This window comes from Colwellia piezophila ATCC BAA-637 (assembly GCF_000378625.1).
GTDB classification, from domain to species: domain Bacteria; phylum Pseudomonadota; class Gammaproteobacteria; order Enterobacterales; family Alteromonadaceae; genus Colwellia; species Colwellia piezophila.
On the sequence record NZ_KB905169.1, the window covers coordinates 180,226 to 235,494 of the forward strand.

Here is a 55,269-nt window from a genome sequence, read left to right on the forward strand (position 1 = left end):
ACTTTGGTATAACGATAAGCCCAAACGAAAGACCCTTCTGTCGACCCTCTTGCTGAAAGCTCATAACTACTATCGGGTACAATACCTTCAACTAAGCGACCAATACCATCAGTATGTTTATTTCGCCAATTATCAAGGTATAAATATACTCCATCAAAGCCATCAAGGTACCTAACATTGGCTGGATCAACCATCGCTGGATTGATGATTCTTGCCTCGCCCCAATTGTCTTCACCTGCGTATACATACGCTTGAGCGCCTGTAGAGGTTAACGGAACCCCCGTATGACCATCTTTACCAAATAAAATAGTGCCTGTACTCCAAGCATCACCTGAAGTATCAAAAGCAGTTAAGACATCTAATTCATCTTGAGGGAATAATTGCCCCTGCACTACCACATCGTCTGAATCAGGCTCTTCACCTACCTGAGTCATGACTAAATTATCAACCCACATTAATGAGCGTTCTGTTTCTAAAACATCTGTTGATGAATACGTTTCACTCGGCTGAGTATGAATAAAAACACGGAATCTTTGAGTTAAGTCTGCATCAGCGGGTACAGTAAGAGTATCAGCAAGGTCAACCCAAACTAAGTCAGAAACAACCACGTTGTCTAAGTCAACTATCGTGCGTTCTACTACCTCTTCGACAACTGGAGCACCTACTTTAGTGTACTCAAATGCAAACTGAAGGCTGCCACGCGTAGCACCCGTTGCAGTAACACTGTAACTCTTTCCAACTTCTAGCCCTTCAACTTCACGGTAAATACCACCGTTGTCGTCCGTTCGTTTGTGATTACAATAAGCTACATTGGTAGTATTTGGTGCTGGTGCATGCTCGGGAACGCCCGCTTTATCTCCTGTAAGCGAATCACTGATGAAACGACACCATCCTGTACCTATTTGACCCCAAGCTTGGGTAGTGCCATCAGACAACATTGGTCCAGCATTAAAAGCTAGGTTTTTATCAGTACCTGGGATGAATTCCATTTCACCTTCTGGAATTAGGTTTTCTGCAAATGCTGACGTACTTGCTAATATCAAAGCGCTAGTTATAGCGATAGCAACCTTGTGTTTTAATATTCTACTCATATTGTATTTATCCTTTGAATATTTTTTATTTATATAATTTTTATTGTTACTCAATAAATTATTCACCACTTGTAAGGACGTATGAACCAAAGAAATGTACAACTATATTTAAAAGTAATTATTAGTTTTTATTGTCTGATGTTATCAAACACAAAAATTATCAATACCAGCACGCGGTTACCGACATTAAATATAAATTTTTAGCGAAACATTCGACGAGTATCTAGGTATAATATTTTAGTCACCCCTGCTTTAAAAAGTAATACTTCCGTCACGACTACATAAAACGTATGTGAAATTATGTTGTTTTAATTAGAACAATAGGTATTAGAAATACAAAAAAACATTTAAATATGCTTGTACATTCTTTGGTTTAACCTTTCCTATATACAAATCACACTAACGGCAGGCATATTCTTGACTGCAATGCCCCAGATTCAACAACTGAATACACTCAAATTTATCGTACAAACCTCTTCTATATCTATCATCACAAAACGCCATTTGCTTTTATCTCATACCAATACCCATACCCATAAGTTTTTCTATTGAAATAGTCATGAGCTATTACCGAAATATAATAAATAGTTCAACGATATAAAACTTTCTTTATATATAGTTGTACATTTTTTTAATTGAAGCGTCCTAGGTACTGACGACTAATTTATTAAAATAATTAAAAGCTAAAAACTAAAAGCAAAAAATAAAAAACAAGGGAAAGGGGCGTAATAATGAAAAAAAACAAAATTACCGTGGCTATTGCTGCAGCATTACTCATGACAAGTGGTTCTGCACTTGCACTAGAGTGTCCGGATAGAGGTGATGGCATTACCGAAAATATTCAACATATAACATCGGGTGAAGTAGATGCGCTAACAAATTTTCTTCCAGCAAGTGATTGGGGCTATGGCTCTATTGCCATTGAAGATAAAGTTAATGGTGTATCCATAGAAACAACGGCTGGAACAGTCGCTGCTTATTCGGCCTATAGTTCAGGTTGGATGAGGTTTATGGATGATACTCGAACTGCAATAGATGATGGATTTGCCACAAATGCTCCCGACGGTGATGACGGGAATTATATTTATATGAATCAGGGGCGTGTTTTTCATAAAGGTGGTATTGCCCGTGAGATTTCATGTATTGAACCATTAGGTAGCTATGACCTTTCAGCCAACGCTGCAACTGAAGGCTCTTTAGTGTGGGCTTATAGCTACACCAAAGTTGGTGAAGACACAGAGACCATCGTAAACCTAACTGAAACAGAGCTATCTAATTCTGAATGGGTTACCGCTGAAGATAGTTTTAAAGCGCCATATGATATAGATGTAGCAAAACCCTTTAAAGTCATTTTAAGAACGGTTGGTGATGATACTGTTGATATTTATAAAACAGCCACCTCGCAAATTTGGGCGGATGACTTCTCATTAATTGAAAAACCTTTTGAGTCTGAGATAACCGAACCTAAGCAATATATTCCTGGAAATGTAGGTGAACTAAATGAACTAGACGCGTCAACAGTTTACCCTGATGGATGGCCTAGTAATGCAGGTTATATTAGCGCCGATGAGCATGGTAATTATTCACCTGAACTCAATGGCATATATATTCCGTCTCTAGGGACAGCAGGGATAGTGATGGTTCTTTCTGACCATTCTTCCGGTGATTTCAATAATTGCGCTCGTGCTCACCCTAATGCCGAGGGTGATAGCGATTTTACAGTAGATAGGTGTCTAGCCATTAACTGGCGCGGAAGTCACGATGCTGGTATTGCGCGTGTCATTGAGAATATTGTTCCAGGTGGCAGCTATGTTTATTCAGTTGAGGGTGCTTCACATTTTGGTATAGTGTTGAGCTACTCCTATACCAAGCTCGGCGAGTCAGAACAAACAAAGGTTATCTTAACAGAAGAGGCAGTTTCAGCTACTAATCCAGACTGGCCCGATTTATATCATTGGCACACCATGGAAGAGGCATTTAATGCCCCTAGAGATATTGATGTAACTAAACCCTTCCAATTGAATATATCCACTGATGATGACGAGCCACTCCCTAACAGTGATGGCAATAAACGGGTATTGTATGCTGCTAACTTCTCGTTAATTGAAATACCTATCGCTGGCGACACCGATGAAGATGGCGTAGTCGACACGGCTGATGCCTTTCCAGAAAATCCAGCAGCAGCTAAAGATACCGATGCTGATGGTAAGCCCGATGACTTCATGGCCGAATGTGATCAAACCTGTATTGATGGCTCTGGTTTAGAGTTAGATGACGATGATGATAACGATGGTGTGCTAGATGTTAATGATGGTCATCCTTTAGATGACAGTAAAAACGTCCTTATTTCAATTGAATCATCAACGGCAATTGCAGGCACTGAAGTGATGCTTGATGCCAGTGCTAGCATACCAAGCATGGATGTAGCTGGTACCATTTATACCTGGGAACAAACGGTAGGTTCTTTTGATCTTACTCCCTCGGGTCAAACCCTTACCTTTATTCCGCCGGTTTCAGAGACAAAAGTTGAAGCCGAATTTAGCTTAACCGTTGAAACGCCAACGCAAACTTACTCAGAGTTATACCCGGTAACCATTTATAAAACCCCCGCTACTATTACGCCAAATCTAGTCATAACCGGCCGAGATGAAAGTAATGGTACAACCGTGGTTGAAACCAGAGATCCTGACACCAATGAGGTGATCGAAACCATTGAATATCTCAACGTTATGCCAGGTGAAGAAATCACTCTTGATGCTAGTGGCGCTACTGATAGCGATGGTTTTACTTTAAGTCATAACTGGGAATGGACCATAACACAGTGGTGGAATGGACGGATTGTAGCCGAAGGAACAGATACAACGACGCCAACGCTCAGTTTTACTGTGCCGGAGTGGAGTGAGAGCTTCCCAGAAACCTTCACCTTAACGCTCACTAATAATGAAGCAGACATGGTTGAAGACTCATTTGAAAACACAGTAAAAACAATACCTGTTTATATATATATTGTTCGTAATGAAATACCTAAAGAAATACACAAATCTACCAAAGAAGTTGGTGGTGGTTCATTTGGCTTCATTGGGATGTTCTTATTAAGTGCATTTTCATTAATTCGACGCTTTGTTAAAACAAAAAGTAAAGCACAAAAATAACACCATTAAAGCGACTCAATCTTGTTGAGTGAAAAGACAAGATTAATGAATTAACACAATATATTAAATAACTTGATGAATTCAAGGTGGAAGAATAATGAAAAAATCAAAAATAAGTTTAGCGCTAATAGCCGCGTTATACATTCAAGTACCTACACAGGCTTTAGCACAAGAAGCTGAAGTTAATACAACCAATGAAACTAAAGCAGTAGCAGAAACTAAAACAGCAAAAGAAAAAGCAGCAGAAAATGAAGCAGCAATAAAACGGTCCGATATTGAAGTCATTACTATTGGTGGTATGCGCTCTAGTGAAATAGCAGCCATTAATATGAAAAAATTTGCTATGACCATTTCTGATAACCTTTCGGCGGAAGAAATTGGCGCATTACCGGGCCCAAGTATTGCCGAATCACTTGAACGATTAACCGGTGTTACCGGTAACCAAAATGAAGGCCGCAGTGACTCGGTTTCTGTCCGAGGTATGGGCGGACAATATACCCTGACAACCTTAAATGATCGCCAAATTGTCGCCCCTTGGGGCTCGCGTTCAGCTAATTTAAGTTTATTTCCAGGCGCAGCTATTCGAAAGGCACAAGTGTATAAAACATCCCGTGCAGATAGCATAGAAGGCGGCATCGCCGGTCAAATAAATATGGAAACCTTTAAACCATTAGAGGTCGATAAAAACATTTTTAGTTTTAATGCCGGCATGAACAGTGGTGAACAAGTACAAGATTTAACATCGGAGACAAACGATACTTTTCTTACCAATATATTTAATAAAGACAAGTGGGGCCGAAGTATTGATGGCTTGGTTAGTTATCACCTTAGTGATGATTTAGCGGTTTCTTTGGCATATTCATGGAAAGATGATGTTGAGTTTACCGAAAAAGTTAAAAGCGGTGAACTCCAAGGCAAGCAATGGCCTCGAGATATAAACGAAGATGGCATTAATGACTATTTCATGACTGCTGTTCAGCTTCAACCGCAAAGGCAAGACCGAGTGCAAAAGTCAGTGGTTGGCGCGCTACAATGGACGCCAAATGATGATTTACTGATCAGTGTCGATGTTATGCTAGCTAATTATGATTACCAAGGTACGCAAAACCAATGGAGTGCCTGGGGACTGAATAACGTTCTTACTGACCCGGCGCTAATGGACATAGACCCTGACACGGGGATATTGATGGGTGGCATGAGTAAAATCGATTCCCATCCACATAAAGCCTATAACGGTGCTGATGTTGATAGTAACTGGTCTAAGGGCAATGTCACCACAGATAATCGAGATGAAATTAGAGTTTTCGGCCTTAATTTCGATTACACCCTGACTGATAACTTAGCGTTAAATGTGGATTTAGCTCATTCAACCTCAGATAACTATTATAGTTGGCGTTCTGTGAGCGGTGTTTATGGTGATGATATGAACCATTATTTTAACTTTGGTTTTCATGATGAAGAGATAATGCTTGAATACCTTGGCAGTGATGTTGACGGTGAAGCTTATAACGCTGATACCTACACATTAGATCCAAGTCAACTCACCCATAACTTAAATAATCCTGACTTGTTTTATATAGACCATTTTGGCAATTCTAATTCAGTAAAGGAAAGCGCAGTATCAGCAGTTAAATTCGACTTAACCTGGGATGTAGATTTAGCCATGGTTCACCAAATAAAATTTGGTGGTAGGTACTCTCGTAATACTAAAGAAGACATTGCTGATGTCGAAGATTATCAAGGCGATACTATAGATATTAACGGAAACTTTGTAAGTGGTAACACTAGAGCACCCGCGCCAGGTGAGGAGTCCGATGGTAAAACAACTTTTACTGATGAAGAGTGGACAGCGCAATGGGCGCAAATGACCGATGTCGACTACCATGCGCTAAATATGGATCTTACCACTAACCCTTGGCAAAATATGGATGGGGTTACTGGTTTTGATGACACCTTCCATCTTGATGCTAGAACCTTTCTAGCTCAGCAAGCCCCATTTTTTCCAGAAAGGGTCTTTTCTGAAAATGACAGATATAGCAGTTATGAAATAAAAGAAGATACTACCGCCGCTTATGTACAAGCAGCTTTTGCCGGTGACTGGTATGACGGCGTATTCGGTGTACGTTATTACAAAACGGTACTTGATAGCACCAGTTTTGGCACTGACTTCACCCTTGAGCTACGCCATGATGGCACTACTGGGAAGCCAATTAAAGGTGTTTACGACCTAGTACCGGGAGAAAATCCAAGATATATTACCGAAACGTTCGAATATGAAGATTTATTGCCAACGTTAAATGTCAATTTCAGATTTATTGACGATGTCATCATTCGAGTTGGTCTTGGTCAAGCAATGATCCGTCCAAGTATTAGCGAGATTCATTCATCCATTCAACTTAAGAGTAAAGATCAAAAACACGATGCAAATCAAGAAGCAGGCCAAAATGGTGAAGTGTCAAGTATATCATTAGGCAAGGCGGGTAACCCTCGATTAGAGCCGATAACATCAACCCAAGCTGATATCTCTTTTGAATGGTATCCAACCCAATGGGATTATTATTCAATCGCTGCTTTCTATAAAGACCTAGACGGACTTTATGCCGTTGGCTCAACCTATATGCCGGTAAAATATGCCAAAGATAAAAATGGAGATCCAGTTACCTTGCCATTTACTTCTGAACAAAAACAAGAAGGCGGCGACGTTACCGGAATAGAGCTTTCAATGAGGCAAAGCTTTGCTATTTTCCATGAGTCTTTAGGCGGTATTGCCTTATCCGCGAACTACATGAAGTTTTTCCATAATGCCTACCAAGATTATAACTATGAATACCCTGGAGGCACGAAGAACAAAACTAAAGCGACTGAATTGTGGCATACCCCCTCAGGATGGATAGACAGCACCTACAACATCGCGTTAACCTTTGATGATGGTCGTCCATTCTCAGCTAGAATAAACTATAATTATCAAGGCGGTACGCCAGTTCCTGATGGCCCTGAAAAGTTTGTCCTGCAATACCCTGGTAAAAACTTAAGTGTTAGTCTGAAGTATAAGGTTTCTAAAGAGGTTTCGATTTTTGCTGCGGCAAATAACTTAACCAATGAAGTAACAACGAGGGGTAATCTGTCATCTAAGGAGTTCTCTACTCCTTCACCACATATGGTCTATGATATTCAGGCTCGAGGCATCACCTACTACGGTGGTATTCGTATAAACTTCTAGCTTTAGGCACCTAGACAATGGAATAAGCCTTATCTTGCAATGAGACAAGGCTTTTTCAAATTTTCCAATAGTTGCTCAGCCTGTGGTTAACATAGGCTCAGCAACTATTTTTTTATTAGCATTTATATAATTATTTAGGACAACAATGATAAATTTTAAACGTTATCATGCAAACATACTTAGGACTTTTTTGCTCACCAGTTTGCTCGCCAATAATGCTGTTTTTGCCGAAGAAAAGTACAATACTAGCCATGAGTCGTTATCTTCATATGATGTTCCTCAGTGGTACAGTGAAGGTAAATTAGGCGTTTTTATGCACTTAAGCCTGTTCGCGGTACCGGCATACAAGAATGAGTGGTATGCCACTAATATGTACTACAGCACCGACAATGCAAACATGCAAAAATATCCAGCATATACCAAGTCATTTAGTGATCATCACATAAAAACCTATGGCGATCGCAAGACATTTGGCTACAAAGACTTCATCCCTAAGTTAACCTTAGAGAAATTTGATGCCAATTATTACGCTGATTTGATTAAAAAATCTGGTGCCGCTTATTTCGCCGCGCCTGCTGTACATCACGATGGTTTTGCCATGTGGGATTCTAAGGAAATTGCCTGGAATGCCGCGAAAATGGGGCCCAAACGTGACGTGGTTGGCGAGTTAACCGCGGCGATGCGCAAAAAAGGCATTAAAACCGGGGTTTCCACCCATTACGGTAGGCACTGGAAGTACTATAACTTTCGCGAGCAGTTCGACACTTGGGATCTGGAAAATGAAGGCCTGTACGGTAAACGCCGAAAAGACACCGATCCACCACGTCCTGAAGATGCCCTGCAATGGGAACGGGTAATGAATGAGCTTATCGACAACTATCAACCTGACTATATTTTTGTCGATGGCGGTATTGCCGATGCTCATAATGAATATAAAACAGAAATATTTCGCGATGCCTTCAGACGTGTGGCCGCAAGCTATTACAACAAAAGCACAGACTGGAATAAAGACGTAGCATTATCTTGGAAACGCGATGCGCTAAAAGCCGGAGAAGCGATTCATGATAATGAAGGCTCGCTCGAAGGTGGCATTAAAGCGCGACCTTGGCAAGCACATTACACCATAAATGGCAGCTGGGGTTATACCGGAGAAAGAGCCGCTTGGCCAACAGATACCTTACTGCGTGGCTTTGTTGATATTGTCAGCCGCAATGGCAATTTATTGCTTAATATCGGCCCAAGAGCTGATGGCAGCTTAGACAAAGGCCAAGAAACTGCGCTACTTGAAATTGGCCAGTGGATGCAGGTTAATGGCGAAGGTATTCATCAATCTACACCTTGGCTTACTTTTGGTGAAGGTAAACTCAATAGTTTACAGGCGGGGTCAAAAGATACTTGGAAGTATGACAAAGCGGCTATCCGTTATACCCAAAAAGGTGATGTTCTTTATGCTTGGTTTGTCGATTGGTCCGAAAATGGCCAAGTTAAATTGCCGCAAGCGGCTCAATTTAACGCCAAGAACATTGAACTGTTAACTGCTAAAGGAAGTGCTAAAGGCGCATTAACCTTTACTGTCGAAGGTAACGACCTAGTTGTTGACTTGCCTAAAAACAAATCAGGTCAATTCGTTTGGGGCTTAAAGCTAACTAAATAGCCCTTCCCTCTTATTTCGAACTTATAAATAAATCAATAGGCATACCACAGAGTAAACCTTGGTATGTCTATCCCTTTATTAATTCAACAAATAATCAAGTCATAGCCACAAAGTTAAAAGTCACATTGAATATATGCACAAATATTTTAAATAGTGTTGTACAACACTTATTTTAAGGAAAATAGTTATGTCTCTCAAACTGACCATGTTATCCCTGTTGATGACAATAAGCATGGTTGCTAATAGTGCAGATTATTTTGAGTTACGTGACGGCTTGAAAAACTCAGGAATTGTCTTTGAGCAAACCAGTGAGGGGCGTGTTGTATTTCTGGGTGGTTCCATTACCAATATGAAGGGATGGAAAGAACTCGTTTCTGTCGACTTGCAACGACGTTTCCCGAAAACACAATTTGATTTTATTAACGCTGGCATTCCGTCGACAGGCTCAACTCCAGGTGCATTTCGGTTAGAAGGTGATGTTTTTAAGAATGGCCCGGTCGACCTCTTATTTACAGAGGCCGCGGTGAATGACCCCACTAATGGGCGTAGCAGTCAAGAGCAAGTTCGTGGTATGGAAGGGATTGTCAGGCATGCCCGTAAGCTTAATCCGAATATTGACATCGTGATAATGCATTTTGTCGACCCTTCGAAAATGGCGGTGTACAACGAGGGAAAAATCCCTTTGGTGATACAAAACCATGAAAAGGTTGCCGAGCATTACAAGCTTTCATCCATCAATTTAGCAAAGGAAGTCACTGAACGTATTAACCTAGATGAATTCACTTGGGCGAATGATTTCAAGAACCTACATCCATCGCCATTTGGACACAAGTTATACAGCGCAACTATTGCTAGATATTTCGATGCTGCATGGCCTAATAACAACAAAAAAGTACTGCCTTATGTTTTGCCGAAACAGTTAGATAAATACTCCTATGTTTCAGGCACGTTGTTGAAGCCCGAGAAAGCGAAAGCACTTAAAGGATTCAAGCTGGATCGCCAATGGAAGAATAATGTTGGTGGCAGCACACGCCCAGGTTTTGTAAACGTACCCATGTTAGTAGGTACGCAGCCAGGAGACAGCTTTGAACACAGTTTTGTCGGCACGGCTATTGGACTGTTTGTTGCGGCAGGTCCAGATGCAGGGATAATCGAGTTCAAGGTTAATGATGGCCCATGGACAGCACAAGACCTGTATACAGTCTGGAGCAAAGGTTTACATATTCCATGGCTTTATATCTTAGCAGCAGAATTAAAACCTGGAGTAAAAAATAAGCTCTATGTTCGCATTTCAAATGAGAAAAACAGCAAAAGCAAAGGCCATGCTTGTCGAATTGTGCATATCGCTGTTAACGGCAGTGAAAATTGAATATATTTAAACAATCGCAGCGAGGGACGCAAACAAGTCGCGCCCATCACTCTGATGTATGAACATAACTAGCGTTGGGTTGATACTTCAACATCATAATTCAATTATTTTTAAACTTAGTTGTACATTTTATCAACTAATGCGTCTTAGATTTATAGCTTAAATAAGCGTTAACTTTGAAGGCTGTTTATGAAAAATCGTACTATTAGTTTAACCGTTTTATTAATGTTATCTGGGTGCCAGTCAACTCCAAAACATGAAGTTACGTTTGTACCTGAATCGGTGAACAGTAACCCTATTGTCATGGTTCTTCCTCAGAAAAGCTGTAGTCATAATGTTCAATTTAACAAAGATAGTAATAGAGTTGTATTTGACTTTGCTTTTAATTTAGAAAAACAAAATGAAAAATGGGCTAAACCTATTAACATTAAGGCTTTAAATAATGCAAACAACCCAGCTATGCAGTGCATTAAAAAAGTAATAGCCTATCAGCGCTACAGCACAAAAGAACTTGAAAAGGACCCAATAAAATACACCTTTATTGCTTACAAAAATTAAAGCTATAAGCCATTCAAGCAGGACTTTTAACAGTTGGTTAGGTTCCGCTTTGCTTCACATTATAGCCAACTATTAAAAGCCTCTTAATGGGGCGTTAGCATTTTGGAAAATTTAATATGTATAAATTGATTTTAGTTCTTAGTGTCTTAACTTATCTGAGCGGGTGCTCTCTTGCTCAAAAAGGGGCAATGCTCGGAGCCTACGACGCAATCGAAGAAAACAATTGCATGTTGGCATATAAAAAACTTAGAAGTGCTGGAAGTTATTCAGATACTACACCTGAACTTAGAGCTGAAATAACCTATTTGAGAGCAATTTGTTTAGAAAAGGAAAAAAGATACAGAGAAGCTATTGGTCAACACTTATATCTAATAAAAACCTATCCAGAATCTGAATACTCTTATAGATCAAAAAGTAAAATTGTAATACTCAATAAAAGCCAAGAACACGTAAATAAAAAAGATAGACCAGCAAGTAAAGAGCATGAACGAGTCACACGCATATAATGCAAACAAGAAATTGAACAAGGACAAAGGAGTTAAGATGAAATTTTTGAATATACTAATAATTGGGGTTTTACTGGTTGGGTGTCAATCGACTAGCAAGTCCTTTTCTAAAAAGCCTATAGAACCTATTCCAACATCAGCTAAAGAGAACAACCAAATTTATCCAATTGTTTCGATTGTTCCGATTGTTCCTAAATACCCTAAACGTGCAGCAAAAGTTAAGCAGGAAGGATGGGTGCAACTTTATTTTGATGTAGATAAAAATGGTAACGTGATAAACGCCAAAGTGATTAAAGTAAGTCCCGAAGGGTTTGAATTCGGAAAAGAAGCTTTGCGGGTAATAAAAAAATGGAAATATAATCCAGTAATATCTAAGAGTCATAACGCTGCTTTAAATACTGTATTTGACTTTAAGTTAATAAAATTCAAACACTTTATCATATAGTTATAAATGCATAGCTATAAGGCGTTCAACTGGACAAATGTTATCGGTACAAAATTCAATCCAACTCGTCTAATTAGCTTTAATAGCTAATGTCATTTTTGGTGGTTAAAGCTGAAATAAAAACCTTTTGGCTGAATAACCGCTTTTGGTACAGAAGTTCCATTCAAAAGGATTTTAACGTAACCAGATTATTTACCTTACGTTATCAGCTGACTAGGAATGATTAACAGTCGTAAAATATAAATAAAATAGGATTAATATGAAAATTTCACTCATTGCTTTGTTGTTAATTTCTTTTTCGAGCTCTGCTGGCGATTTCGAGTTCGCTATAGGTGCTGGTCATGAGTATGGCGGTATACTTGGGGGGCAATTTGCTTATAAAACTGAGTATAGTAAATACTACGGTTCAGTTGGTGTTGTAGGCTTTTCCACTGGATTTCAAACAACATTTAGTAAAAACTCAAAACATGCTTATGGCGTTACTGTAGGAGCAGAAGCAATAGATAGCTCGGAAGGATTTTTATTTGCTACTTATAATTATCACTTCAAAGGTTTTTCTAATAACGGTTTCGTTATAGGGACAGGCATAGGTTTTACTAAAGGTGATGGAGTTCCTTTGGGAGGAGGCTGCTACGTTGATTGCCCAAGCACTGAAAAAAAAGCAATGATTACCTTAAATATAGGCTATAAGTTCTAGTGCATGGCGTTATCGAACGGCAGAGAGTGGCTGTGCCGTCGGTCAGCAGTGAGCGAACCACAGCCGTCCCACCCTTAACGAATAAGGCTCACTTAGTGTGCACAAGAGACATTAGAGTGTAAATTTTTGCTATATATTTTCGGCTCTTCTCCGCTTTAATGCAAATTAGTGGTTCTTCTGGCTAATCTATCATATTGATTTAAAGATATTTTTTCACCTCATTGAATAATAACTAAGTCATGACATCTATATCTTCATCATTTTTTCAACTTGTGAAATACAGTAAAGTAAAACGAAATTTTACTTTACTGTCTCCAGCAACTCGCATGGAAGCGAGTTACTAGACGACAACTAATCAATGAATAAGCCACATCTTACAATGAAACAAGCCTTATTAAATTTCCCCCAATAATTGCCTAACCTGTAATTAAAGCAGGCTAAGCAACTATTTTTTATTAATAAGCTTTTATACATTCAGTATAAATACCCAATATAAGCACATGATTAAAAATCATGTCGACCACTAAAACTCAAATCATTTTAAATATAGTTGGACATATTTTTACTTCACACGTCATAGATATAGACGAGTAATTGATTAAGTCCAATACCGGTAAGTTAGTAAAATTTCAAACCATCTTATTGACCTAAACAAATAGCTGTTAAGCCAGCTGTTTAGGTCAATACCAAAGCGAGGTCCCCTTAAGCTTCGTTAGGCTATTAGGTTTAGCCAAAAGAGCTTATCTTTTGGTTTTTTTATGTTGACGCATACATGGATGTAGAAGGTAGAGCGAAGCATAAGTATATGGATATACGCAAGTAGAACAACGCAGGAGCAGTTGTCGAGGATGCCAGAGCCGAGGATGAATGGTCATGATTTTAGTTCCAGACAAATCATAAGTACTGACATCCATGTCAGTAATATCGCGGGTACAGAGATGCACAGGAGCGTGTATTTATACCCCGTTGTTTATCTTGAACTATCGATATAAGAAATTGATAAAAGAATAAAAAACAAGTAGTTACCAGCAGTAGACTTACTTTACAGTACAAGGTTTTATAAAATGAAAACATTATTATTAGCGGCAATATTTTTACTAAACTGTCTTTTAAGTTTAACTGCCCAATCATTCGAATGGCAACAGCATGATGCCCCTGCGCCAATATGGCAGATAGCCCCAAAAATTGAAAATGGCATTCAAACCGGCCTATTTTTAGGGGCGCAAGACAATCATGTTTATTCTCTTGATTCCAATGGCGATACCCTGTGGTCATTTGACACAAAAGGTTTACCTTCACAGCTGATCAGTGCCGATTTAGTCGGTGATAGCAAAGCAGAAGTTATTGTCGCCACCCATGATGACGCAGGCACGCTTTATGTATTGTCCGATACGGGAGCAATATTAAGTCGTTATGTTCATGGTGTGCCCTTTGCGACAATCGGTGTTTCTACAGAAGGCTCGGGCAAAATATTTGGCGCAACCTATGACGGAATTGTCTTTTTTTTCGACACCAATTTAACTGTCATCAAAAAACATACTTGGAATTACCCAAGCACTGTTTGGAATAAGCCAGATACCTGGTATCAAGCGCTTAAAGTGGGTGATGTGACCGGGGATGGCAAGGACGACGTGGTTGTACTTGATAACAAAGGCGTGGTCTCGGTTTTTAATACCAATGGCTCACGCATTGCATACGATAAACTGGGTTCCAGCGGCAAAAGAGGCGATCTCTTTTTAGTCAATATCAATAACGATGCCAAGCAAGAGATCATTATCATTAGTGCGGGTGTCGTTAATAACAACTACACCCTTGCCTATGAAGGTGATGATGAGAATGGCAACTTGAGTATCCTCTGGACCTTTGGTGACATAACAACCAGTGCAGGCATGGCCCTTATTGATGATTTCCTACCCGCTGACGGCTTAGATGTGCTGGCTTTTGATCCAAGTGTTTTCGAAAATAACGTCTTTGTTCAAGGGCTTGATGCTGATGGTTTTACACTGCGTAATAAAACAAGAATTTACAAAGAGAATATGCGTCTGCCATTAACGGTTACCCTCAGTGCTGATAAAGCGACTATCATAGCAGGCTCTGTAGGGACGAGAGACAATTCTTATTACACCATTGCCAGTAGCGACTTCGAATCCGAAAATTACCCGCTGCTACCAGAAGTTAACTTGACGGCACCGGCATTAGCAACCTTGGCGGATAGCATTCAACTTTTGGATGACATTCCTCTGAAGGAAGGTGCCAAGCCTCACGTACTATTTATCAGAGGCAATGCCAACCCTGACTATCGAGATATGCAAAAAGACTTTTCCGATATAATGAAGGCATTTGAAGCCTTGGCACCGAACGTTAAAGTGGTATTAGAAATCCCCGTTAATACCAAAACCAAAATGACCCATCAGCAGTTGCTCGACCTTACCGATTGGCTCGAAGACGAAGATATTGCCTTTACTTTTGAAATATCATCGGGGTCGAGTCCTGCAAATATATCGATGGCTGAAGTAGCCGAAGTGCTCGAACGCGCTCCTAACTCATGTTATGGCTTTGCCACCGCTGAAAATGCCCGATATGCCCGTGCGGAAAACGATCCATGGAAAGAGGTCTTTTTTCCAATGGTACTTGAGGTCGCGCAATTGGTTAAAGCCAAAGGTAAAACGATTAATGTACAAGAAAATCAAGCAGGTTGGGCGATATATGCTGGCGATCCTGATGTTATCAGCCAATGGTTTGCACCTGAGCTTAAGGGCACGATTATCCCCATTGCTCGTAACAATGCTAATGGTGCTTATTTGGCCTATAACGCCCTGCTAGGCCTTGAAACGGCTGGATTTACCGACGGTTGGGGCGTTTCAATTCAAGATTGGATGTGGGTTGACCAAAGCAAACACCTTATTCCAGGCATGGTGCCTCGCGAATTAATGACCCGAGCAAATATGATGGCTGCTGCCATGGGCGCACGCTATTTTCAATTTGAACATGGCGTACCCGCAATAGAGGATATGAAAAAAATAACCTCTAATCCAAATTCGCCATGGAATCCGCAAGAAGATGCTGTGTTTTTTCAATATCTACGCAAAGGTATCTTCCCTGGTTATCACAGTAATCAACTGAAGAATCTATCTTCGACGGCCATTGGCTTAGAGTACAACGATGACTTATGGCAGAAAATAGAAGATCAATGGTTTCTTGGCTTGTGGGACTTTAACGCCAATTCAGAATTAAACAGTGGTGTTTTAGGACAACACACTGGCTTACAACCGTTACCTGAAAAAAACATCTACAAATACGTGTATGAGATTAAATATAACCGCGCCAATAACTTTAAAACTCCTTATGGTCTTGTACCCATAGTACCAAGTCCCTATGCGAAAAGAGCAGGTGCGGTTGATTTTGATTTGATTAAAACTGATCGTCATGTCTATTTAGGCAGCGATACCAAATACCTAGATAAAAATACCCTGCTCAATGCCTTTGAAGTCGCGGCAAGTCATCACCCTTTCCGATCGAATGATGCCTTTATGGCTGTCTATGAACACTCTCTCTATGAAAATAGTGTTGATGAAAACAGCCCTAATGAAAATAGTACGGGTTACTTGCTTTATATTGTCGGTACTGAATATTTTACCATGGACGATGGCGTTGTAACGATTGAAGCCGGTGACCAGATTGAAATTCTTTCTGTAGAAGATTATGCCACCGGACAAAACATTAGTGTTAATGGCAATGAAATTCAAACCACCATACCAGGCGGTGTTATTCGGGTTTTATATGTCAAGACAAACACTACACTGATAGCGGTTACTGGTATCGCCATATCTAACCAAAATGGAGCATTCCATGTTGGTGATACACAGCAACTAAGCGCATCGATAACGCCGAGCAATGCTGCCAATATCAGCGTCACTTGGAGCAGTAATAATAGTGCAGTAGCCACGGTGAATTCAACTGGCAAGGTAACGGCAGTAAGTGCAGGAACTGCAAAAATTACAGTAACGAGTGTTGATGGAAGTTTCACCGCATCAACAACCATAACGGTAACGACAGCCGTTGTAACAGACATAGCGGTAACAGGAATATCACTATCAAGCCAAAGCGGAACGCTATATATAAACAATACCCTGCAACTGAGCGCAACTATTACTCCCGACAATGCGACCAATACCAACGTCACCTGGAGCAGTGATAACAGCGCCGTAGTCACCGTAAGTTCAAATGGATTGGTAACCGCAGTAAAAAATGGAACAGCAACTATTACCGTTACTTCAACAGACGGTAGTTTCACTGCAAATACAACAATTACCATATCCCAGAAGGCAACACCTCCCAATAATACTGAAGATTCCAATGGTGGTGGCGGTAGTTTCTCATTTGCGGGGATTTTAATGATGATGGGCTTACTGGCTCGACCACGTTTGCAGGTCTTCTTACCTCGCTCGTATGGCAAAAAATAGCTCAGGTTGACACGGTTTTCGAAATACTCCGTTATTACCAAAAAGTAATAACGATGAATATATTATTAAACAGACAAGGTTTATAAGATGAAAGTTCTATTAATAACAATAACATTGCTACTAACATTTACGGCAACACATAGTTTTGCCTCCACCTATTATGTTAATGCAAAAAAGGGCAATGACAGGAACAGTGGCAAAAACGCTAGGAAGGCTTGGGCGACTACCTATAAAGTCAATCAACACACCTTTAAGCCTGGCGATAAAATATTGTTTAGAACAGATACTGCCTACGAAGGAGCGCTTATACTCAAAGGTAATGGCGAAGAAAATAACCCGATCATTGTTGATTCTTATGGTGGAGGTAAAAAGCCGCAAATTCATGGCCAAGGCTGGAAACCATATGCCTTATTACTACACAATGTCGAGCACTGGGAAGTGAATAATTTAGCCTTTACCAACTTTGGGGAAAAGGCTCAAGGAGGACGCAGAGGCGTTGTTGTTAGTGCAGAAAATATTGGTGAGCTGCATCACATCGTGCTGAACAACCTGACCATCTCACATGTAAATGGCAAGTTATCTAAAAAAGAGGGTGCTGGTGGTGGCATTTTAATTAAAAACAATGATGGTGGCGTTAAAACTACCGCCGTTACAAAAGGTGAAATTGACGCCCTGACAGGCTTTCCTACAGATGATTGGGATATTGGTACAGTCAAAGTCGATCAAGACTCGGCTCTTTATATTGAAACAAAAACAGGTAAAACGAAGGCATACGATGCTCATGGTTCTGGCTGGGTTCGATACATGAATCATACTCGAACAAAGGTTGAAAATGGATTTAGTACACTTGCCCCTGAAGGCTCAGATGGTGTTTATCTATACATAAACGAAGGACGATCTTCTCATAAGCACGGTATTGCCCGTGAAATTGAAAACATTAACCTTAATAGTGATTATGTTGTTTCGGCTGATGGTGCGGCACTAGGCTCTTTAGTTTGGGGTTATAGTTATACTAAATTCGGTCAAACAAATGAGACATCAGTCACCTTAACTAATGAAGTTAACTCTGATCTAACTTGGGTAACTATTGAAGATACCTTTAAAACGCCAAAAGATATTGATACTAACAAGCCGTTTAAAATTTTCTTGAGAACGGTAGGTGAAGATTTGATAAACATTTACAAAACGGCTAAGTCGCAAATGTGGGTTGATAACTATTCTTTGACTCAAACCAGTGGCGGTGCTATCCCTTCTCGGTTCATCGACTTACAAATTTTAAATAATCATATTCATAATACCCAGCGAAATGGCATCAACTTTCAAGGTATTGCTAGCAGAAAAAATTGGTACCCTAGTCTTGATGTGGTCATAAAAGGTAACGTCATCGAGAAAGTACCTGGTGATGGCATTGTTGTCATCGGCACCGATGGCGCATTAGTTGAAGGCAATTTGCTACGAGACTTCCCTGATACCTTGCCCGAAGGTGATGCTGCCGCAGGCATATGGCCGTGGAGCGCTGACAATACCCTCATTCAATATAATGAAGTGAGCGGTCATAAAGCTAAATGGGATGGCCAAGGTTTTGATTCAGACTTCAATTCTATCGGTACTATTATTCAGCATAACTACAGCCATGATAACTACGGTGGTTTCTTATTGGTGTGTAACAACGGTAAAAAATATAAACAAGATAAAAACATTGGCACCGTAAAAACCATTATTCGCGGTAATGTCAGTATTAATGATGGCATACGTCCCTACCCTACTCACAAAGGCATGTTTTCTCCTACATTCCACTTAACCGGACCTATTGAAAATACTCATATTTATGACAATTTGATTATTATTCCTAAAAAAGCTCAAGGTGTAGATAATACTTTAGTTGATATGGATAACTGGGGTGGCCCTTGGCCTATGAATACCCTATTGGAAAACAATGAAATTCACTTTGAAGATGAAATTAAAATCAGCCTAAAAGAGATAAAAGATGTCTTTTTCAAAAACAACAGTTTTTCTAATCAAGTCAATGGATTCGACTCAACAGGCAATAATATTAAGCAAGAATATTCTTTCGACTTAAAAAAATTACAGAGTTTAGCGCAAAAGAAACTTAACAACAACAAAGTGTATTAAGCAAACAAATCATGAGCGACTTTTTACACCCTAATGTAGATCAATACCCCGTTTGGGCTGAAGCTATTGAACCACCCCTTAAAAAATCAATAATAAGACTATTTAGTAAGAAACAAAAATGAAATCTATAAAAAATATCGCAAAAAAAACTTTGCTTTGCATGTCGATGGCAGTAATCGCCTCTTGTAGTAACCAAGACGATGCATCTTCTCAGTCCGAAGATGATACCTTTGCAGAGCTCAATGCCGTGGCCAATATGGCCGCAAACATGACTGGTACTGCCAAACAAGATAAAGGCTTGCCTGGTCGTTATCAGTTACAAAACCCTTTAGCTCTTACTGAAAAGGCACAATGGTTTAGAACCGCAGGCTTGGGCCTGTTTATTCACTGGGGGCCCGCCTCAGTGCCTGATATCGAAGATGTCTGGCGAATGAGGCAAGCAAAGAAGGGGCAGCCAAGTCAGCCTAAAATTGTGCCAGAAGATTATTATAATCGTGCGCCAAAAGGTTTTACCGCGGCTAATTATCAGCCTAAAAAGTGGCTTGATGCCGCTAAAAAAGCAGGTTTTAAATATACCATACTGACCTCAAAGCATCATGATGGTTATACCTTATGGCCAAGTAAGCACACCGACCTTGGCGTACAAAAATACTTAGGCGGACAAGATTTACTACAGCCTTATGTTGATGCTGCGCGTGATAATGACATGAAAGTAGGCTTTTATTTCTCTGCGGTTGATTGGCATTTAGATAAAGGTTACATGAACTATAAATGGGGTAATAACGGCATGGGCTGGGACTTTTATGGCAAGCCATTAAACCCCAACTCAGTAGAAAAGCTTCCGCTTGAAATCGTTGAACAAAAACGTCAAATGGCTTTTGAAGTCATGGAAAAATACCAACCCGATATTTGGTGGTGGGATACTGGTTTGCCGGTGAGTTTTGAAGAAACCGCCCAAAAATATAATCCCGATATGCTATTTAACAATCGTGGTAATTGGTACCACGATGGCAAGAATAAAGGCAAATTCCCAGGTTCAAGTTATGTCACCCCAGAAGGCTTTCATAGCTTAGAGTGGCAACATGTTAAAAAGCTCATTGAGCAAGATACCCCATGGGAAGTGTGCATGACCTTTAACCGCTCTGGCTGGTTTTATCATGCCAATAATGACTTAGGAAACCAAACCGGTAATTTAACCGACACACTTTATGCTTTGGCCAGAATACGTTCTTGGCAAGGCAATATGCTGTTAAATATGTCACCACGTGAAGACGGCACTCTTGCTCCTGCTAATTATAAAGCCATGGAAACCATGAGCCGTTGGATGGCTTGGGCAGATGTCTCTATATTTGAGACTAAAGGTACGCATTTTCCTGAGCAATCCAATGTGCCTATTACCACATCAGTTGATGGTAACACTTGGTATTTACATGCCAGACCTGGAGAACAGAAAGATTCCAAGTCTTGGGGTCGATGGAAAAAGCCCTATTACACCCATACTGAACCTGGTAAAGCAATTAAAGTTCAAGATGTTCCGGTGATTAAAGCAGTCACATTATTGCGCACCGGTGAGTCTGTTGAGTTTAGCTATATTGAAGGCGAGTTAGTCATCGACAACCCAGCTGCAGGGCCTGATGGTTTACATGAAGTAATAAAGTTAACGTTAGCTAAGTAGCCCACGACAAATAGAATGATGAACGTTGCATTAAGTCCTTATTGTATATAATAAGACATAATGGTAACGTTCCCCCTATCTTACTGTGTTTTTCAAAACACATTAACAGTGAAGAGTGAATTCTTTAAAGATGAAAAAACTACAACAGTATTTACAAATAATTTTGGCTTTGAGCGTTATTTTTATAACGGCCTGTTCATATGACGAAACGAGTGACAATCATGACAAAAATAACCAAAACACTCGATTGAAAGAAAACATCAACCGAGATTGGCAGTTTACTTTTAGTTCAGAAACGGATGACTTTTCTGGTAAAGAAGCATCTGTTGGTGGCCAAAACCAAAACCAAAACCAAAACGTAAAGTGGCAAAGTGTAGGTTTGCCCCACTCTTTTAGCCTGCCCTACTATCGTTCGGAAAGTTTTTATACCGGTTATGGCTGGTACAAAAAAACGCTTCAACTTGATGGAAAGTGGTTAAACCAAACCTTAACGTTAGAGTTTGATGGTGTCTTTCAAGTAGCAGAAATCTATTTAAATGGACAGAAAGTAGGTTCTCACCGTGGTGGTTATACCGGTTTTACTGTCGATATTAGCAAAGCGGCTAAGGCCGGAGAAAATCTATTAGCGGTTCGAGTGAACAACGTATGGGACGCACAACTTGCTCCTCGTGCGGGTGAACATGTATTTAGCGGTGGCATATACCGCGATGTTTATCTTAGTGTAACTAACCCCTTGCATGTCGCTTGGAACGGTACCTTTGTTACTACGCCTACGGTGAGCAAAGAAAAAGCAATAGTTAATGTAAAAACCACCATAGAAAATAACAGCAATAAAGCCAAAGAATTTACTTTAATAACAGTCATAGCAGACAGTAACAATAATAAAATAACTGACATGCTAACAAAGACGTCTATTAACGCTGGTCAAACATTAGAACTTGAACAAAATAGCTATGAAATAAAGCAACCAAAATTATGGTCACCTGATACTCCAGAGTTATATAACGTATTTACTACTATCTATGAAGGCAACACGCTAGTTGATAGCTACCAAACTAAATTTGGTTTCAAATGGGTAGAATGGACCGCCGATAAAGGCTTCTTCTTAAATGGCGAACATTTATACCTTGAAGGCGTAAACGTGCATCAGGACCATGCTGGTTGGGGCGATGCGGTAACCAAAGCCGGTGTTTATCGTGACTTAAAACTAATGAAAGATGCTGGTTTTAATTTCATTCGTGGCTCGCACTACCCTCATCATCCTTATTTTACCCAAGTGTGTGATGAACTTGGCTTAATGTTCATCCCTGAAAACTCTATTTGGGGCATTGGTGGTTTTAAAGATGACGGTTACTGGGACTCAAGCACTTACCCTATTCATGAAAAAGATAAACCCGCTTACGAAAAAAGCGCAGCAAAAAGCCTTGAAGAGCTTATTTTGATCAATCGAAATAGCCCATCGGTAATCGCTTGGAGTATGAGTAACGAAGCTTTCTTTAGTGCCAATGAAGTCATTGATGATATGAAAGGCTTGTTATCAGATATGGTCGATTTGTCACATAAACTTGACCCTACTCGAAAAGCAATGATTGGCGGCGCACAACGAGCAGGTGTTGATATTTTAGGTGATATTGCCGGTTATAACGGTGATGGCGGCACCAGAGACAGAGATCCGGGTATCCCCAATATGGTCAGCGAATATGGCTCCTGTGTAACTGACAGACCCGGTGATTATGATGCTTGTTGGACTTCTCATATAAAAGATGGCGAAAAACCTGCATGGCGTAGTGGTCATGCCATTTGGTGTGGCTTTGATCACGGTAGTATAGCCGGCAATATGGGTGAAATGGGCATCGTAGATTTTGCTCGAATTCCAAAACGTGCTTGGTACTGGTATCGCAATTACTTTAAAGGCATTGCGCCGCCACAGTGGCCAGAACAAGGCATCGCTAAAAGTTTAAAACTGTTTGCTGATAAAACGACTATTCAAGGTACCAATGCCACGGATGACTCGCATATTAATGTTCAAGTATTAGACGCTAATGGCACGCACATTTCAAACAGCCCAACAGTCACTCTAACTATTATTTCTGGTCCAGGTGAATTTCCAACCGGCAGAAGCATTACTTTTAACAATACTACCCGTAATGAAATTCAAATCCTAGATGGTCATGCAGCAACCGAGTTTCGTTCATATCATGGTGGTATCACTGTCATTGAGGCAACATCGAAAGGTTTAGCATCAGCTCAAATTGAAATTACCACTGTTGGCAACCCAATGTTTGAAAAAGGTATTTCAAAAATTGCACAAGACCGTCCTTATATTGACTACCGTTTGACTAAAGCCATCAAGGAAGAAGTGGCCGTAAGAATATCTGACGCTCGACCAAATCGTACTAACGATAAAGGAAGCAGTGATCCTGCATGGGCTAATGACGGTCACAAATGGCGCCAATGGGCACCTGACCTTAGCAATGGCCAAGTGTGGTGGGAGCTAGACATGGAGAATTTCTACGATGTAGAGCGGGTAGAATTTACCTTTAAACCAGCTGCTGATGTAAAAATTAACATTGAAACATCGTTAAATCGCAAAGGCTGGAAAACAGTCGCTAGCGGCGAGTTTATCTCAGGTAGCGTACCAACCATTAGTTTTGACGTAAAAGACAACACCAAAGTGCGCTTTTTGAAAGTCACCTTTGTTGTTGAAGACACGTCTGTGCCATTCGGTATCGGTGAAATTGAAGTGTTTGGCAGTACAAACTAAAAACTTATACCCTTGATAATTCTAATAATAAACGGAGAAAAAAATGAAAAAATTAATATTACTTACGCTCACGTGCCTTTCGCTTACAGCGATGGCAAACACAGATATTACCGATTTTGTGAAAGTTCGGTTTGCTGATTTAGATGCCGATAATAATGGTTCTTTGAGTCTAACTGAACTGCGAGCAACATCTAGAGATTGGATGACTAAAGCAGGCTTTTCTGAAGCCAAACAAATCAGTAAAAACGAAACCAAAATGACGCAATTAGATATCAATCTAGATAAGAAAATCTCGATTGAAGAGTTTGCAGTTGTGCACAAAAAATAAGTTTTGCCCAATTTAGAGAATATCTAGCTATTTATTATCAATCATGATTTTCGATAGCTAGTTCTCTTATCAGCTTAACGTCACAATTAGCATGAACAATATGACAAAATTATCTATTTTAATTCCACTGCTTTCCATGTTTGCATTTTCGAGCTTTGGCGCAACAAAGTCTGACTCGCTAACTGCAGTTAATATGCCTTATTATTCTAACGAGATTATGCAAAGCAATATTTATATAAAACAACGTGCCGTTTTAGATGTTTATTGTCCTAACAGCGAACAATTATTGCCCACTATCGTTTGGTTTCATGGTAGTGGGTTAACCAGTGGTCAAAAGTACATTCCAAGTGCACTAAAACAACAAAGTGTTTGTGTGGTAGCGCCTAACTATCGTTTGTTTCCAAAGGTCAAATCCCCCACTTACCTAAAAGACGCTGCGGCGGCAGTCGCATGGACATTTAATAATATAGAGAATTACGGAGGCGACAAGTCTCAAATCTTTTTATCAGGTCATTCTGCAGGTGGCTATTTAGCAAGTATGGTGGGATTAGATAAAAGATGGCTAGCTGCACATAATATAGATGCTAATACTCTTGCTGGTTTAATTCCCTTCAGCGGCCATACCATTACCCATTTTACCGTTCGCAAAGAAATGGGTATCGCTGGTACACGCCCTATTATTGATAAATTAGCGCCGCTTTATCATGTTCGCTCTGACGCCCCTCCTCTGTTACTAATCACAGGTGACAGGGAGAAGGAAATGCTCGGACGTTATGAAGAAAATGCCTACATGATGCGAATGATGAAAGTCGCTGGTCATAAACAAACACAGCTGTTAGAACTTGATGGCTATGGCCACAACATCAAGGCTCCAGCCTTCCCTTTGCTACTAAACGAAGTAGCTCGATTAACGAAAAGTAGTAACGATGAATAACATAACCCGAACTTCTATAATCAAAACGAAAAATACGATGTTAACTTGGTTTTCTATTGCTGCCTTTGTCCTTTCAATGGGAGTTGCTCAAGCGCAAGTAAAATTAGCCACCGTGTTTGCCGATTCAATGGTTTTACAACGAGACTACCCGATTAATATTTGGGGAACCGCTGCAGAAGGTGAAAAAATACAGGTAAGTTTAAAAGGTAAAACTTATCAAGGCCAAGCAGATAATAAAGGCGTTTGGTTAATCTCTTTGCCCGCTCAATCCGTTGCGATAAAACAGTCGCTTAGCGTTGAAGGCGAGGCCAATACCATTAAAGTCAGTAATATTGCTTTTGGCGATGTTTATTTAGCCTCTGGACAATCGAATATGGAATTTAAAGTTAAAGAAGCGCTTACTCAATTCCCACAAGAAGACAAACTTGAACAATACCCTGACATTCGTCAATTTAAAGTTAAAAGACATTATGTTTTTAAAGGCCCTCAGCAAGATATTGAAAACGGCAACTGGCTTACTGCAAGTCAAGATACTGTCGGTGAATTTTCTGCGGTTGCCTGGTTTTTTGCTAAAGATTTATATCAAAGATACCAAGTGCCTATTGGTATCATTTCGTCAAATGTTGGGGCTACACCGGTTGAGTCATGGATGAGTGTTGAGTCTTTAGAGAACTTTCCTGAAACTCAAGCGCTGGCTTATAACTTGGCTGATAACAAATATATCAAGCAACTTAAAAAAGACTATGCGAAAGAAAGAGCTGACTGGTGGCAAAAAAATCCAACAGCTAAAAAATTACCTTTTTTGTTAATGCACCGCACTAGCCTAGATTTCAAACCGGTTGGATTATATAACGCGATGATTGCACCACTGGCTAAGATGAACTTTGCCGGGGTAATTTGGTATCAGGGAGAAAGCAATACACCTGATCCTGCCAGATATTCAGAGAAATTTTCCACCATGATCAATCAATGGCGGCAGTTATTTAATCAACCGCAATTACCTTTTATGTTTGTGCAGTTAGCTAACTTCATGCAGCCAGATGATACACCTACAGAAAGTGCATGGGCTGATATTAGAGCGGCACAAACACAGGTATTAAATACGGTAGAAAACACCGCCATGGCGCTAGCGATTGATGTCGGTGAGCGACACAATATTCATCCACTGGATAAAAAAACTGTTGGTGAGCGTTTAGCCTTAGGTGCCAGGCACCTTGTCTATGGCGATAAAGCGTTAAATTTCACTAGCCCGCTTTTTGGTACTGCCACGGTAACTGATAACCGGGTAAAGATTAACTTCAGACATATTAATAATGGCCTAATGGTTAAAGGCGAGAAACTACTGGGATTTGCCATTGCTGGCTCAGATAAAAAGTTTGCTTGGGCAAATGCAAAGTTAACAAACAATCAAGTGACCGTGTGGCTTAACAGCATTAAGGCACCTAAGTATGTTCGTTACGCTTGGGGAAATAACCCTGAAAACGCAAATTTATATAACGACCAAGGCTTACCTGCTACGCCTTTTAGCTATAAATTAAAATAAAGACAAAGGAATAACACCTTGAAAAACAATAAATATAATAATGTTAAAAGCTCAATAAAGTTGAGCGTTTTAGCTGTTGTCGCAGTGTTAGTAAGTGCATGTGGAGATGGTTCTAAAGCGCCTGAATCTAAATCGGCTCTTAATACATCAGATAAAAGCAGCCAACAAATCCAAGCCAGCAGTGGTCAAAACCGTCTATGGTATAAACAACCTGCGACAGATTGGATGACTGAGGCATTGCCAATAGGCAATGGCTATATGGGTGCCATGCTATTTGGTGGTATTAATGAAGACAGGATTCAATTTAACGAACAATCTTTATGGGCGGGAGGCCCCGGAGCCAGTAAAAACTACAACAGCGGTCTCCGTAAAGATGCTCACAAGGCATTACCAGCCATTCGAGAATTAGTCACCCAGGGTAAATTCGAACTAGCCCATAAACTAGCCAGTAAAGAATTAACCGGCCATATCAGCAAAGAAGAAAAAAATGCCAAAGGTCATAGTTTTGGTGACTTTGGCTCATTTCAAGCCTTTGCTGATGTTTATGTCAGCCAAGGTTCAACGACTGTACCTACCCATTATTCCAGAGCGCTTGATCTTGAAACAGGTGTTGCTACGGTAAATTACCTTGACGGTGATGTTAATCATAAACGTGAATACTTTGCTAACTACCCTTCTCGGGTAATGGCATTTCATTATGAAAATGATGCTGCTGTCGGTGCTGATTACACTATTCGATTTGATTCTCTTCACCCTCACCAAGTTACCAGTGAAAACAATACCTTAATATTGACTGGCCATGTTGCTGACAATAATATGGCCATGGAAGCGAGGTTAGAAATTCGAATACAAGGCGGAGAAGTAAGCTTTAAAGACGGCAAAGCTAACATTACTGGCGCTAAAGCAATGACATTGCTGTTAACCGCAGCAACTGATTATCAAAGCCAAGCACCGAAATATAAAGGTAATGATTACACCGCGTTTAATATAAAAACCTTAACCTCTGTCACTAATAAAGATTATCAAAACTTATTGACTGAACATGTTAACGATTACCAAGCCCTCTATCACAGAGTCGCGCTAACACTTGATGATGGTAAGGACTCTAAAAATGCTGATTTAGTTAAAAATATTCCTACCGACCAACGTATTTTAAATTACAGCAAAAGCCCGAGTGACTTAGGATTAGAAACATTATTCTTCCAATACGGTCGTTACCTACTCATTAGCAGCTCTAGACCCGGTTCTTTACCCGCTAACCTACAAGGTAAATGGAATGATTCTCTCGTGCCTGCATGGGCATCTGATTACCACTTTAATATTAATGCACAAATGATTTATTGGCCTGCAGAAGTCACTAACTTAGCTGAAACCCATGTACCCTTTCTTGAGTACACTCAAAGCCTGGTAGAACCGGGCCAAGCAAGTGCGAAAGCGTTTTTTGGTGTTAATGGTTGGGTGGTTAATACCATGAATAACATCTTTGGTTATACCTCAACTGGTTGGGGTTTTCCTTGGGGTTACTTCCCCGCGGGGGCTGCTTGGGTGAGCCAACATCAATGGCAACATTATGACTTTAATGGCGATGAATCATTTCTTGCACAAGGTGCTTTACCAACAATGGAACAAGCGTCGTTATTTTGGTTAGAGTACTTGCAAGAAAATGCACAGGGACAGCTTATTTCAATTCCAAGCTACTCACCTGAGCATGGCGGTATATCTGGTGGTGCGTCTATGGATCATCAAATCGTTTATAACCTCTTTACTAACTACCTAAAAGCTTGTCAGGTTTCCTCATTCAGCTGCGCTTATACAGACAGAGTGGCTTCAGCGAAAGAAAAATTACTTCCTCCACAAATAGGAAAATGGGGACAACTACAAGAATGGGCTGAAGACTTAGATGATCCAAACAATAAACATCGTCACGTATCACATATGTTTGCCATTTATCCAGGTAACCAAATTGGCCGACTTAGCACTCCTGAGTTAGCCGAAGCAGCGAAAGTATCACTCAATGCTCGAGGGGATGGCGGAACAGGCTGGTCTTTAGGCTGGAAAATTAATTTGTGGGCTCGATTAGCCGACGGTAACCGCGCCCATAAATTACTACAACGCACCATGCGTTCAGTGGGTTTTAAAGAAACGGATAGTTCAGGTGTATTAGTGAATAACCACGGAGACTATGACAGTGGTGTTTATCACAATTTCTTATCTGCGCACCCTCCTTTCCAACTGGATGGCAATATGGGCGCAACCGCGGGCATAGCTGAAATGTTATTACAGTCTCATGATAGCGCAATAGAGTTATTACCAGCACTACCTGATGCATGGTCTAAGGGACAAATTAAAGGCTTACGTGCTCGTGGTGGTTTTGAAATAGATATTGCTTGGGATAAAGGTCAGCTTGTTTCTGCCAATATCCGAAAAGTGACTCAAAACGCAACGGGTAAAACCGTAAAAGTTAAATACGGTGAAAAAGAAATAACCATTAAAGATGAAATCGGTTTGTCTGTGCAACTTGATAATAACTTAGACAAACAATAACCAATAGTTTTTTGAGCACATAGTCGCTGAATTATCAATGAATTGTCAGTGACTATGCGCATCTTGATTTATCGTAAAATACCAACACTTTGGGAACTCCATGAAACACTTAATATCGTCACTGATACTTTTATTGGCGGCAACTCACCAAGTTAGCGCACAAGTAGTGATAGACATTGACGCCAACAAAATAAGCCATACCGTTCATCCAATGATACAAGGGCAAGGTTTAGTTTATTCAATAGAAAACGATGTTATTTATGCCGATGGCTCTATGGCGCAATTATATAAAAACATTGGCGCGGGTTTTCTCCGTTGGCCAGGTGGAACCGTTTCTACCATGTATCACTGGAATGATTTGACCGGTGTGGGTTGGGTTGACCAGTGGAATCCTAATTACAATACGTCAAGCAATGAAAACCCTTCACAATATATGGATTTGGATGAGTATATAATCCTGAGCAATGCCGCTGGCACTGAACCTATGTTGGGTATTAACCTAAGCTCAGGAATGGAATGGGATAGACAGGCTGATGCACTACAAGAAGCGATTGATATGATTGAATATTGTCAATCTCAGAATTTTGACGTTAAGTACTTCTACCTTGACAATGAAACCTACCATTCAGGCAATGGATACAATAAAGATAAAGACAACGACGGTGAGCATTGGACACCACAAAGCTACGCTGAGCAGATCAATATTTACGCCGCAGAAATCAAAAAGCTGGTGCCCGATGCTAAAATCATTGCCAACTGGAAACAACATCTACGAAAAAATGTCAGTGACTATACCACCTTAATTAATAGTGCTGGCGACAACATAGATTACATTGATGTGCATTGGTATTGGAAATGGGATGCCTCCACTTGGGATGCTTGGAAAGAAAAAACTCCCATGGAGAATGAAACCGAGTGGTATGACGGCGGCACCTATGTCGAGGAGATAAAATACTTCAATAACATGGTCGCTAACTTAGGTAAACCACATATAAAATTAGCGTCGTTAGAATGGAATGTCGCGCCGGGAGATCACAATAGCAACCCTGATCACACCCCGTTCCAAACTGCCTTAATGGCCTCTGAAATGCAATTGCAATTTATTCAAGGTGGCCTTGAATTAGCCTCAATGTGGACCACTCAATGGGCCGGCAGTGCAACAGGACAGTTTCAGGTTTTAGTTGACTCTGACAACAATAATAGCCCCAACCCTATGGCTAAAGTCTTTGAGTTATACAAACATGCCATTAACGGTGATGTGGTCAGCAGTACCTCTACCGATAATAAAATAATGACCACAACGGTAATAAAAGATAACAAAGCGTTTGTTTATTTGTTAAATAAAAAAGACAGCACTGAAGAAGTGGAGTTCACCATTGACGGTTACAGCATTGATAAAGTCAATCAAGCAAGAACCTTCAGATCACCCGGGGAATTGTCTGACGTCAACCCATTGAGCGATGCTACAACTGGCAACTACATGGCAGACATAGCAGCCAATAGCCTAACTATGATCGAGTTTAGTCTCGAAGCTGACTCGGTAACTGAAACACCAGCAGAACCTGAGACTGAAACACCAGCAGAACCTGAGACTGAAACACCAGCAGAGACCGAGACTGAAACACCAACAGAGCCCGTGACTGAAACACCAACAGAAGCTGAAGATACTGAAAAAGACTCAAAAAGCTCTGGTGGCAGTATGTCCTTTATCAGTTTATTGACACTAATGATATTTAGCCGTCGTATAAACATCACAAAAAACTGAGGAAAATGCTTTATAAGGCACTGATATACCTCTTTATGTTTTTTTGCCTATTGCTAATACCACTCAAGCACAGCAGCCTAATATCATCTTGATTTAGGCAATGGCTATATTCATTGGCAACAATGTAGTTTAAACATCAAGTTTTAAGTTTCTTCCAATCTATCAAGTTCTTAATGACAACATTTATTTAAAACAGGTAACTATGATGAAATACCTACTAAAAAAAGTAATGTTACTGATGAGTATGATACTAACAATGTGTCTATCAGCCATTCAAGTACATGCCGCCGAACCCATCATATGGAAATTATGGCCAGGTGAACCACCTGGCGGCAATGTCAAACTACCACCAGAATATGACAAAACGAAGAAAGATGGAAAACTTATAGCAGGTCGTCCAGTTATTCGCTTGACCAATGTGACTAAACCGACACTAGCGATTTACCAACCCAACAAAGAAATAGCTACCGGCACTGCAATCATCATTGCACCAGGTGGCGGTACGTCGATTCTGGCTTACGATTTAGAAGGCACGGAAGTCGCCGAGTGGTTAACTTCTATTGGCGTCACAGCCATTGTATTGAAATATCGCGTACCCGGTCGAGCCTTTAACAAAGACAAAAACTGGCTTGCCGCTGCACAAGATGGTCAGCGTGCCGTCAGTCTTGTTCGAGGCAGAGCGGCCGAACTGGGCATTAAAGCAGACAAAATTGGCATAATGGGATTCTCTGCTGGTGGCATCGCTGTAGGATTTACTTCCATTATTAAAGAGCGTAGTTATCAGCCGGTAGACCAATACGACGAAGTTTCGTTTACCGCCAATTTTGCTGCCCCTATTTATATGGGTGGACTACCTGATAATCCAAGCATCAACAAACAAACACCGCCTTTTTTTATGGTGATTGCTCATGATGACAAGTATTCTTCACTGAATGTTGTCGAAACATACATCGCCTTAAAAAAAGCAGGGGCTTCCGCAGAGCTGCATATCTATGAAAGCGGTGGCCATGGCTACGGTTTGCGTAAAACGGGACTACCTGTAGCAAGCTGGCCAGAACGGATGAAAGAATGGATGATTCGGCTAAAACTTTTGTAACTATTATAATAATGACAGCAGAAGTTTCTTGCTCTAATTTGGGAGAATAGCCTTGGTTAAGCAAGGACATCATCAATTGAGCACAAGAGTGTCCCCTTAATATTATTTTTTATAGCGTTTGTTATTATGAATGTAAAACATTTACCACTAAAGCAGCCCCAAACTTAAATGGCAGCAACTTTAAAAAAAACAGTCTTTATCGAAGAGCAAGCTATGTCTAGTTGATGTATATTGTATTGCTTTGTTTAGTATTTAATATTTTTACGCAGACCAGTAAGTTTTTTTGGGTAGACTGCATTACTGTTTTCATCGTTAAAATAGCATTAACACCATCGTGACTCAGTAGGTAGGTTAGCAATTCAATGTGCTGATCTAAAGCTATTTTTGTAGCTGCTAGTTTGCCTTTTTTATCCCACAAAGAGTAGTAATGGCAGACCAGAAATACTATATCGAAAAACTTATTGGTGAAACGATTTTTAGACGCTTGTTGTATCGCACAGTGAAAACGCCTGTCCAATTGGTGAAACTCGCTATGGCGTTCATCAAAATCATCTCTAACTTGTTGGTGCTGACAGAGTATATCCCGAAAAACATCCCAAATATGATTGTCTCGTGATAATTTTAGTAAATTGAGAATTGAATTAATCTCTAGCATTTCTCTAAACTCTGTTAATTCAATTATCAGTTCTTCATCTAATTCCACCACTTTCCATCCGGACCTTGGTATCTTTTCAATTAAACAATTTCTGGAAAACCTATTGAGAAACTCTCTTATCGTAGATGTTGTACAGCCTGATTTTTTAGATAATTCCAATTCGGAGAACTTATCGCCTGGCAATAAATCGCCAGACATGAGCTGATTTATAAAAAATGTTTCTATCCGATCGTATTTTGAACGTTCATTATTATCAAGATAAAAGTAATCACACGCTTTTGGCTGACGTAAAATAATTTTATATTTTTTTGTGCGTTGTATTATTTGCTCATCACATAGCCAAAAGATCACTTCCCTTATCGTTGAACGACTAACGTTAAATAACTTACACAATTTGATGTCACTTATTAAGTTGGAACCATTTTTCTCTGCCATGACAATTAGATTAAGTAAATTATTTATCGTTGATTTAATTAAATACGTTCTATCTGTTTTCAAACTAGCTTTACCCCTCTTTCTACCTTTGTTGTTAAAATAACTAATTATCCTCAACATGTGATAATTGAATAGTCACATACAGAAAGAGAACAATTTATTCTTCCCTAAATTTGATAGATATATATAAGACGTATAGCAAACAAAAATGTACAAGATTGATCGACATATAATTGAATAGAACTAACCTGGTCAAAAATTCAGGTTTAAAAGTTCAATTTGAGTAGCGCAGTAAAGTCCCTACTTAGGTCTTCCGGTGGTAAGTTGATGGATTCGAAAAGTTACAGAAGAATCTCACGAGAAATGAAAACACTTAGTAAAAATGATTAAGTTAGAGGTAATAACACGGGTTTATTTACTTTAAGCAGAATGGTTCGATGCAGTTTTAACAAGGTACCTTTGTGGGGACAAAAACAGCCTGCTACAGTCTGCTTATCATTCAAAATTAGATTCGCAAAGTGGCAAAAGTTAACGTTCAGAGCGACACGCTTCTGGCTGCTATGTACTCTGACCCCATTTTGTGGACACACTATAATTGTAGTAGAGATACAACAGCAGGCGTTTCATGGCAAAAGCCAAAAGTTATCAAAGATACCTGCTGAGTTTAAAGGTATGGCTTTACACAAGCATAGAAAAACACTCAACAAAAAATAGAGTGTTTTATATTATGCCCTTATTTTTGTACCATAAATTCAGGTGAGTTTACCAAGCCATAAACCGCTAGATTTAACCGTACGCTTTCATCTGAACTACTCACAATAGCGTCTAATACAGCATCATAAGTAACTGAATTACTACTTTGTGATAATTGACCTGCATTTAGGTAAAAGTCTAAGTAATCAATGACTGAAGTCGCTTTATCGGTATCTGTACCAGAGGTGTTTTGCCAAATATTGATTAGCCTATCATATTTAACCTTGACCAATAAATCGGCTTTAGCATAATCGCTATTCTTATAGGCTGAATTTCGGACAAAGCCCTTTGCTAAAAAGGTATCGAAAACATTCATGGTGGTAAATAATTGACTTTCTGTCATCATTTGTAATTCTGGTGAAACTAAAGCATTACTGGCTAACTCTCCTGTCGGTGCAAAATCAGGTAAAAAGAAATTAAACACTGAATCTGAGCCTAAACTCCTTTGACCAAGCGCTAAATCCCCCAAGCGCATTAAAGTAGCATTACTATCAAACTGTGCTTTATATTGATAATTCAACCCTGCGGTTGAAAAATCAATGGGTGAACTAGCTTCCAGTAAACGCATTAATGACGATAAACGTAATATAGGCTCTTTTACTTTCCCAAAAGTTGCTGAGTCAGCAACCGAGGGGTTTCTGGCTTCTGGATCTAATAAAATAGCTTTAATGGTTTTATTTAAATTACCCTGGACCCCAAAAGCTTTGCTAACACGATTGATATAATCTGCACTAGGGTTCGATACGACTAAACGTTGAATTAAGCGCCTGGCAATAAACGGTGCTGTGGTTGGATGCGCTACTATTTTATCTAAAACATAACTAAGCTCGGCATCCGCATTGGCGAGACTCGCATTGCTGGCTTGAACAACGACATTTTGATTACCATCATTAAAAAGGGTTTTCTCACCGAAATCATGGAAGTTAGTAAAAAACTTCATCGGCTCTGTCCAGCGATACTGATATTTATTAAACTGCTCTCCTTTTAAAAAGTAATTATTATCAACCATTTCACCTTTGTTATTGTTGGCTGCACTAAAACTTAAGCCGGTAAAAACACGCGCCATTTCTTTTATTACCGTATTATCATAAGTCGCGGTTGGTAAGCTATCATCACCTAATTTAATAGCACCATTAGCTTGTCGATGAATTAAACCAAAACTAAACAATTGCATAATTTCACGGGCATAGTTTTCATCCGGAAAAACACCATCGTCTGGGTTAGCTTTTGCATTTTTTAGATGGCTGAGCCATGTCCCCATAATTGCATGGCGACTTGCTTGCTCAATTGTATTTCTGTAGGTACCAAAAGCATTACTCGCCAGCATATCCCAATAATCTGCAACGCCTCGATATGCTTTGCGAACACTGGTCACCTGATCACCAACAACCAGTATCTCACTTAACGCAAATGCCACTCGTTGCCGTAATTGATCTTTACCATAAATGGCAATTGGCCAAAATGAATCTCTGCGCGCATGCCAACCATCTTCTTCAGGAAAAAATGCGTTAGTCGCATCGGTCAACTCAAGCATACTGGTTTGAGGTAATAACATCTGCTCGTCAATCCAAGCTTCATACACTTCTAAGCGATTACTACCCGTTTCATCAATTTTATCTCTCAGGGCTTGATAAGTTTCAGGCGTTGCTCCATAGGTTGCTTGCGTTAAGAAGCGAATGATATCTCTATCAATGTCTTCACTGGTTAACGTGCTATTTTCAGGAGGAGTAACGGTTGAATCCAAATTAAGTAATGCTGATATTTCACCTGATGGGTATTCTGCGGTGTGAATATTGATAAAAAATTCACCAGCAAAGAGTACATCTAACATTTGTTGTCTTGTGGTAAATGGCCCACCGGGTGATAAATCCCAAACATAATTGTTTATGCCACCTAAGTGTTCAATGTCCTTAATCATTGTTCCTGATGGGGCTAAATGAATATGTTGATCTGTTTGAACTGATCCTAAACCTTCAAATTGATAACTTAGCAGTGCTTGCTTATTATCACCTTGTAGAACCAAGCTCATTAAACCTGTAGCCGTTGTAATTGCATTACCTTGAGGGGAAAAATAGCCAATAAACACCTTACCATTTTCATTGGTGTTTTCAGCGTCAATAATTACAATACTACTAGTGTAATTACTTGAGACTTGGTAACTCGAACCTTCAGAAATTGTTAGCGTTAATGTCTCAGGTACTTCATGTAAATTATCATCAATGGGCTGTACTTCAATGATTCGGCTGTTTTGATTCTCGGCTAATTCAAATGTAGAGCCAACATCACTACCGTCTGCATAGACTAATTTATAATCACCGGCTTCTGTAGACCCCATTGTTTCATCACTGTGTCCTGAAGCTATAAAACTAATCTCCAGCGCGCTAGTTGTTCCGGTACGTGCAATACTGAACTTTGCAAAAGTACTACTGGCTTCCACAGCCACGGCTGTTACTTGAGTAATTGATATACTGGGTTTAATCACCGGCTCTGCAATTTTTGGTTTCTCAGGTTCAGCGGAATCACCACAAGCTGTTAATAAAGCGGTGGTTAATAAAAATGCTAAATAATTTTTCATTACGCTATCTCCCCTACTTTGAATAAATCAAGGTTAGATAATTCACTAAATGGGTCATCAAAATTAGCCAAGGAAGGAAATATAGACGTTAATTCAGATTTTTCTACACCAAACCAATGGGCGATTACGGCACTCACTTGAGATGTTGATGTGGTAGGAATCCAACGACCTCTTTTACTATCTGAATCAAGCCCTTGCCCAACTTGTAGATCAGGGTGTTGACCAAAAAATTTACCACCATTAACCATATCGCCCATTAACATAGCATGACCGCCCCAAGCATGATCTGTTCCTGCATTCGCATTGGTACTATTGGGTGTTAATGTTCTACCAAATTCAGAACCAGAAAAGGTTAACACTTTATCAAAATCACCTAAGGCAACTAAGCAATCTCTAAAAGCTTTTAACGCGTTATTTAAATCAGTCATCAGTAACTGATGATCAGCTAAGACATTTTTATGGGTATCAAAACCACCCATTTTTACAAAAAAGACCGGACGATTATTTGTATTTGAACTTTTACCCGCAATAAGTTTAACAATGGTTTTTAGCTGTTTACCTACATTTGACTCCGAAGCCCCCGCCTGTTCAAAAATGCTATTAAAATTTACACCCGTGCCATCAGCAATATCAAACGCTGTATTTAGCACTTGTTGTGCATGTCTTGCACTAGTAAATGTTTGTTGGTATTTTTTCCCCATCAAGTTGTTAATATCATCAGCATTGGCAAAATATCGCTCAACCATCGTTTTACGTGCGCCACTAAAGCCATTTAAGTTCGTTACGCCATTTTTATTCATAACAAAGGGGTTTATTAAGCTGTTTTTACTTACCTGAAAGGAGTTAAGCCCTGACGTTGAAATTAACGGGGATACAAAGCCATCGGTATTATAAGTGCTGGTTAGTTCCGCAATTCTGCCACCCCAGCCATAACGAAAGGGGTTGGTTGGCTCGCTCTGATATTGTTTTTGCTGATCTGCATGAGAAAAAAGCTGGGGTGGTAGTGACACGGTCTTATTTTTGAATTGTTCACGTGTAGTGGGTTCAACTAAATTACCGGTATTGCAAATAAAGGATAATTCTTCTTGATTGAACATGTCTGCCATATCACTACAACTTGGGTGTAAACCAAATTCATTAGAAGTGTCGCCCCCATAAACTTGAGCGGCTTTCTTTAAAGACAATGGATGTAATGTATTCTCAGCTAAAGCGACAACTCCCCGAGAGTCATCATAGCGTTGCCTTAAAACCCCCTCGCCTGTTGGTACGATCATATTGTTAGCATCGTTGCCACCGGCAAGAAAAACATAAACAAGCGCTTTATAATCTGTTGATGATTGTGCAAGCGCTTGTCGAGCATTAAACATGCTAAAGAAGCCTGTACTTCCCACTACAGCTGCTGAGCCAAAGGTAAGTGATTTATTTAAAAACCGACGTCGTGACAACATATTATTTTTATTTTCACTCATATATCAATAAACCCTATGGTTATGTTTTAATTATCAATAATTCATTTCAATTTCTGGACGAATAATCAGTTCATGAATATGGCTGTTATCGGAGGTAAATAGCATTGATAGTGCAGCTTCGGCCACGTCTTCTGCTTGCAAATACTCTTGTCGGTCTGCTGCTCTAAAGTCAGTATTTACCCCGCCAGGGTAAAGCGACAATACTTTAATTCCACTGCCATTAAGTTCTTTTCGTAAAACTTTAGTGTGCATATCAAGTGCTGCCTTGCTGGCAGAATATTGAGCAGTATTTGGGTTGGCAAACAAACAAGTAGTGGAAAGCACATTGAGTATGATGCCACGGCTTCGTTCTCGCATACTTGGCAACACGGCATGAATTAACCGCAAAGGTGCAAAATAGTTAATATCTAACATGTGTTGTAACTGTTTCCAGTCTGGATCGCTCGCAGGTGCCCGCGAAGAGTTTAATCCGGCACAGTTTACTAGAATATCTATCGGTCCTAATTTTTTCTGCGCATGTTTTACAAATTTAGTTAAGCTATCCAGTTCAGATAAGCAAAAAGTCTCTGAGTATATTTTTACCCTATCATCAAGTTGCTCAAGGGTATTATTCAGTTTTTTTTGTTGTCGACCACACAAGCTTAGGGTGTATCCCTGTTGAGATAATTTAATGGCAAGTTGTTTGCCTATGCCTGAAGATGCACCTGTAATTAATATATGTTTCGTCATAAATGGCTCTTAATCCGTCTGAATATTTGTTAGCAAGAATTGATGAACACCTGCAGATAAGGTAGTGCCTGCATATGAATTACCTGAAAATGTGACCGGATCTAATTCTACCTGCACTCCTTTGGGAATGGTTATCTTAAGTTGCTTTTGATTAGCGTCCTTCAGCCAATTTATTTTTAATTTTCCATATGGTGTAGGAATTGTTGCGGTTAAATTTGCAAATGAATGAAAACGATTAAACAATTTAATGGTTTTCATGCCTGGTGAAATAGGCTCAACACCAACTAAAAACTGTGCAAATAAAGCTGGTGCAAATGCACTTTCAGTTTGGGCATCTGATCGTGTTCTGCCGTTATCAACAAATTTTCCTGACCGTCCCGTACCATTTAGCCACCACTCTTCCCAAAATGTACCGTTATATTGTGGGGATAACATATGAGCAAAGCGTTCATTCAATAAAGCGAATGACTCATCAATATAGCCATAGTTCGCGATGCCTTTATGCAAATAATAAGACATCGCAGGGGTGACAACAGTCATATTATCAAAACGGCTAATAAGATTATTGTCATCATCTTTTAACAAGTGTTTGATAACCCTATTGGCTTGCTCTTTTGTCGCTATGTTTAGTGCCAATGCCATAGCATTAGCATGTTCACTAAACTGACTCGACTGTTTGCCTTGACCTAGTTTGTTATTGATAAGCGCATCAACAAAAAGTCCTTTTTTCTGATGCCAAAATTTATTTTGTATCGCCTTTCGCATCCGTTTTGCCTGCTGACGATAGTTATCGCTACCTTTAACACCCAGCCACTCTAATACTTGAGCATAATTTTCCAATGCATGTAGGTAATGACCATTTAAGGTTAAATTAGCCCCACGCCGATCATTTTTGGCATGATCTAACCAATAGGCAAAAGGAGGTTCATCTAACAAGCCATCTTCATTAGTATAATTAGCAAGCAAACCCAGTAGTTTATCTGCAGAGGGCAATAAATCTCGCACTGTTTTTTCATCACCGGTATACAAAAAATAATGATGTAAACTACTTAACCACAACAAGTTAGAATCTAAAATCACCATGAAATTATTGTTCATTTGCGGTGCGTAGGCTGGCATTAAACCATTGGCATACTGTTCTTGGGCAACTTGCAGTAAATATCGTCTTTGTAAATGCTGATCAGCAAATAAATAATAGTTACCTAGCGCAGCATAAAAGCCCGTTTGTGAATACTGCCGGCGTTCGCGGTAATTATCAGTGAAGGCATCAGTGGTCGCAGCTTTTATCGTTTTCGCTGTCGCTTGCATGTATTTATCTAGCCAAGGCGATTGTTGAGAAGATATTTTCCCTTTTAGTTCAAAGGGGTAACTAATTTCATGAATGCCAAAATCGTCAATTGTTAACGGTTTTTTCTCGGTTGATACAAGTAACCCCAAATAACGCGCAGGTTTAAAATAAGTTGCCTGCCAAGTATCTTGTTCACCCGACAGATAAACTTGGTCAATTAAATTGCTGTCTATGGTGTGATAGCCAAATTCATTATTTAGCATAAAGGGTTTGCTGATCACTTCTACTTTACTACCTTTTGCTCCTTGTAATTTGAAAAAAGGCAAGCCATTTCGGACCTGACCAAAATCAAAAACCAATAACCAAGGCCTAGCTGATTTAGGTAACGTTATACTTCCATCTTCATGCCAATTATTTATCTGTGATTCAATTAAAGGCGCTATTTTATTATTCAATTTAATGATAGGAATTTTACTTAACTTTTTTGGAAAGGTATCGGTATTAAGTAGGTAGTCATCAACCTGTCCAGCAAAAATGAGACGTTTAGCTCTGACTTTATTTTCATTCAATTTAGGAATATCACGAGCAACTAATGCTGTCCATGGCGGAGTAAAAGAAGAGGCGTTATCATTCTTTTGTGGTTTGGGCCAACCAACATTGCGCATTAATACTTGTGCTTGACGCCAACCATTATCGTTAAAATCAAGTTGTTGCCAATTTTTTAGTGACTTATTCAAATCGACCAAGTCATTAACTTGTTGATGAAAACGACTCATTTTTATTTCATTTACATCCCAACTTGCATCAACATGAGTTAACCAGTTTTCATCACTAATTATTATCGTTGCTTCATCATCAGTCTGTAGTGATAATTGAGCCAATAGACCAGCACGTGTTTGATGTTGATAACTATTTACGCTGTCTTTAAAGTGCACTTTAACCGCAATAAGATTTTCACCTTCGGTTAATAAACTTTCAAGTTGCCAAGTATCATAAGACTGATGATGAGGAGCACTCCTTGCCGGACCTCGTGATATATAAACACCATTAACATATAACTGGTATACACTCGATGCACTGATATGCAGCGTAGCATTGACTGGTTTTCCTTTAATTTCGAAGCTACGCCTAAATAACTGCATCGAACTATTCCCATGACCCCAGAGCCACTTCGCCTGCCAACGAGTAGGTTGAGAATCGATACTGCTATTTTGATTTCCACCAAGAGAGTAATTACTTTGAGCTTGTAGTGTTCCACAAAAAATAACTAACGAAAAACAATACAAAAACCTCAACCAAATAGACATCGATTTCACCTTAACTAAATTCTTATTCTTGCATCTACAAACAGAGTTATATACAGTAACACCAATCATTTGGGAACGTTATCCCTTTATTCTATTTAAAAAATATCTCTAACATTATCATTTTAAGGAACTGTTCTAGTGAGCAATATTATCAAATCATTTTTAATACTATTTATTGTCTTTAGTACAAATGTAATTGCACAACAAAAACATGAAAACACAGTATCACTTAACGGTACATGGCAGATTATTTTTGACAAAGAAAACATTTCAAGAGCTCAAAAACTCTATAAAAATAAGAACTTTCTTGCCCAAACAAATATTCGAAACATTGAGGTTCCCAGTGTTTGGGAACTAAAAGAAAAAGACTATGAGGGTGTTGCTCTTTATCGCCGTACTTTTACTGCCCCGAAAAAGTGGCAAGATAAAATCACCCATATTTCGTTCGATGCGGTCAATTATCGTGCTGAAGTTTACCTTAATGACCATGTTGTTGGCGTGCATGAAGGAGGTTTTACCCCTTTTAGTTTCCGCATTGATTCAATGTTGAACTTTGATAAAGAAAATGTCATCACCTTACGAGTGCTCGGCCCTATTTTATTAGACACTGACAAAGTAATCGATGGGTTTGGCGCCATGGAAACACCACAGTGGCGTGGTGGTATTAGTGGTGGGATATGGCAGTCAGTTCGCCTGGTTACTACGGGTAAAAGTTATATTAAGGATATTTATGTTCAACCAAACTATCGAACAAGCCAAGCTAAAGTCACTTTATCAACGACCAACTTTGGTGAGTTTTCTAGCCAAGATCTAGTAAGTTTTGAAATAACTGAAGTGGCGACCAACAAAGTTGTCGTAACCAAAAAAATCAAACACAAATTTCAGGCAGGCCAAAATCAACTTGTTGAAACGATTGATATTCCCAATGCTAAAACTTGGTCACCTAGTAGCCCTAACCTATATAAACTAACCGTGAGTATTGAGAGTCAAGGTAAAATCAGTGATACCGTTAGTGATCGTTTTGGTTTACGTGAGTTTTCTATTAACAACAAACGTTTTGTGCTAAATGGTAAAGAAATATACGTAAAAGCGGTATTTCTTGAAGGGGTATATCCGGTAGGTATTGCCACACCGGTTGATATAAACATGGCACGAAAAGAAATAAGGCTGGCTAAAGAAGCAGGCTTTAACATGATCCGCCCATGGCGCCGTCCACCGCCACCTAAATGGTTAGATTTAGCCGATGAAATCGGCGTTTTGGTCATAGGCTCACCGGCACTTGAGTGCATGGATTTACCGGTAAGTACACCTGACTTACCCAACAGAGTTATTGCTGAATTAAAACAAACGATACTTCGTGATCGCAATCGCGCCAGTGTTGTTATGTGGGAATTATATAACGAAGTACGCCGACCTATTTTAAAACAAATGATGGCTGAAACCTCAATGATGGCGAGAGATATTGACCCTTCTCGCTTAATTCTTGATGAGTCAGGTGGTTGGGCATTTGGTGCAAAAGTTTATTTGCCCAATGAGCGCGACTTTATCTCTTTTAATGACGTACATACCTACCCTGGCCCCAATGTTACCAACGCTTTTTATGATAAGTTCTTGGGTGTTTCTTATACCAAAGAAGAACGAAAAAAGCTTAATATTAAAGGTAAGCCTATTGGTCATAACTTAAAGACTGGGGCAATGTCATTTGTTTCTGAATTAGGTTATGGCAGCTATGTTGACTTTGATAAAGTTAATGCCCGTTTTTCCAAAGAAGGCAATCCTATTGCGCCCCCTACTCGTTATCATCAGCAATTAGGCAGTCAACTAAATGAATTACTGACTTCACAATTAAGCGATATTTATGCAACACCGCTTGATTTCTATAATGAGCAACAAGAAATTCATGGTAAAGCTAATGCAAGAATGATTGAAGCTACCCGTGCTAACCCTAAAATAGCTGGCTATTGTGTGCATGCCTTAACCGGTGGTGACTGGGTGATGGGCGCAGGATTGCTTGATATTTGGCGTGACCCTAAACCAGCCGTTTACACCCGTACCCAAATGGCAAACAAGCCGCGTATTTTAACCATTCGAACCTTCCCTCGCTCTGCTTATCAAGGGGAGAAGGTAAGAATTACCGTTAAAGGAATAAATGATAATGAAAAAATTTCAGGTACATTTAAGCTATCGGTTAAAAACTCGCAAGGTAAAACAATTTGGCAAACTGAATCCAATATAGATTTTGAACATGCTATATCAGATTTACTTGATCAAAAGATAACAACCGATAAGTTAACAGGTACCTATACCGTTAATGCTGAAATTATAGATAACCATGGCAACTCGATAGCAGCCAATAACTTTGACTTTGATGTCTTTAGCGTCAAAAGCAATAATGCTATTGGTGCGTTTGCAGTCGTTGACCAAACCGGTAGTGTTAAAAGCTTCTTAAACAAACAAGGCATTAAGTTTTCAGCATTCAATAATAATACATCGATAAATACGCCGGTACTTGTGGCGATGAAACTTAAGAAACAAGAGCAGCAAGTAGCGTTGAATAAACAGTTATCTGACTTTGCCAAACGTGGTGGCAAAGTCACCTACGTGCAGTTCCCCTACATAGGCCCTAAATGGAAAGACGGCGTATTAGGTAAAGGCTTCTCAATGAACATGCCTATTAATATTAAAATGAAAGCCTCTCAAGGATTATGGGGCGGCATGAGTCATGTTGTTGCCGACCATCCTATTTTCAAGGGACTTCCGTCTAGCAAAGCCATGCAAGGTGTTTATGAAAATGTTCGGGCAAAAATCAGCATGATTAACTTAAACACTAAACCAATAGTTACCGTCGTTGCTAATGATAATTTTCCTGATATGACCTTAATGAAGCGTCATTATAAAGGTACTGGCGATGTTTGGTCTGGCTCAGACTTATCAGAAGTTAAACATGGTAAAGGCACATTACTATTATCTACCATGCGAATAGTGCCTCACTTAGGTGATGATCCTGTCGCGGATACACTGTTATTAAATCTCCTTGCTTATATAACTAAGCCTCGGCACTAAACTAAGTGCTCAAGCCTTTCAGGATGATTAATTGCTGCTGACCATATTAGTCATTGCTTCGCGACGACTTTACAAGTGTATAACAAGCAATGTACTTTATATAATCTAACCAAGTTAGATTAAAGGCTAGCAAACTGTTCTACAGAAAATTGAGGATTAACTATTGTTACTTTATAAGATTACGGCTACTTTAAATATGCTACTTGGCAGCATCACATGCCTGGACCCCCTTTAAATTACAAATAGCTAAACAAGCTATTTGTACGCACTTTGAATCTATAATGACAATAAAATAGGATGCAGACTTATGAAACAGTCAATAATTATCAACGGAACAAAACATGAGATTAATGTCGATTCTGATATGCCACTACTGTGGTTTCTTCGTGATGAATTAGAATTCACCGGCACAAAATTTGGCTGTGGAAAAGGGTTATGTGGTGCTTGTACTGTGCATGTAAACGGACAAGCGATACGTTCTTGTATCACTCCGGTTAGTACCTTAGTTGATAAACAGATAACTACCATTGAAGGGTTATCTGAAAATGGTGACCATGCCTTGCAAAGAGCTTGGTTGAATAATAAGGTGCCGCAGTGTGGATATTGTCAGGCTGGGCAAATTATGAATGCAGCGAGTTTACTGGCGGTAAATCCAGCCCCGACGATAGAAGAAATAGAAGCATCAATGCAGGGCAATATTTGTCGCTGTGGTACTTATCAACGCATCACAAAGGCAATTTCAGAAGCCGCAGACACGCTAAGTAAGGAAGCTTAACATGAGTAACTCAACTGTAAGTCGTCGACATTTTTTAAAAATAGTAGGTGTTGCCACGGGTGGTCTGTGCATTAGTATTGCATTGCCTGGCAATGTATTAGCCGAAAAAGGCATTATAGAAGATAGCAGTACAGAGCTGAATGCCTTTATTCACCTTGATGAAAATGGTGATACCACTATTTATTGCGGTCGTTGTGAAATGGGACAAGGCATCAGTACTGCCCTGCCTTCTGCTGTCGCTGATGAAATGGAAGCTGATTGGCAGCGCGTTACCGTGAAACAAGGTGATGCAGACGAAAAATTTGGCCCTCAAGCTACGGGTGGTTCCGCGAGTATTCGTAAGATGTACCTACCTATGCGAAAAGCCGGCGCTACGGCAAAATTGATGTTAATTGCCGCTGCAGCCAAGGTCTGGAAAACGTCACCTGATAACTGTTATGCACAATCTCATTTTGTAATTAATAAACTCAATCAACAGAAGCTGGGGTTTGGTGAGTTAGCGAGCATCGCTAAAAACATGCCGATTCCTGACACAGTTACCCTTAAAAAGAAAAGTGAATTCAACTACATCGGCAAGGAACTAGCCCGACACGACCAAAATGAGGTGGTAGTAGGAAAGCGTACTTACGGGGTTGATACTAAAATGCCTGGCCTGAAATATGCCGCTATGATTCACTGCCCGGTATTAGGTGGCAGTATTAAAAGTGTCGACAAAACACTTGCGCTAAAAATGAAAGGCGTAACCGATGTCATCGAAATCCCTCGTTTTGATGTACCATTTGGATCCATTGGCGGTGTAGCTGTGGTTGCTGACAATACTTGGACAGCACAGCAAGCAGTAGAAAAATTGAAAGTTGAGTGGGATTTAGGTGAAAACGTTGTTTACAACACCAAAGAATATAAACAACAACTCGTTGCTAATGTGGAAAAGCCAGCAACCTTGGCAAAAGAACGCGGAAATGTACATAGAGCGTTGAAAAAATCAAAACACAAACACAAAGCTACCTATACTGGCGGACACCTTTCCCATTCTCCAATGGAGCCTAATGCGAGTGTAGTATGGGTGCAAAAAGACAGTTGTGAAGTTTGGGCTTCAACGCAAAGCCCTGTAGATATTCAAAAAGTATTAGGCCAATATTTAAAACGTGAGCCTACCGATATCGTTGTGCATGTCGCGATGGCTGGTGGCGCATTTGGCAGGAAATTCAAATGTGACTATGTCCATGAAGCCGCAGTGATTTCTGAAAAAACTGGTGTCCCTATTCAGCTTATTTGGTCACGTGAAGAAGACATGCGTACCGGTTATTATCATTCAATTAATGCCCAACACATAGAAGCATCAATGGATGAGCAAGGAAATGTTACCGGATGGTTGCACAGAGCTGCTTTTCCTTCTATCCCCTCTTTATTTGACCCCTCACTCGTTAGAGCGCCAAAAGGTGCTCTAAGTGCGATAAGCAATCATTTATTCGGTGTACAAAGCATTAGAGTAGAATCAGGTGATGCTAAAGCCCATACCCGAATTGGTTGGTATAGAGCGGTTAATGCCATCTTTTATGGCTTTGCCTTTAGTACATTTGCCGATGAACTTGCCTATAAAGCGGGTAAAGATCCGCTTACTTTTGTAAATCAACTTTTTGATAATAATAATAAGAAAAAGCAGAAAAAAGACATTAAAAGGATTAAGGCCGTTTTAGCATTGGTCGCTGAAAAATCAAACTGGCATAACAGGGAAAATTTACCTGAGGGTCAAGGCATAGGCTTAGCGGTACATTATAGTTTTAAAAGTTTTGTTGCCATGGCAGTACATGTTGAAGTAAAAAATGACGATATTAAAGTATTAAATGTAGATTGTGCAATTGACTGTGGTCAGATACTCAATATTGATGGTGCAACAGCGCAAATGGAAGGCGCGGTTGTTATGGGAATGTCATTAGCTTTGACTACAGAAATCACCTTTAGAGATGGCGCTGTAGTTAACTCAAACTTTCATGACTATCCTGTTATGCGCATTGCCGATATGCCAAATGTTCGAGTACATATTACCGATTCAGACAAAAGCCCAACCGGCCTTGGTGAACCAGGTGTTGCCCCTTTTGCACCCGCATTAAGCAATGCAGTTTTTGCCGCATCAGGTAAGCGTTATAGAGATTTACCTTTTAAACCAATGGCAGTTTAGGGTTTGTCCGGTATGAGTAATCATCTGTCAGATATATTAGCTAAGTGGTATCCCAATAGAGATAAGTCTGATTGGGTATTAGCTACTATTTATAAAAGCAGTGGCCCCTGTTATCGAAAACCAGGAGCCATGATGTTGTTTAGTAGCCAAGGAGAGCAACTAGGCATGTTAAGCGGTGGCTGTTTAGAGTCAGATATAGGTATTAACGCCCGCAAAGTAATGCAAACAGGTCAGTCTATATCAGTTTGTTACGATGGTTCAGACGAAGATGATTTATCTTTTCATTTAGGAATTGGCTGTGGCGGCACTATTTACATTATGTTGCAGCAAGTTAATCATCAAAATGATTATTTGTCGTTAGTTCAAGTCTTTGATGCACTTAAGCAACGTTCATCAGGCTATTTTTACCAAAGTGTTGTTAGTGGAAATACTGATGAACAGGCGTATTTCGAGACTGAGAAAATAGCAGACATTGCTGCTTCAGCATCCTTAGTCCAGAAGCCACATGGCAATGATTGCAATGTTGTCCCTTCAACTAGTCAATTAGATAAAAATGAATGGTTAGTAACGCCCATTATACCTGAGCCCCACATTCTTGTTGTTGGGGGTGGCATAGACGCTTATCCTCTGGTAAATATGGCAAAACAATTGGGTTGGCAAGTCTCTTTGTGGGATCCCCGCCCGGCCAACGCGAGAAAAGAGTATTTCTCAAATATTGACTACATTATAAAAGGAGATGCTCAGATACTAAGCACTTTTGTTGAGAAAAAAAAGGTAAACGCCGCTATATTAATGAGCCACAATGTTGCCATTGACGCTCAAGCTTTGCAGGCTTTGGCATCAACAAAACTTCAATATGTGGCTTTACTTGGTCCTAATAACAGAAAACAACAGGTTATAACTCAGGCAAAAGTTCAGGCAAAAGTTCAGGGGAATATTGATGAACAAACCCTGCCGTTTATAATTTCAGGGCCAGCTGGTCTGGATATTGGCGGTACATTGCCTGAAAGTATCGCCCTGTCAATACTTACAGAGTGTCACGCAAGTTTATTCAACAGAAATGCTCAGTCGATGAGCCAAGTACTATGACAAACAGTAGTTATAATTAATAATAATATTTTTCTCAGCCAGAAAAATGAGCAGTTTTCAAGTTGAACAAACCATGTTAAAAAATTCAAACAAAAAGGTTTAATAATACCTGAAACTGTCGTTTCGAAGGATACTCAGATGTATTAGCTTTGATACAAGCTAAGTCCATCGGTAAATGAACATTACTTTCTTGGGTTGAGAACGTCTTTGACGGAGACTAAACCTTACAACGAATTTATCAAAGATTGAGCTGAAATAGCGATTATATTCGGAAGTGCCTAAAACGAGAAAGGGCTGCACATTGGGCAGCCCTTTGAATGTGGCGGTGAGATTGAGATTTGAACTCTACGTCGTAGGTGCTGAGCTACAAACCCTTGTTCAGTTTGTATAATCTAAAAAGCAAAAAGCCCGTTACAGAAGTAACGGGCTTTTCTTAATGTGGCGGTGAATCCAGATTTGAACTCTGTAAAAGGTATTGTGCTACAAACCCTTGCCGGTTTTCAAGACCTACACCTAAACCATAACAATCAATTAGTTATCTCTTGAATTCCGAATAAACAACTCTAATACAAGCCAATATAATCACAATATAGGTTAATAATATTCGGAAAATCATTAATGGATGTTAGCTGACTTTAGATTACATACTCTAAGGCGATTTCGCCCCCCAGAATCAGATAGAAACTTATGAGGTAATATTTTTCTATGTGTATAAAAACTAATAGCTATAGCTCAATTAAGACTACTTCATCAGCTTGTTCTAAAAGGTGGATCGTTCTTTTCTTTATATTCTCGCTTACTTGATTAAGATAATCACTTTCTTTTTGAGAAATGACATCCGTTGTTTCTAGCTCAGATATAATGTTATTTTCCGCAAGTATTTTCAATACCTTGGTAGCTAACTTTATTAGCATCCGACGGACTAACTTTCTATCAAGCTGGCAACTATCAGCAAAATCAGCCAGTTGATATGCATTGATGGTGTCAGGTTCAAATTCATCTCCCATTGCCATTGCTAAGGTGTGTTTAAATTGATCAAACATAGCTACATTGACTAAATCGTAGGCGGGGGTGAAAACGGTTTCGTTAGCACCATAAAAGAAAGAAACATTTTTACCATGGCTGTCATAGTTACTAATCAACAAATTAAACAGTTGCCAATTAATTAACCATTGCATATTTGCAATTGGCTCAGATGATTTTCGGCAAAAGCTAAATAATTGTTCAAGGTTAGCCCCGTCTCGAATATGTTTTACATCTCGACCATCACCTAGGTTGCGCTCATACTTATAATCTCTTGGTAGGTTTAACGCTTGGCAGCCATCAATCACATGTTTTCTTAATACTTTGTTATTTGTGACATCAAATCTTCTATCAAAGCGTTTAACTGAAAGAGCTGGATGCTTACCGAATCGTTTTAATGTTACTTCTGATGTTGGCAAGCCGACAAGATGTGATAATTTCATGCAAAAATATTCATTAATAACTAAGTTAGCGCAATTTTTACGCTCAAATTTAAGAATATACGTAGAGCTAAGACTACCATCTGCTAGGCCAATCTCACCTTGTTCATTCAAGAAGACATTTAATTTATCTTGAACGCCTGCAACGCTTAATCTTGGTTTGTCATCCCATTGTAAAAGCCCAATATCTTCTTTATGATCTAGACGGTGACTAAGCTCTGCTACTTTAATTAACCTAAAAACAGCCTTATCTGCTGACAATACTTGTTCTGATAAAAAAGAGAATGCGCCGGAAAGGTCGTTACCAATAGCTCTTATTTGAGGAAATACCTGTTTTTCATTTACACCAATATCTTGCGCAAGTAATTTTCTGGCTTCACCTTCAGGAAGTAAGTTATCTAAGAAGTTATAAGCCGCCGCTTTATCATGCTGTTTTTCAAACGTTAAAGCAGGTGAAATTGCGAAACCCGATTCTTGCCACTTTTGACTATATGATAGTTCGAGTAAGCCTGACTCTATGTGCTGGCTTAATTGGCCGATGACTTGTAAGCCATAAACTACATCTAAAGAATAAGACATTTTTATACCCAATCATTTTTAATGCTAGGTTTATCTATCTGTTCTAAAGTAGAAAGCTTTATACCTAATCCATTCAAAACAGAAAATACAGCGCCAAGTGTGCTATTGGGATTGCCATTTTCGATACGTGAAAGTGTATTAATGCCAATACCGCAAAGCGTGGCACAATCACTTAATTTCATCCTAATTGCCGTTCGTTTAGCCTTAATCACAGCACCTAAAATAGCTGGTTCTGTTATCCATGACTCATTCGGCATTTCTGTTGGAATGACTTGCTTTGCCATACGCTCTCTTCAAATTAATCACCAATAGAAGTGATTATAGGTAAAAGAATGAATAACGCAACATTAAATCACCGATAACGGTGAAATAAGTAATATGTAAGCTTAAAACGGATATAAAATTCAATAACGGTGATTATTTAAAGGAAAGATAAATCGCCTCGCCACTAAAAGTAACTAATCTGCAGAATTCTGGGAAGCCCAAACCTACCAAAATTTATTAGTTAGGTTTTTAATCAACGAACGCTAATACTTACTACTAAACCTGTCTCGCTAAGTGCCCCATTGAGATAGATCTGATGATCAATTTCACATAAAATCCAGAATGAATTTTTATAAATTGAAAGTGAAATGGACTATGAATCGGTCATTTTTATTCGGAAAGTATTAAGAAGTGTCTAAAACGAGAAAGGGCTGCACATTGTGCAGCCCTTTGAATGTGGCGGTGAGATTGATATTTGAACTCTACTGTAGGTATTACGCTACAAACCCTTGTTGGGTTTGTATAATCTGAAAAGCAAAAAGCCCGTTACAGAAGTAACGGGCTTTTCTTAATGTGGCGGTGAGATAAAGGTTTGAACTCTGTAAAAGGTGTTGTGCTACAAACCCTTTATTCGTTTGACTACTAAACTCAAGGCGAAAAAAACCGCTCATCTTTCGATTACCGGTTTCTTCTAATGTGTCGGTGAATCCAGATTGGAACTCTACTGTAGGTATTTCGCTACAAACCCTTGTTCGGTTTTTATTATCTAAAAAGCAAAAAACCCGTTAATCTTTCGATTAACGGGTTTTTCTTAATGTGGCGGTGAGATAGAGATTTGAACTCTAGGAGGGCTATAAACCCTCGCCGGTTTTCAAGACCTACACCTAAACAATAAAAATCAATTAGTTAGCTCTTAAATTCCGAATAAACAACTCTGATATAGACCAATACAACCACAATAAGGGTTAATAATATTCGGAAAGTATCTCAATTGATCTAAGTTTATTTTTCATAGAGTGGAGCAAAATATTGTACATCCATTTTTATATTCACAACTTTCAAAGATAGCTGACATTAGAATATATACTTTATGGCGCTAACGCTCCTAAAGTGAGTAAGGAAAATAAAGCCTAGGTTACGATATTAGATTAATTTTTATACGTTCAAACAAAGAAAAAATCCCTGACCTCGCCTACGCACATGGGTCAAAAACAATTGCCAATCAGAACAACCTTTATGACAAAAATACAAATTCAGCATATTGCCCTGCGGTAAGTAAGTTTTCCTCGTGAACGAAGCAAAATACAAAGAAAAGCTGCTACTCTCTGTTTAAAAATTTCTATAAGTTGTATTACGGGTGAGGTGTTGGAACTAAATCAAACTTTTTAAACGGTCTATTTTTATAGGTTATCTTATTGTAAACAAGCTAACATAATTTGTAGACGCACAGCCCCCTCAAGAATGCTCACCTAAACAGCATAAACAGTATAGATACAACAACTTACACGTAAGCCGCTGTACTATTGGTAGAAAAATAGTAGCAGTACCAGTCATTTGAGAACAATAGCTTACATCTGAATTAGCAACCAAAATCAGATAACAGCATTCACAATTACACTAAACTGTTTGCGTCATGCTTATAGCTCTTATTAATATCCCAATATTCATCCAAAAAACACCTTAAACAATAATAAAAACTATATTTTGGATTATATACCGCCCAAAAACTGCAATAATGGTGCGAACAGGACATCTAACATTAACTCGGGTTAGTTAGAACTCTTTACTCAGGCTTAATGTCAGACTACGCCCTACGTTATAAAAGCCAACCGCTTGTTCCTTGTCGTTATCTAGAATGTTTTTAACATGTAAGCGTAACAACAAGCTATCAATAGGAGACCAGGCTGCAGACAAGTCAATGTGGTTGTAACTTGGCATTTTAATCATCCCTGTAGGCACCGAGCTATCATAAAAACTATCATTTGCAACTAGTCGGCCAGTAAGTGAAAGCTGCTCGGTCGGCTGGTAGTTCACCTGAAAACTGGCTTTAAATTCGGGCCGTCTTCTGAGTACCACGCCTTCTTCATCGATATCCATCTTGTTATAAGTAAATTGTCCAGAGAGACTTAATTGCTCATTAGCCTGATAAGCTAAGTGAGCTTCTATACCTTCCGCAGTAACTTTAGAGCGGTTAACATTAGTAAAGGCAATAGGGTCAAAATCGACAAGGTCAGTGAAAATATTTTTGTAAATACTGACTCTAGTAGTCAAACTATTGGTGAAAAAATCACTGTCAATACTGACATCATAATTTTTACTTTGCTCCGGTTTTAATTCGGGATTTCCGACAAAAGGGTGAGCTACCGCGAAAAAGCTAGGGAGTTTAAATCCTTCACTATATTGTGCCGAGATGGTGCTTGTAGCACTGAGTTGATAACGACTGATCAATCGAGCGGTAGTGACATCAATTTGATCCGCTTTGTCGTAACGTACACCTAAAGTGAAATGAAGTGATTCAAGCGGGTTAAGTCGAGCCTCAGCAAAAATAGACTCAGTTGTTCTTTTCAGGGTGTAATCCGCAGGCACCGGAAAACCAAAGTCAATGATGCTCTTCATGCCACCATCCTCTTTTGCATAGGCGCCACCCAATGCGATGGTATACTTTGGTGATATCTCATAGCTAGCCGTGGCACTAATATCCAAACGTTCATAGTTGCTGATACTGTCTATTGCTGGAACACCATCAATCACACCAGGGGCAATGCCAGGGCTGGAAATATCTTCTTCACGCTTGGACCAGGCACTATTTAAATCAAACTTGATAGCATCACTATATCTATGTTGTACTTGGGCAATGGCATTGGTTTGGGTAAAGTCACGTGTTTCGGGATCACGAATAACGGCAAGACGATCTCCGCCGCTATCTTCAGGGAAAGTGGCAGCTTCACCCCCCGCATAGAAGAAGCCCATATTCCATTGGGTCATACTGTCAGTAACTGAGTTTAAGGAAGCAATGATTTCCTGACGTTCAAATGCATCGCCAAAGGTGCTGTCATCACCCCGTTGGAATGAACCAATAACACTCAATTTGGCAAGGTCAGCAAGCGCTACGCCTAAGTGAACAGAGCCACCAAACATACCATTCGAGCCCACTTTAACACTGGCTGTTCCGCTGCGCTCAGCAGAATATTTCTTGGTTTCGATACTCACCACACCAGCTAGGGCATCACTGCCATAAACGGTTGAAAAACTGCCATAATATACGTCAACCTTGTCGATCACTGCGGGATCAATAGTACCCAAATCAAAAGCGCCTCCACGGCTGTTGGTCGGATCGTTTACCTTGACGCCATCGATAAGTATCACCACAAAGTTTGGATCGCCACCGCGTATTGACAAGAAGGTGAGGCCACCTGCACCTCCCTGTTCAAAAATGTCTATGCCGGGTACTCCTGCGAGCACATCGGCAAAGCTGTTGGGGGCTAATGCGGCAATATCTTCAGCTGAAATAGTAAATTTTGGCAGACTAGCTGCCTCGCTCTGATCGGGAATATGGGTGCCAGTAACGGTAAATATTTCTGTGTTGTTGCTTACTACGTTATTTGCCTCAGGGCTAAGGGTTGTTGCACCAAAAGCTATAGGTGTACAAGTGAGTAGTAGAGTGCATGATAAACTGGTGAGTGATCGATACTTCATGTTATTAAAAAGATCCTTGATTGTGATTATTATTTTATTATTTTATTATTTGAATGAAAATGTTTTAAATACTCGGCTAGATGACTTTGTCTCGCTAGGAAAATCATCTGGTACCTTTTGCACACCAAGGCCCCGCACAAACGTAAGCCTGCTTGATACTGACAAATAAAAGCGCTAAAGAAAGCGTTTTATTTACTCATAAAAAGATAATTTAACCCTTAATGATTACAGTAGAGCATTATGGTCAATCCTTTGAACCTTGACCTTAACACACCCATCTAGCCTGCGAGGCTATTCTAAATACCGACACGCTGCGCGCAAAGAAACTAAACGCCAGTACCAACAAGACTCTTGATTTAAAAAGAGAAAACCAAACATCACAAACCACCTACATTAGTAAATTTGACCGTCAATATATCAAATATTCACAGCCGCTTAACTTATAATGGTCCTGACTAACAAGGAATAATTTCTTCTCACTTGACTTGCTGTTTTTGCTGCTACCGCATAACTTGTAGCAAGCATAATGACTATTTTTACTTAGTACTTAGTACTTAGTACAACCATTTTATCACCATTCCAGTGATGTTTTATACCAAACGATTTATCCAATGAAGATAATACTGAATCAAGATCATTGGTTTTAAATCGACCTACTATTTTAACCTGCTTTAAATCACTGTCAGCGATTTCTATAGCGACACCAGTATAGCGAGTTATTTCAGCAACCATATCTTCAAGCGGCATACCGGTAAAAACTAAATATCTACTTTGCCATGCTAGAGTTTGGTTTACGTCAGATGTCAGGCTAACATTGTTAATCAGATCGGGGGTGATAACAGTTTTACCATCAATAGCGATTTGTCTGCCAGCTTCAACCTTGATGCTAACAGGTTCGCTATCAATTTCACTTGTTTGTAGTTGATCAAACACCTTCACAGTACCATCAGTGACTATCAGCTCGATCAATTCATCTCTGGCATACTCTATATTAAAGGCAGTGCCCACCGCTT

General features: G+C 39.6%; 32 protein-coding genes. 22 read left to right on the plus strand and 10 right to left on the minus strand.

The features are described from left to right. Positions 1-1,091 (minus strand): hypothetical protein (locus tag F580_RS26635; protein WP_040357543.1); only part of this gene is annotated, 1,091 nt, incomplete at its 3' end. Positions 1,092-1,822: 731 nt separating this feature from the next. Here F580_RS26635 and F580_RS0116930 point away from each other — a divergent pair. The 18 genes from F580_RS0116930 to F580_RS0117025 all read left to right on the plus strand — a co-directional run bounded on the left by F580_RS0116930 (position 1,823) and on the right by F580_RS0117025 (position 31,937). After that, entirely contained in the window at positions 1,823-4,243 is a 2,421-nt protein-coding gene (locus tag F580_RS0116930) for a hypothetical protein (RefSeq protein WP_019028940.1), read from the plus strand. 97 nt (positions 4,244-4,340) lie between these two features. Further along, the gene (locus F580_RS0116935) at positions 4,341-7,463 is read left to right on the plus strand and encodes a TonB-dependent receptor (protein ID WP_019028941.1); all 3,123 of its coding nucleotides are present in this window, start codon (positions 4,341-4,343) and stop codon (positions 7,461-7,463) included. A 145-nt stretch (positions 7,464-7,608) separates the two neighbouring features. Beyond that, positions 7,609-9,117, plus strand: coding sequence for an alpha-L-fucosidase (locus F580_RS24820; protein WP_019028942.1), 1,509 nt, complete (start codon positions 7,609-7,611; stop codon positions 9,115-9,117). Between the two features lie 187 nt (positions 9,118-9,304). Then, positions 9,305-10,486, plus strand: coding sequence for an SGNH/GDSL hydrolase family protein (locus F580_RS24825; protein ID WP_019028943.1), 1,182 nt, complete (start codon positions 9,305-9,307; stop codon positions 10,484-10,486). A gap of 189 nt (positions 10,487-10,675) precedes the next feature. Further along, entirely contained in the window at positions 10,676-11,044 is a 369-nt protein-coding gene (locus tag F580_RS0116950; RefSeq protein ID WP_019028944.1) for a hypothetical protein, read from the plus strand. Positions 11,045-11,160: 116 nt separating this feature from the next. Continuing rightward, the gene (locus F580_RS0116955) at positions 11,161-11,550 is read left to right on the plus strand and encodes a hypothetical protein (protein ID WP_019028945.1); all 390 of its coding nucleotides are present in this window, start codon (positions 11,161-11,163) and stop codon (positions 11,548-11,550) included. Between the two features lie 37 nt (positions 11,551-11,587). After that, positions 11,588-11,995 (plus strand): energy transducer TonB, encoded by a 408-nt coding sequence (locus tag F580_RS25635; RefSeq protein ID WP_169338321.1) that lies wholly within the window; start codon positions 11,588-11,590, stop codon positions 11,993-11,995. Between the two features lie 259 nt (positions 11,996-12,254). Further along, positions 12,255-12,692, plus strand: a complete 438-nt coding sequence (locus F580_RS0116965) for a hypothetical protein (protein WP_019028947.1) — start codon at positions 12,255-12,257, stop codon at positions 12,690-12,692. Between the two features lie 1,064 nt (positions 12,693-13,756). Continuing rightward, positions 13,757-17,155: an Ig-like domain-containing protein gene (locus F580_RS25640; protein WP_020621318.1), complete on the plus strand. Its 3,399-nt coding sequence runs from the start codon at positions 13,757-13,759 to the stop codon at positions 17,153-17,155. Positions 17,156-17,242: 87 nt separating this feature from the next. Then, positions 17,243-19,288, plus strand: a complete 2,046-nt coding sequence (locus tag F580_RS26730) for a right-handed parallel beta-helix repeat-containing protein (protein WP_019028948.1) — start codon at positions 17,243-17,245, stop codon at positions 19,286-19,288. A gap of 118 nt (positions 19,289-19,406) precedes the next feature. Further along, positions 19,407-20,963 carry an alpha-L-fucosidase gene (locus tag F580_RS0116990; protein ID WP_019028950.1) on the plus strand — a complete coding sequence of 519 codons (1,557 nt, stop codon included), beginning with the start codon at positions 19,407-19,409 and terminating at the stop codon, positions 20,961-20,963. A gap of 130 nt (positions 20,964-21,093) precedes the next feature. Next, positions 21,094-23,727: a glycoside hydrolase family 2 protein gene (locus F580_RS0116995; protein ID WP_019028951.1), complete on the plus strand. Its 2,634-nt coding sequence runs from the start codon at positions 21,094-21,096 to the stop codon at positions 23,725-23,727. A gap of 43 nt (positions 23,728-23,770) precedes the next feature. Then, positions 23,771-24,055, plus strand: coding sequence for an EF-hand domain-containing protein (locus F580_RS0117000; RefSeq protein ID WP_019028952.1), 285 nt, complete (start codon positions 23,771-23,773; stop codon positions 24,053-24,055). A 100-nt stretch (positions 24,056-24,155) separates the two neighbouring features. Next, positions 24,156-24,989 (plus strand): alpha/beta hydrolase, encoded by an 834-nt coding sequence (locus F580_RS0117005; RefSeq protein ID WP_019028953.1) that lies wholly within the window; start codon positions 24,156-24,158, stop codon positions 24,987-24,989. Then, the gene (locus tag F580_RS0117010) at positions 24,982-26,532 is read left to right on the plus strand and encodes a sialate O-acetylesterase (RefSeq protein ID WP_019028954.1); all 1,551 of its coding nucleotides are present in this window, start codon (positions 24,982-24,984) and stop codon (positions 26,530-26,532) included. Before F580_RS0117005 ends, F580_RS0117010 begins: the two co-directional genes overlap by 8 nt. An 18-nt stretch (positions 26,533-26,550) precedes the next feature. Then, positions 26,551-29,076 (plus strand): glycoside hydrolase family 95 protein, encoded by a 2,526-nt coding sequence (locus tag F580_RS0117015; RefSeq protein ID WP_019028955.1) that lies wholly within the window; start codon positions 26,551-26,553, stop codon positions 29,074-29,076. Positions 29,077-29,176: 100 nt separating this feature from the next. Next, entirely contained in the window at positions 29,177-30,841 is a 1,665-nt protein-coding gene (locus tag F580_RS0117020; RefSeq protein ID WP_019028956.1) for a hypothetical protein, read from the plus strand. 202 nt (positions 30,842-31,043) lie between these two features. Continuing rightward, complete coding sequence (locus F580_RS0117025) at positions 31,044-31,937, plus strand: alpha/beta hydrolase (RefSeq protein WP_026301509.1); 894 nt, start codon at positions 31,044-31,046, stop codon at positions 31,935-31,937. 217 nt (positions 31,938-32,154) lie between these two features. Here F580_RS0117025 and F580_RS24850 read toward each other — a convergent pair whose 3' ends face one another. The 5 genes from F580_RS24850 to F580_RS0117055 form a co-directional block, all read right to left on the minus strand. Then, positions 32,155-33,090 carry a GntR family transcriptional regulator gene (locus tag F580_RS24850; protein WP_019028958.1) on the minus strand — a complete coding sequence of 312 codons (936 nt, stop codon included), beginning with the start codon at positions 33,088-33,090 and terminating at the stop codon, positions 32,155-32,157. A gap of 670 nt (positions 33,091-33,760) precedes the next feature. Further along, entirely contained in the window at positions 33,761-36,355 is a 2,595-nt protein-coding gene (locus F580_RS25650; protein WP_019028960.1) for a DUF1800 family protein, read from the minus strand. Next, positions 36,355-37,824, minus strand: a complete 1,470-nt coding sequence (locus F580_RS0117045; protein WP_019028961.1) for a DUF1501 domain-containing protein — start codon at positions 37,822-37,824, stop codon at positions 36,355-36,357. The genes F580_RS25650 and F580_RS0117045 overlap by 1 nt, the downstream gene beginning before the upstream one ends. Before the next feature lie 33 nt (positions 37,825-37,857). After that, entirely contained in the window at positions 37,858-38,553 is a 696-nt protein-coding gene (locus F580_RS0117050) for an SDR family NAD(P)-dependent oxidoreductase (protein ID WP_019028962.1), read from the minus strand. 9 nt (positions 38,554-38,562) lie between these two features. After that, a complete protein-coding gene (locus F580_RS0117055; protein ID WP_019028963.1) occupies positions 38,563-41,148 on the minus strand; it encodes an alpha-L-rhamnosidase-related protein in 2,586 nt (861 codons plus the stop codon). 138 nt (positions 41,149-41,286) lie between these two features. Between F580_RS0117055 and F580_RS0117060 the strand changes: the two genes are divergently transcribed. From F580_RS0117060 to F580_RS0117075, 4 genes are all read left to right on the plus strand, one after another. Continuing rightward, positions 41,287-44,211, plus strand: a complete 2,925-nt coding sequence (locus F580_RS0117060; RefSeq protein ID WP_019028964.1) for a glycoside hydrolase family 2 protein — start codon at positions 41,287-41,289, stop codon at positions 44,209-44,211. A 307-nt stretch (positions 44,212-44,518) separates the two neighbouring features. After that, positions 44,519-44,986, plus strand: a complete 468-nt coding sequence (locus tag F580_RS0117065; protein ID WP_019028965.1) for a (2Fe-2S)-binding protein — start codon at positions 44,519-44,521, stop codon at positions 44,984-44,986. 1 nt (position 44,987) lies between these two features. After that, positions 44,988-47,165 carry a xanthine dehydrogenase family protein molybdopterin-binding subunit gene (locus F580_RS0117070; RefSeq protein ID WP_019028966.1) on the plus strand — a complete coding sequence of 726 codons (2,178 nt, stop codon included), beginning with the start codon at positions 44,988-44,990 and terminating at the stop codon, positions 47,163-47,165. 12 nt (positions 47,166-47,177) lie between these two features. Beyond that, on the plus strand, positions 47,178-48,254 hold the full coding sequence (locus F580_RS0117075) for an XdhC family protein (RefSeq protein ID WP_019028967.1): 1,077 nt from the start codon (positions 47,178-47,180) through the stop codon (positions 48,252-48,254). 725 nt (positions 48,255-48,979) lie between these two features. On the opposite strand, the gene F580_RS0117080 is transcribed toward F580_RS0117075, so the two are convergent. From F580_RS0117080 to F580_RS0117100, 4 genes are all read right to left on the minus strand, one after another. After that, a complete protein-coding gene (locus F580_RS0117080) occupies positions 48,980-50,296 on the minus strand; it encodes a HipA domain-containing protein (RefSeq protein ID WP_019028968.1) in 1,317 nt (438 codons plus the stop codon). Between the two features lie 2 nt (positions 50,297-50,298). Continuing rightward, complete coding sequence (locus tag F580_RS0117085; RefSeq protein WP_019028969.1) at positions 50,299-50,580, minus strand: helix-turn-helix domain-containing protein; 282 nt, start codon at positions 50,578-50,580, stop codon at positions 50,299-50,301. Between the two features lie 1,753 nt (positions 50,581-52,333). Further along, entirely contained in the window at positions 52,334-54,256 is a 1,923-nt protein-coding gene (locus tag F580_RS0117095; RefSeq protein WP_019028971.1) for a TonB-dependent receptor plug domain-containing protein, read from the minus strand. Positions 54,257-54,796: 540 nt separating this feature from the next. Beyond that, the coding region (locus F580_RS0117100; protein WP_019028972.1) for a FecR family protein at positions 54,797-55,269 on the minus strand (473 nt) is incomplete at its 5' end.

Bases quoted from the DNA above. Each gene is read 5' to 3' on its own strand.
- F580_RS0117070 (WP_019028966.1), top strand. From the start codon at position 44,988: ATGAGTAACTCAACTGTAAGTCGTCGACATTTTTTAAAAATAGTAGGT.
- F580_RS0117055 (WP_019028963.1), bottom strand. From the start codon at position 41,148: ATGTCTATTTGGTTGAGGTTTTTGTATTGTTTTTCGTTAGTTATTTTT.
- F580_RS0116935 (WP_019028941.1), top strand. From the start codon at position 4,341: ATGAAAAAATCAAAAATAAGTTTAGCGCTAATAGCCGCGTTATACATT.
- F580_RS0116930 (WP_019028940.1), top strand. From the start codon at position 1,823: ATGAAAAAAAACAAAATTACCGTGGCTATTGCTGCAGCATTACTCATG.
- F580_RS0117075 (WP_019028967.1), top strand. From the start codon at position 47,178: ATGAGTAATCATCTGTCAGATATATTAGCTAAGTGGTATCCCAATAGA.
- F580_RS26730 (WP_019028948.1), top strand. From the start codon at position 17,243: ATGAAAGTTCTATTAATAACAATAACATTGCTACTAACATTTACGGCA.
- F580_RS0117020 (WP_019028956.1), top strand. From the start codon at position 29,177: ATGAAACACTTAATATCGTCACTGATACTTTTATTGGCGGCAACTCAC.
- F580_RS0117045 (WP_019028961.1), bottom strand. From the start codon at position 37,824: ATGAGTGAAAATAAAAATAATATGTTGTCACGACGTCGGTTTTTAAAT.
- F580_RS0116965 (WP_019028947.1), top strand. From the start codon at position 12,255: ATGAAAATTTCACTCATTGCTTTGTTGTTAATTTCTTTTTCGAGCTCT.
- F580_RS0117085 (WP_019028969.1), bottom strand. From the start codon at position 50,580: ATGGCAAAGCAAGTCATTCCAACAGAAATGCCGAATGAGTCATGGATA.
- F580_RS0117025 (WP_026301509.1), top strand. From the start codon at position 31,044: ATGATGAAATACCTACTAAAAAAAGTAATGTTACTGATGAGTATGATA.
- F580_RS0116955 (WP_019028945.1), top strand. From the start codon at position 11,161: ATGTATAAATTGATTTTAGTTCTTAGTGTCTTAACTTATCTGAGCGGG.
- F580_RS25640 (WP_020621318.1), top strand. From the start codon at position 13,757: ATGAAAACATTATTATTAGCGGCAATATTTTTACTAAACTGTCTTTTA.
- F580_RS0117065 (WP_019028965.1), top strand. From the start codon at position 44,519: ATGAAACAGTCAATAATTATCAACGGAACAAAACATGAGATTAATGTC.
- F580_RS24820 (WP_019028942.1), top strand. From the start codon at position 7,609: ATGATAAATTTTAAACGTTATCATGCAAACATACTTAGGACTTTTTTG.
- F580_RS25635 (WP_169338321.1), top strand. From the start codon at position 11,588: ATGAAATTTTTGAATATACTAATAATTGGGGTTTTACTGGTTGGGTGT.
- F580_RS0116995 (WP_019028951.1), top strand. From the start codon at position 21,094: ATGAAAAAACTACAACAGTATTTACAAATAATTTTGGCTTTGAGCGTT.
- F580_RS0117005 (WP_019028953.1), top strand. From the start codon at position 24,156: ATGACAAAATTATCTATTTTAATTCCACTGCTTTCCATGTTTGCATTT.
- F580_RS0117080 (WP_019028968.1), bottom strand. From the start codon at position 50,296: ATGTCTTATTCTTTAGATGTAGTTTATGGCTTACAAGTCATCGGCCAA.
- F580_RS0116950 (WP_019028944.1), top strand. From the start codon at position 10,676: ATGAAAAATCGTACTATTAGTTTAACCGTTTTATTAATGTTATCTGGG.
- F580_RS0117095 (WP_019028971.1), bottom strand. From the start codon at position 54,256: ATGAAGTATCGATCACTCACCAGTTTATCATGCACTCTACTACTCACT.
- F580_RS0117050 (WP_019028962.1), bottom strand. From the start codon at position 38,553: ATGACGAAACATATATTAATTACAGGTGCATCTTCAGGCATAGGCAAA.
- F580_RS0117010 (WP_019028954.1), top strand. From the start codon at position 24,982: ATGAATAACATAACCCGAACTTCTATAATCAAAACGAAAAATACGATG.
- F580_RS0117000 (WP_019028952.1), top strand. From the start codon at position 23,771: ATGAAAAAATTAATATTACTTACGCTCACGTGCCTTTCGCTTACAGCG.
- F580_RS24825 (WP_019028943.1), top strand. From the start codon at position 9,305: ATGTCTCTCAAACTGACCATGTTATCCCTGTTGATGACAATAAGCATG.
- F580_RS25650 (WP_019028960.1), bottom strand. From the start codon at position 36,355: ATGAAAAATTATTTAGCATTTTTATTAACCACCGCTTTATTAACAGCT.
- F580_RS0116990 (WP_019028950.1), top strand. From the start codon at position 19,407: ATGAAATCTATAAAAAATATCGCAAAAAAAACTTTGCTTTGCATGTCG.